Below are 57,671 nucleotides of genomic sequence, written 5' to 3'. Positions count from 1 at the left end.
AATGGGGAAATACAAAATTTTACCGGTATAGATGCCCCTTATGAAGCCCCGGAACATCCGGAACTTGTCGTGGAAACCGACAAACAGCCGCTGGAACAGTCTGTCGGGCAGGTGATCCGCTTTTTGGAAGAAAAAGGGTACATCGAAAAGTAGCCGGTTTTATAAACGGCAAACGTGCAGCAGGTGCAAGACCTTGCTGCACGTTTTTCTACATAGGGATGTAAGATTATGCAACAAAATGCTGGAAATATGCAAAATCCTGTTTTCATCCGGAATTTTTTGTGCTATGGTATGGACGTTGTGATTTATTTTAACCAGATGCGTATGATAGATAAATGGAGATGAACATACGATGGCAACACAAAAATCCGGCCTGAAACGGCGTTTAAAGGCGCGGCATCTGACCATGATATCACTCGGCGGCTCGATCGGGACCGGGCTTTTTCTCGGAAGCGGCGCCGCGATTTACCAGGCGGGCCCGGGGGGAGCGCTGCTTGCCTATTTGGTTATCGGTGTGATGGTCTATTTTATTATGACAAGCCTCGGGGAACTGGCTTCATTTATGCCGACAAGCGGGGCATTCAGTACGTATGCAACCCGCTTTATTGATCCGGCGCTCGGTTTTGCGCTCGGCTGGAATTACTGGTACAGCTGGGCCATTTGTCTTGCAGCGGAACTGTCGGCATCGACGCTGGTCATGAAATTTTGGTTTCCGCACAGCCCCAGCTGGTTGTGGAGCGGCCTGTTTTTGCTCGTGATTTTTCTTTTGAACATTTTGTCCGTGAGAGGCTATGGCGAAGGAGAGTACTGGTTTTCCTTTGTCAAAGTGGCGACCATTATCCTTTTTATTGTTACCGGCTTTTTGATGATATTTGGCATATTGGGCGGGGCACCGGCCGGCTTTAAAAACTTTACAATCGGGGATGCGCCTTTCCACGGTGGTGCGCTTGCCGTGCTTGGCGTGTTCATTACAGCCGGATTTTCATTCCAGGGGACGGAAATTGTCGGCGTTGCAGCCGGGGAAAGCGAGAATCCGCGCAAAAACGTGCCGAAAGCAATCAAAAGCATTTTCTGGCGCATTTTGTTGTTTTATGTCCTTGCAATTCTTGTCATCGGGCTGATTATCCCTTATACGACAAAAAGTTTGCAAAGTACGGATGTAATGGTGAGCCCGTTTACGCTTGTCTTTAAAAAAGCGGGGCTTGCATTTGCTGCATCCCTGATGAATGCGGTCATTTTAACGGCTGTGCTGTCGGCGGGAAACTCGAGCCTGTATGCTTCCACAAGGATTTTGTATGCAATGGCCCATGAAGGCCAGGCGCCGAAGTTTTTCGGCAAACTGAACAAACGCGGTGTGCCGGTCGCAGCCCTTGTTGCCACGGCCATTGTCGGCGCGCTTGCATTTCTCGCATCCGCATTCGGGGACGGCGCCATTTATATCTGGCTGTTGAATGCAGCGGGCGTCACGGGCTTTATTTTCTGGCTCGGGATTGCCGCCAGCCATTACCGTTTCCGGAAAGCGTATCTCGCCCAGGGACGTTCACTTGACGATCTCCCTTACCATGCGAAATGGTACCCGTTCGGCCCGATTTTTGCGCTGATTGTCGGCGTGATCGTTATTCTTGCGCAGGATTATCAGGCATTCCTCGGCGGCCGTATCGACTGGATGAGCGCCATTGCCGCGTATCTCGGCATCCCGCTTTTTGCCATCATGTGGCTCGGCTACAAGCTCGTAAAGCGGACAAAAGTCATCCCGCTTGAGGCATGCCGGATTGATGACCGGGGATTTGACCAGGAGCCGGAGCATACTGAAAAAAAGGATGCGCGCTCCTGAGCGGTGTGTTGGCTTAAAGCGCGCGCCCATGTTGCGATATCGATTCCTTGTTTGGAAATCATTATAAAGTATCGACGCCTCTACGCCCGCGTACAATACCGGTAAGGAGTGGGTAGAGATGAATGAAGTCATTACCACCCTGTCTGCGAAAAGACGGGAGAGGCAAATGAAGGCGGAACGCAATTTGCTCCGCGAACTGCCGGTTGAAGTGCTGAAGAAAAGCTTCCAGTCCCATTTCGGTTCGTTCCGGATCAACGGGGGAGCGTGGATGGAGCAGGGGATCGAAGAAGGGTGTTACGATGTCGCCATTGAAGCCTATTTATTGGGCGGCCATTACAGCCGGTTCGGGTATTACGGCGAGCCGGCCGAGCAGGCAAAGAAACGGTGCGAAACCGAATTAAAGCATATTACAGATACTCTGTACAATTTTTGGCTTTATTGGACATTCGGCAATGATACGATGCAGGAGTCCATTTACTATACATGCGAGCAGTTTGCCGACTACTTTTGGTCTTACGGCTTTAAAAAAGGCGAACAAAGGCGGAAACTGCGGCTTCATTAGGGGATGCCCGTTTTGCGGCTCCCTTTTTTGCAGTTCTATTTTCCTCCCTTGTCCCATAACTTTTCAATAAGGACAGGGAGAGGGAGATTGTGATGAAACGGAAAATCAAAATTGCGGGGTTTCTGCTTGGTGTCACCCTTTTATTTTTACTTGTGCAGTTTGAGTTTTTCCAAAAAGATACGTGGCGCCCGTGGAATCTGCCGCTTTCCGGGAAAATCATCTATCTGGATCCGGGGCACGGGGGGCCGGACGGCGGGGCAACGGGAGATGAAGTGCTGGAAAAAGATGTTGCCTTAAGTGTGGCGGCCAAAATCAAAGACTATCTTCAGCAGCAGGGCGCGCTTGTTATTATGACGCGCGAAACGGATACAGACCTTGCTGATAACGAGACAAAGGGCTACAGCCGCCGCAAAGTGGAGGATTTAAGAAAAAGGCTTTCCCTGATCAACGAGTCGGAAGCGGACCTTTTTATCAGCATCCATCTGAACGCTATTCCGCAATCGCAGTGGCACGGCGCCCAGACTTTTTACGCCCCGACTATGATTGAAAATAAAAGGATCGCCACGTTTATCCAGGCGGAGCTGGTCCGGAATCTCGAAAATACAAACCGGGCTTCCAAAACATTGTCCAATGTGTATTTGCTGAAGCATGCGAAAAAACCGGGCTGCCTTGTGGAAATCGGGTTTTTGTCCAATCCCGGGGAGCGGGAGCAATTAAAATCCGATGCGTACCAGACAAAGGTGGCGGCATCCATTTATGAAGGGATTATGCGCTACTTTACAAAAGAAAAGGACTTAAAGAACTGACAAGCATCCGGAGCCGTTCCAGCGCAAAACACTGCCATTGTATGGTATACTGGAATCAAGCTGGAAACGACTTCATTTTAAGGATGGTGTAGAAAATGTTGACGGAACAACAGGTTTACGACGTGTTAAAAGGGTTTGAAGATCCTTTTTTACATAAAACGCTGGAAGAAACAAAAGGGATCCTCGAAATCAAAATCAAAGAAGAGATCCAGCATGTCAGTGTCAAAGTAGCGATTGCCAAAACTGGTACAAGCGAACAGCTGCAGCTGCAGATGGCCATTGTGAAAGCATTGAAGGGGATTGGCGCGAATACAGTCGGCATCCGTTTCGGCGAACTGCCGAAAGAAACGCTCGACCGGTTCCGCGATTTGTTGCAGGAAGACAACAAAAACCCGCTCGGCTCCGCCAAAACGGAATTTATCGCCATTGCAAGCGGCAAGGGCGGCGTTGGGAAATCGACCGTTTCCGTCAATTTGGCGGTTGCACTCGCCCGCCTTGGGAAAAAGGTCGGCCTGATTGATGCCGATATTTACGGATTCAGCGTGCCGGACATGATGGGCATTATGCAGCGTCCGGTTGTCCGCGGAGAAAGAATTATCCCGGTGGAACGGTTCGGGGTCAAGGTCATTTCGATGGGCTTTTTTGTAGAAGACAATGCGCCGGTGATCTGGCGCGGGCCGATGCTTGGCAAAATGCTGAACAATTTCTTCCATGAAGTGGAATGGGGCAACCTCGATTATTTGCTGCTTGACTTGCCGCCGGGCACCGGGGATGTGGCGCTCGATATCCATTCGATGCTGCCGCGCTGCAATGAGATTATCGTGACAACCCCGCATCCGACTGCGGCTTTCGTTGCGGCACGGGCCGGCGCGATGGCACTCCGGACGGAACACAATTTGCTCGGTGTCATTGAAAATATGGCTTATTTTGAAAGCAAGGTGACCGGCGAACGCGAGTATGTATTTGGTCGCGGCGGCGGGGAAAAACTTGCCGAAGAATTGCGGACCGAAGTGCTCGGTCAGCTCCCGCTTCAGCAGCCGGACTGGAATGAACATGATTTCGCGCCGTCCATCTATGCCGAAGACCACCGGCTCGGAAAAATTTATACGGAAATCGCACAAAAAATTGTGGACAAGCTGAAAAAATAAATGTGGAAAGCGGCGGAGCCAAATCCCGCCGCTACTTTTTGTCTTTCATCGTTTTCGCCGCTTTCAGCAGACTGTCTTCCATTTTCGCTTTAAAAGCCGGGTCATTAAACGTATCGATGACAACCTCCTGCATGGTTTTCCGCATTTCTTTGCTCTTTAGCATCGTTTGCACTTCTTTTTCGTAAGCCGGGTCTTTTAAAATATCCATCATCATTGCCTGGTAATCCGGATCCTTCATCAAACTTTTCAACAGCGCTTTGTTTTCAGTTTTCATGCTGTCTGCAACCGCGGCGGCAAATTTCGGATCCTGCATGGCTTCTCTCCAAAAAGCCTTGCCTTTATCGGAAGTTAATGTTTGTTCGATCGCTTCTTTCATGTACGCCTTGTCAATGACCAGATTCTTTTTCATTCCGTCGCTTGTAATCACGTCCTGCAGCGCTTTTTTTCCTTCATCGGTTTTCAATATGTCAATGACCATTTTTTTCGTCTGGTTATAATCCGCTTGCCCGCCTGTTGAAGCCTCGCCCGAGCAGGCTGTAAGGGCAGCGCAAAGGCTGATCAGGAGCAAAACGGTTCTTGGTTTCATGCTTTTGGCTCCCTTCTTCATTCTATCTTTAATATGTGAAGTTCTTTTCGGATTATGCGCTCGGCGGGGAGGCTTAAAAGCACTGGAATTTTTTCCCGGGACCGGAGCCTGATCGTGCTACAGCTCTGCAAAAACCGGCTTCATCGTGCGGATTGGTAAAACAGTACAGTTGGGAAAGCCGGCATGATGTGCTGGATTTTTCTCATGATTCTCTGTTACAATAAAGGTACTTTAAAGGCAAAGGGGGATGGGGATTGACAAGCCGGAACTGGGTTCGTTTCTTTTTTGCCGCTCTTGCCATCGGAGGGGTGTCGGCCGGGATTCTCGGGTTTTTCGTCCGCTGGCCGGAAATGGCGCCTTATTTTGCCCATGCGGATCTTTTGTCCATCGCTGGCGCGTTTTTCTGGTTTGCGGGGTTGGGCTTGATTTTCAGTCTTGTCAGTCAGGTAGGTTTCTTCGCCTGGTTAACCGTGCACCAGCTCGGGCTTGACATTTTCCGTTCGCGGCTTGTTTGGCAGGCCATTCAGCTTGTTGCAGCCTGTTATGTACTGTTCGATTTTGTGTACTTCCGCGCGGATACCCGCCAGTCCCTGCTGTTTGCAGCACTGATCCTTGTGTCCGCGTTTGTGGCGGCAGCTGCTAAGACGAAGCAGGCAAAAAGTGCAGGGGCTTTTATTCCTGCCTTGTTTTTCATGGTGGCAGTGACCATTCTCGAGTGGGTGCCAGCTTTGCGTGTCAATAGCATATCCTCGCTTTATCTTATGCTTTTCCCGCTTCTCATCTGCAATGCTTACCAGCTGCTTGCGCTTCCACATTTTTTAAAGCGCTCCCAAAAGGAAAAAGAGGAAAAAGCAGCATTGCGCAAGATCGCAGAAGAAAAGACGGCAAACTAAAACCGGAGCCTGATGGGGTATCCGGTTTTTGCTGTCTGGGCAGTAAATGCATAAAAATTTTCTCAGCTGGCAATAGACACGATAACAGTGGGAACGCTTGAAACGCCCGCGGCCCATGAAAAAAGCAATAGAAGAGTCCATGGCTTCTGCTCCATACGACACAGAGCACCGGATGATTCCATTTTTGCAACCGCAGCATTTTTCCGGTAAAGGATGCCGCGGCCGGAATCCATGGTTCATGACCGCGGTTTCGATCATTTTTGAAACCAGTCGGCCCCTTTGTCCATATGGAGGAAGGGGATATCCGTATCCACTTCGCCGGTGATCTTTTCAATGGGCAAGTCTTCTCCTGACAGCCATTTGGCAAAGTCAATTTTCACCGGCTAGCAGTCACCGCCTAAAGCGAACCAGGCTTCCATTTGCTTTAGCAGGTAAGCGGAAGTATGGATTGTGCCCGCCCAGCTAGCGTATAGTTCTGAAAAAACGCCTTTATCCCGGCTATTTAATAATTGAAACGCGTCCCGGGCGCTGGATAGATGCCCTTTTTCCTGTTCCAAAATGGCGGTTCTGCGCATCGAATCGCTGAGATGATGCCGGTTTTCTTTGCTGAGGGTTTCAAAATGATTGGTGCAAATATCTCCGTTCCGCACGGCGACCGCGCGCGGAGAGGCTTCGACAATCCGGGTTTCCCCGCTTTTATCATAAACGACATAGCTGAATGAATGGCGGTGCGGAATTTCTTTTAACATGGCAACGGCTTCGTCAATATTTACGCATGATTCCAGTAGCAGCCTGCCAATCATGCAGCAAATAAACCCGTCGCCGGGACTTTTTCGATGGATAAACGTATAGCCGATGGCGAGCCCTTTTTCATTCATGCCGTCCATCCGCCCGGTGACGCGCTGGCTCGGCCCGGCAATCGCGTACCCCTGGTCGGTTGGCTGGTACAGGACATAGCGTCCTTCATAGGTTTTAGGATGGTAATCATAGTTGCGGATGAGATAGCCATCGCCTGTTAAAATCGAGCAGCCTGATTTTGTGTAATCCACCCGGTAGCCGCCAAATTCCTGCAAAACTTTTTCCATCGGCCATTTCAGTGCTTCCTGCAATCCGCACAACTCGTCCCAGATTCCGGGTGCAAAGCGGGTGATTGCGTCTTTCGTTTCGTTAAGGTCGATTACAAACCGCGGTTTTCTGACTTTCCATTGATTGTCGCGGTTTTGGATGGAAAGGGATTCTTTTAATGCAAGCCCCTGCATATAACCGAATTTTTCATGTGACCCGCGAAATTGGACCACTGTGCTGAAAATTTGCTTCATTATTCCATTCACCTGCAAGCCCATTTGGATATCCTTTCATATCATTCATTTTAACACATTGTATTTCTCTTCTCCTAACAACGATATACCAAGTGGGCCTGTGGCTTTAAGGAATCACTTTCGTTTCTGCTTTGCCGTTTGCAATCATTTCGGAAACGGTCACAAATTTTCCTTTATCCGACAAGTGGCGGATGATTTGCGGCAGGGCTTTGTTCGTCTGCTTTGCGGCATCAGAAGCGTGCAGCAGGATGATATCCCCGTTTTCGGCTGTGCTTGCTTTTTCAATAATTTTTGCGGTGCCCGGGTTTTTCCAGTCATCGGTGTTGACGCTCCAGTGAACCATTGTAAGCCCCAGTTGGTCCGCAATTTTTAATGCCGTTTTGTCAAAATGGCCGGTCGGGGAACGCAAAAGTTTTACATCCTTTATTTCAAGTTTTTTAAACACTTCTTGTGCCTTCTGCATATCATGCCGCACTTTAGCCGGTTCTTCATCCGTGTAATCCACATAGGCATAACCGAGGCTTCCGATCTCATATCCGGCTTTTTCAATCCTATTCACAATATCCGGGTGCTGTTCCGCCCACGCGCCTGACAGGAAAAAGGTTGCGGACTTTACGCCGTTTTTCTGCAGCGTTTTCAAGATAGGGACGGCTTTTTCATCGCCCCAGCCAATATTAAAAGTTAACGCAATGCCGTTTTCTCCTTTAAAAACGGCTTTCGGGGTGCCTTTTGCTGAAAAAGCTGCCGTCTGCGTCAGCGTTTGGGTATAGATCAATAAGGCAGTAAAAAACGAGACAATGACAATGAAAAGATACGGTTTCCAGTTTCGCGATTTCGTATGGTGCATGATTCAACCTCCCGTTAAAAACTGCACTTGTCTTATTGTATGCGCCATTTTTTCAGGATTATGCAAGGAAAAGTGCTGTGATATTTTCCTTAAATTTGGTAAAAATAGACGTACCATGAACAGAAAGGGTGCATGCGGGTGTTAGGTCTTGTCGTCCATGAAAAAGAGCTGCTGGAACTGCAGTATTTGTTGAAAAGAGAAATGGAAGAAATTTTACTTGACCTGAATGATGAGCGGATTGAGCGGGTCATCAAAAGGGCCATGAAAGAACGGTACCGGATTCTTTTTAAGCTCCTGACAAAAGTCGCGCCCCAAAGCGAATATGCCCAATTCGCCGTGTCCTATAGGCGGGAAATGAAACAGTAAAGAGCGGAGGCAGCCGCTCTTTTTTTTACGGTCTTTTGGAAAAGAAGAAGCGAAGAGCGTTCTGGAAAAAGGGAAATCACGGACCTTGACCGGAAAGAAGGACGCGAGTTGTCCCGGCCGCCCGGGTGAGCCGCACCCTTTTGATCGCGCTTTCACAAAAAGTCAATAGGCCTGGAAGAATAATTTTCCAGAAAAATAATTTGTCAAATAATATTCGACAGTTTTTAACCGAATTGTCACATGGCTCCTATCTGTACCATAAAAAGATTAAATATAATATAAGTGTAATGATAAAGTAACGGAAATATGGAAGAGGAGGGGATTTTGGGAAATGAGTGAAGTCATATTGGCACGGACCCAGTTTGCAACGACAACCTTGTTCCACTTCATTTTCGTGCCGCTTTCAATCGGATTGGCATTTATTGTCGCTGTCATGCAAACGCTTTACATGGTGAAAAAGAAAGAAATTTACAAGAAAATGACGAAGTTTTGGGGAACCTTTTTCCTCATCAACTTCGCAGTCGGAGTGGTGACCGGGATTATCCAGGAATTCCAATTCGGGATGAACTGGTCGACCTACTCGCGGTTCGTCGGGGACGTATTCGGCGCACCGCTTGCGATTGAAGCGCTGCTTGCGTTCTTTATGGAGTCGACTTTCATCGGCCTATGGATTTTCGGTTGGGACAGACTCCCGAAAAAACTGCATCTGGCCTGCATCTGGCTCGTCTCGATCGGAACGATGCTGTCGGCGCTCTGGATTATGGCCGCAAACTCGTTCATGCAAAATCCGGTCGGCTATACGATTCACAATGGCCGTGCCGAAATGAACAATTTTGCCGCCGTGCTGTTGAACCAAAAATTGCAGGTGGCTTACCCGCACATTATTTTCGGCAGCCTTGCCACCGGTGCGTTTTTCATCGCCGGCGTTTCGGCCTGGAATTTGATCAGGAAAAAAGAAGTGGCCTTTTTCAAACGGTCTGTTGCCATCGCACTTATCGTTGGTCTTCTCAGCGGGCTCGGCCTTGCCTTTTCCGGGCACAGCCAGGCACGTTATCTCATTAATGTCCAGCCGATGAAAATGGCTGCTGCGGAAGGCATCTGGCAAAACACCGGGGACCCTGCGCCGTGGACATTGTTTAGTGTCATTGATACGAAAAATAAAAAGTCGGAATACAGGGTGCAAATTCCGTACTTGCTGAGCTACTTATCCTATGGCAAATTTTCCGGATCTGTCAAAGGGATGAACGAGCTGCAAAAAGAATACACACAAAAATACGGGGCAGGCAATTATATTCCGCCTGTAAAAACAACGTTTTGGAGCTTCCGGATCATGGTTGCCACCGGCGGCATTATGATCCTGATGAGTTTGATCGGCCTGTACCTTGTCTGGAAGAAAAAAATTGAAAACAGCATGCGTTACTTGAAATGGCTGTTCCCTTGCATGTTTATCCCGACGATCGGCAACTCGTTCGGCTGGATTATGTCTGAAATGGGCCGGCAGCCATGGGTGGTAAACGGCTTGATGAAAACAAGTGCGGGCGTTTCGCCGAATGTTTCGGCCGGCGAGCTGCTGTTTTCACTGGTTGCGTTCTCGATTGTCTATACGCTGCTTGCCGTGGCAATGGCTTACCTGTTTATCCGCGTTATTAAACAGGGCCCGCAGGCAAAACCGATGGAAGACATTACTGCATCGGATCCTTTCAATACAAGGAGGGTTGTATAATGCAGTTAAATGAATTGTGGTTTTTGCTCGTTTGTGTGTTATTTGTCGGATTTGTATTTCTGGAAGGTTTTGATTTCGGAGTCGGGATGAGCACAAAATTCCTTGCCAAAAATGAGACGGAAAAACGGGTGCTCATTAATACGATCGGGCCGTTCTGGGATGCCAATGAAGTATGGCTCCTGACAGCGGGCGGCGCCATGTTTGCTGCTTTCCCGAACTGGTATGCCACGCTTTTTAGCGGCTATTACCTTGCCTTTGTCGTCCTGCTGCTTGCGCTTATTGCCAGAGGGGTTGCCTTTGAATTCCGCGGCAAACTCCAGGCAAGCAAATGGAAAGGTATTTGGGACTGGGCCATTTTGCTTGGAAGCCTCCTGCCGCCGTTTTTGCTTGGTGCTCTGTTTTCCGGGATGATCAAGGGGCTTCCGATTGACCGCTCGATGACGATGCATGCCGGATTTTTCGACATCGTCAACCTCTACACGATCGTCGGCGGGCTTGCTTTTGTCGCTCTTGTCTATCTGCATGGCCTGATGTTTATCCGTTTAAAAACGGATGGCGAAATCCGTGAACGTGCCGGAAAAGCCGCGATCAAAATGTATATCGCTACAGGCGCCGTCGTTGTCCTGTTTACCGTATTAACCGCTGTTTTTACAGACGCGTTTGTGAAACGGGGTGCCATTTTAATTCCGGTCTATGCCGTTGCCATCGTGCTTTATCTGGCACTGTATCCGCTTTTGCGGAATAAAAAAGAAGGATTGAGTTTTGCCGTAACCGGGTTGATTTTAATTCTTGTAACCGTCTCGTTTTTCATCGCACTTTTCCCGAACGTGCTGATCAGTTCAATGGGGGCGGCGAACAACTTGACGCTTTATAAAGCATCGTCAAGCCCGTATTCGTTAAAAATCATGACGATCGTCGCATGCACGATGGTACCGGTCGTGCTCGCTTACACGATTTGGAGTTACTACGTCTTCCGGAAACGGGTTACACCGCATGAATTGCATTATTAAAAAAGTTCAGGGGGCGGGGGTTAAAGATCGCCGTCCACTGCTCACCCGGGGAGCGGATTTCGGGCAAACCGGGTGTTTTCTTTTTCATTCGGCACCGTTTGGACGGGTGCGGAGAGAAGCAGATCAATACGGGAATAGGGAATGGATACTACTCCTGGAATGGAACCTTTTGGATGGGTACGGAGAGAAGCAGTCCGCATATTGCGGATTGAAGCAGGAACCTGGCACGATCTTAGGGACTCCGTACAGGTGAAAATATGCCAATGAACGAATCAAAAAAGCCCTGCGTATGGCGGAATGGCCCCATACCGGAGAGGAGCTGGTGCGGATGGATAAACATCTGATGCAGTATAAAGGCAGCTTAAAAACTTTTATCATTGCCGGATGCCTGACGATGATCCAATCGGTTGCTATTATCGTGCAGGCAGTATACCTGGCAAAAGCGATTGTCCATTTATACAAAGGGGTGCCGTGGCAGGAAGCAGCGGCTGAATTTGGCATCTTTTTCGCCGCCCATCTCATCCGCCACTTTTTGCAGTGGGCAAAGTCGCGGGTTGCGTTCCGGTTTGCCGGCCGCACGTCCCTCCATTACCAAAACTTGCTCGTTGAAAAGCTGTTTCGCATCGGACCGCGCGCCATCAGCAGGCATGGCACGGGCAATCTGGTGACGCTTTGCCTTGAGGGCATTCCGGAGTTCCGTACTTATTTAGAGCTTTTTATTCCACGGTTTATCGCGTGCCTGACGATCCCGGCTGTTCTCCTTGTGTATATTTTTTCACAGGATGTTGAAACCGGGATCACGCTGCTGGTTGTCATGCCGATTTTAATCGGGTTTTTGATTCTGCTCGGGCTCGCCGCGCAAAAGCAGAAAGAAGCGAGATGGGAAACGTACCAGCTGCTTTCCCGCCATTTTGTGGACTCGTTAAGGGGGCTCGTGACGCTGAAATTTTTAGGGCGGAGCAAAAGCCATAAAGAAGCCATTTGGGAAGTCAGCAACAAGTACCGGATTGCCACAAACCGCACGCTCAGAATTGCTTTTTTATCGTCGTTTTCCCTGGACTTTTTTGCGACTTTGTCCGTGGCGGTCGTGGCCGTGGAACTCGGGCTCCGGCTGATTAACGGGCAAATCGGATTTGAACCGGCTCTTGCGCTTTTAATTCTCGCGCCGGAGTATTTTATGCCGGTCCGCGATCTTGGCAGCGATTACCATGCCACGATGAACGGCAAAGAGGCGGGCGAGAAGATCCACCGCCTGCTTGCCGAAAAAGAAGATTTTGGAAATGGGCTTTCTTTTCCCGTCCCGGTTTGGAACGAACACAGTACATTAACGGTGGAAGGGCTCGAAAAACAGTCGCCGGAAGAAAACCGGGCGATTTTGCAGGATGTCACGTTTACCGCCCGTGGGTTTCAAAAAATCGGCGTGATCGGCATCTCCGGTTCGGGCAAATCGACGCTGATTGACCTGTTATCCGGGTTCTCCATGCCGAATGGCGGACGGATCAGGATTGACGGCCTGGAAGTTCCGCATTTGTCCTTTACCGAATGGCAAAAGCAGGTGAACTACATTCCGCAGCATCCGTATATTTTTGCAAAGACCGTACGGGAAAATATTGCCTGGTATGCGCCGGATGCGCCGCTTGAAAAGATTGAGGAAGCGGCCCGGACAGCAGGGCTTTCCGACCTCATCGCCAGCTTTCCGAACGGGCTTGATGAAAAAATCGGCCAGGGCGGACGGGTGCTAAGCGGCGGTGAAGAACAGCGGATTGCGCTTGCGCGGGCATTGCTGGATGCACGTCCGGTTATGCTTTTGGATGAGCCGACTGCGCATCTCGATATCGAAACGGAACAGGAAATTAAACAGCTGATGCTCCCGCTTTTTGAACATAAACTTGTCTTTTTTGCCACCCACCGCCTGCACTGGGTAAAAGAAATGGATTTGATTTTGGTGATGGATGGCGGCAGGCTTAGAGAAGCGGGCACATACGATGAGCTGTACCGGAAAAAAGGCGCCTTTTACGAACTTGTCGAGGCGCAGCGGGGAGGGGTAGAACATGGCATACTTCAACCGGTATATTAAACCGTATATCCGTCAGTACCGGTGGCTGATGGTAGCTACTGTCCTGCTTGGCATTGTTGCTTTTCTTGCTTCATCGATGCTCACCTTTACGTCCGGGTATTTGATCACAAGGGCTTCCGAAATGCCGGTGACGATTCTTTTGATTTATGTCCCGATCGTCGGCGTGCGCGCTTTCGGGATCGCGCGGCCGGTCGCCCGTTATTTTGAGCGGCTTAGCGGGCATAATACGGTGTTGAAGATTCTTGCTGATATGCGCGTCAAACTGTATGAAATGCTCGAACCGCAGGCGCTGTTTATCCGCTCGCGTTTTCAGGCGGGGGATCTGCTCGGCACGCTTGCCGATGACATCGAGCACTTGCAGGACGCTTATATCCGCACCATTTTTCCTGTCGTGACGGCGCTGTTTTTGTTTTTATATTCTGTTTGCACGCTGGCTGCATTTGACTGGCAGTTTGCGTTATGGATTGCCTTATTAATGGGGATCGTCCTGTTTGTTTACCCGCTTTTATCCTTATATTTCATGAAAAAACGACAAATCGCGCTGAAAGAAACACAGAGCCGGCTGTACCGCAACGTCACGGATACTTTATTCGGCATCCGCGACTGGATCATCAGCGGAAAGAAAGAACGGTTTTTCAAGCAGTTTCATGAAGACAGCCAGGAAAGCCACGAAATGGAAAGGAAGATGTCCTTTTGGAATCATAACCGGAACTTTCAGCTACAGGTCATCTCGGGCATGATTTTAATATTTACCGGCATCTGGGCAGGGCATGCCGCAATGCATGGAGACATCGCCCCGACCTATATTGCGTCTTTTACACTTGTAACCCTTCCGATTCTGGAAGGCATCATCCCGGCATCCGCGGCGGTGGAAAAGATTCCGGCATACAAGGAATCCCTGCAACGGATTGACGCGATCCGGCAGTACGTCCCGGATAAAAGCAGGAATAGCGTAGTTCCTGGAGAGAAAGCGGATATCCGTTTGGAACATGTCTTTTACTATTATGAAAACGAACCGGCCGCAGCTTTGAACGATGTGTCACTCACCATTCCCCATGGGCAAAAAATCGCGGTGCTTGGCAAAAGCGGAGCGGGCAAATCGACGCTTCTCCATCTGCTGATTGGGGCGCTGCAGCCTGCTTCAGGGACCGTTTCCATCGGCGGGCATGCCCCGGCAGCATATGGCGAAGGGATTCACCAGCTGGTCAGTGTCTTGAACCAGAAACCTTATCTGTTCGCGACAACGGTCGAAAATAACGCTGCCCTCGGACGCCCCGGCGCCACATCAGAAGAAATAGAGGAGGCCATCCGGCAAGTCAAACTTGACCGGTATCTCCACTCCCTTCCAAATGGGATCCATACCCAAATGGAGGAAACCGGCCAGCGTTTTTCGGGAGGCGAGCGGCAAAGAATCGCCCTCGCACGGATCCTGCTGCAAAATACGCCTGTGGTCATTTTGGATGAACCGACTGTCGGGCTTGATCCCCTGACAGAAAAAGACCTGCTCGATACGATGTTTGAAGTTTTAAAGGACAAAACGGTGATTTTCATTACTCACCATCTGGCCGGGATGGAAAAAATGGATCAGATCGTCTTTCTGGATGAAGGAAAAATCGCCATGCAGGGCACACACGCGGCATTGATGGAAAACCATGCGCGTTACCGCAAACTTTATCAACTGGACCGCGGGGACGCTTGACCAGCCCCCGCTTTTTCCAGTGCCACTGTTGCAGCATGGGCGCCTGCAAGTGAATTTGCCGTTTTTTATTTCTGCCCGTGCCGCGAAAGAAGCAGATGGGTTATCTATCGCCGGTTGCAAAAAATAGACACAATTTTTGAAAGCGTTACCATTGCTTTCTTCTTTACAAACCATTACACTGAAGATGAACCGAATTTGGAAAGGGTGGCGCCAGTGCAAACATTTGATTTCACAGGAAAAGTTGCAATCGTAACCGGCGGTGGGGGAGGAATCGGCCGCGAAGCATGCTTGAAACTGGCTGCGGGCGGAGCAAATGTCGTGGTCGCTGATTTATCTGATGAATTGGGAGAAGAAACGGCTGGAAAAATCCGTGAAAATGGTGGGGAAGCGATTTTTGTCCGGACCGATGTTTCCAAATCCAAAGATGTCCAACATTACGTCCGAACTGCGCTAGATACTTATGGAAAAATTGATATTCTTTTAAACAATGCTGGTTGGGAAGGAAAGATGAAACCGCTCATAGATTATCCCGAAGAAGTATTTGATAAACTGATGGGCATTAATGTACGCGGCGTCTTTCTTGGTATGAAGTATGTGTTGCCGCATATGATCAGCCAAAAAAGCGGCACCATTGTCAATACGGCTTCTGTTGCCGGCCTCGTCGGCACACCGGAAATGGTGGCATACGGCGCCAGTAAGCATGCGGTGATCGGCATGACGAAAACGGCAGGAATTGAGGCAGCTCCGTCCGGCGTCCGTGTCAATGCGGTATGTCCAGGGGTTGTGGACACAGAAATGATGAGAAAAATTGAAAACGGTTTTGCCGGAGGTGATTCAGCAGCTGCTGAACAAACGAGGCAGCAAATGGCTGCATCCGCCCCGACTGGCCGCTATACACAACCGGAAGAAGTGGCGAATGTTCTGCTCTATCTTGCATCAGACCTGTCTTCCCATATCATTGGGCAAACGGTTGTCATTGATGGCGGGGCAGTCCTTTCCTAAAGTCCGGCTGTAATATCTATTATAAGAAATAACAATTTCGATAAATGGAGGGAAGCTCCCGGGTATACCGTCTGCAGTATAACGCCTGGCTGTACAGCGTAAACAAGTTGATTTGGCTTCCCTCCGTAAAGCTGAAAAAATATATAAAATAAATAAAATCTCTCAGCTCTGTTGCCTGCTGCAAAAAGTATCGTCATGCAAATCGGTGCCCAGGCTTGATGTAAAAACTCAAGTTCATTTTATATAGAATAAAAATATACAAAGGCTGTTGACATCGATTTGCTATCTTGGTATATTAATAAATGTCGCTGCTTCACATGAGGCAGGACAGATAAAAAAGTGTTGACAAAGCACTTTATACTTGATATAATATAAAAGTCGCTGTTATGAATAAACGGCGAAGATTGTTCCTTGAAAACTGGACAAAACGAAACGTCAAATTCTTTTTGAGCTTTTATCAAACATCTTTACTGAGAGTTTGATCCTGGCTCAGGACGAACGCTGGCGGCGTGCCTAATACATGCAAGTCGTGCGGACCTTTTAAAAGCTTGCTTTTAAAAGGTTAGCGGCGGACGGGTGAGTAACACGTGGGCAACCTGCCTGTAAGATCGGGATAACGCCGGGAAACCGGGGCTAATACCGGATAGTTTTTTCCTCCGCATGGAGGAAAAAGGAAAGACGGCTTCGGCTGTCACTTACAGATGGGCCCGCGGCGCATTAGCTAGTTGGTGGGGTAATGGCTCACCAAGGCAACGATGCGTAGCCGACCTGAGAGGGTGATCGGCCACATTGGGACTGAGACACGGCCCAAACTCCTACGGGAGGCAGCAGTAGGGAATCTTCCGCAATGGACGAAAGTCTGACGGAGCAACGCCGCGTGAGTGAAGAAGGCCTTCGGGTCGTAAAACTCTGTTGCCGGGGAAGAACAAGTGCCGTTCGAACAGGGCGGCGCCTTGACGGTACCCGGCCAGAAAGCCACGGCTAACTACGTGCCAGCAGCCGCGGTAATACGTAGGTGGCAAGCGTTGTCCGGAATTATTGGGCGTAAAGCGCGCGCAGGCGGTTTCTTAAGTCTGATGTGAAATCTTGCGGCTCAACCGCAAGCGGTCATTGGAAACTGGGAGGCTTGAGTGCAGAAGAGGAGAGTGGAATTCCACGTGTAGCGGTGAAATGCGTAGAGATGTGGAGGAACACCAGTGGCGAAGGCGGCTCTCTGGTCTGTAACTGACGCTGAGGCGCGAAAGCGTGGGGAGCAAACAGGATTAGATACCCTGGTAGTCCACGCCGTAAACGATGAGTGCTAAGTGTTAGAGGGTTTCCGCCCTTTAGTGCTGCAGCTAACGCATTAAGCACTCCGCCTGGGGAGTACGGCCGCAAGGCTGAAACTCAAAGGAATTGACGGGGGCCCGCACAAGCGGTGGAGCATGTGGTTTAATTCGAAGCAACGCGAAGAACCTTACCAGGTCTTGACATCCTCTGACCTCCCTGGAGACAGGGCCTTCCCCTTCGGGGGACAGAGTGACAGGTGGTGCATGGTTGTCGTCAGCTCGTGTCGTGAGATGTTGGGTTAAGTCCCGCAACGAGCGCAACCCTTGACCTTAGTTGCCAGCATTGAGTTGGGCACTCTAAGGTGACTGCCGGTGACAAACCGGAGGAAGGTGGGGATGACGTCAAATCATCATGCCCCTTATGACCTGGGCTACACACGTGCTACAATGGATGGTACAAAGGGCTGCGAGACCGCGAGGTTAAGCCAATCCCAAAAAACCATTCCCAGTTCGGATTGCAGGCTGCAACCCGCCTGCATGAAGCCGGAATCGCTAGTAATCGCGGATCAGCATGCCGCGGTGAATACGTTCCCGGGCCTTGTACACACCGCCCGTCACACCACGAGAGTTTGTAACACCCGAAGTCGGTGAGGCAACCTTTACGGAGCCAGCCGCCGAAGGTGGGACAGATGATTGGGGTGAAGTCGTAACAAGGTAGCCGTATCGGAAGGTGCGGCTGGATCACCTCCTTTCTAAGGAAATTAAGGAAAACTTCGTTTTCCACAATTAAGTTTGACGTTTCCGTTTTGTTCAGTTTTGAAGGTTCAATCCTTCAGTATGTGTTCTTTGAAAACCGGATAGGAGAAACAAACCAAGTAAACCGAGAATCGCTTATTTTTGGATTTAAATCTTTTTATGGTTAAGTTAGAAAGGGCGCACGGTGAATGCCTTGGCACTAGGAGCCGATGAAGGACGGTACAAACACCGATATGCTCCGGGGAGCTGTACGTAAGCGTTGATCCGGAGATTTCCGAATGGGGAAACCCCCTGTCTTTAATTGGACAGGATTCCTGCCTGAATCCATAGGGCAGGAAGGGCACACCCGGGGAACTGAAACATCTCAGTACCCGGAGGAAGAGAAAGCAATTGCGATTTCCCAAGTAGCGGCGAGCGAACAGGAAACAGCCCAAACCGGAAGGCTTGCCTTCCGGGGTTGTAGGACACTCATATGGGAGTTACAAAAGAACAGGTTAAGTGAAGCGGCCTGGAAAGGCCTGCCGGAGAAGGTAAAAGCCCTGTAACTGACACTTCGTTCTCTCCCGAGTGGATCCTGAGTACGGCGGGACACGAGGAATCCCGCCGGAATCCGGGAGGACCATCTCCCAAGGCTAAATACTCCCTAGTGACCGATAGTGAACCAGTACCGTGAGGGAAAGGTGAAAAGCACCCCGGGAGGGGAGTGAAAGAGATCCTGAAACCGTGTGCCTACAAGTAGTCAGAGCCCGTTAACGGGTGATGGCGTGCCTTTTGTAGAATGAACCGGCGAGTTACGGTCTCATGCAAGGTTAAGCTGAAGAAGCGGAGCCGCAGCGAAAGCGAGTCTGAACAGGGCGAAAGAGTATGAGGCCGCAGACCCGAAACCAGGTGATCTACCCATGTCCAGGGTGAAGGCAAGGTAACACTTGCTGGAGGCCCGAACCCACGCACGTTGAAAAGTGCGGGGATGAGGTGTGGGTAGCGGAGAAATTCTAATCGAACTTGGAGATAGCTGGTTCTCTCCGAAATAGCTTTAGGGCTAGCCTCAAGCGAAGAGTTTTGGAGGTAGAGCACTGTTTGGACGAGGGGCCCTCATCGGGTTACCGAATTCAGACAAACTCCGAATGCCAAAAACTTATGCTTGGGAGTCAGACTGTGAGTGATAAGATCCATGGTCGAAAGGGAAACAGCCCAGACCGCCAGCTAAGGTCCCAAAGTATACGTTAAGTGGAAAAGGATGTGGCGTTGCTTAGACAACCAGGATGTTGGCTTAGAAGCAGCCATCATTTAAAGAGTGCGTAATAGCTCACTGGTCGAGTGACGCTGCGCCGAAAATGTACCGGGGCTAAACGTATCACCGAAGCTGCGGATGGACACCATTTGGCGTCCGTGGTAGGAGAGCGTTCTAAGGGCGTTGAAGCCGGACCGGAAGGACCGGTGGAGCGTTTAGAAGTGAGAATGCCGGTATGAGTAGCGAAAGAAGGGTGAGAATCCCTTCCACCGAATGCCTAAGGTTTCCTGAGGAAGGCTCGTCCGCTCAGGGTTAGTCGGGGCCTAAGCCGAGGCCGAAAGGCGTAGGCGATGGACAACAGGTTGATATTCCTGTACCGCCTCTTCACCGTTTGAACGATGGGGGGACGCAGGAGGATAGGGAAAGCGCGACACTGGTTGATCGCGTCCAAGCAGTTAGGCCGGTGCGGAGGCAAATCCTTCGCGCCAAGGCGGAGCTGTGATGGCGAGGGAAATTTTAGTACCGAAGTTCCTGATTCCACACTGCCAAGAAAAGCCTCTAGTGAGGTGAAAGGCGCCCGTACCGCAAACCGACACAGGTAGGCGAGGAGAGAATCCTAAGGTGAGCGAGAGAACTCTCGTTAAGGAACTCGGCAAAATGACCCCGTAACTTCGGGAGAAGGGGTGCTTTTTGGGGTGTATGCCCCGGGAAGCCGCAGTGAATAGGCCCAGGCGACTGTTTAGCAAAAACACAGGTCTCTGCGAAGCCGCAAGGCGAAGTATAGGGGCTGACACCTGCCCGGTGCTGGAAGGTTAAGGAGAGGGGTTAGCCGTAAGGCGAAGCTCTGAACTGAAGCCCCAGTAAACGGCGGCCGTAACTATAACGGTCCTAAGGTAGCGAAATTCCTTGTCAGGTAAGTTCTGACCCGCACGAAAGGTGTAACGATCTGGGCACTGTCTCAACGAGAGACTCGGTGAAATTATAGTACCTGTGAAGATGCAGGTTACCCGCGACAGGACGGAAAGACCCCATGGAGCTTTACTGCAGCCTGATATTGAATTTTGGTACAGCTTGTACAGGATAGGTAGGAGCCTTGGAAACCGGAGCGCCAGCTTCGGTGGAGGCATCGGTGGGATACTACCCTGGCTGTATGGAAATTCTAACCCGCACCCCTTACCGGGGTGGGAGACAGTGTCAGGCAGGCAGTTTGACTGGGGCGGTCGCCTCCTAAAAGGTAACGGAGGCGCCCAAAGGTTCCCTCAGAATGGTTGGAAATCATTCGCAGAGTGTAAAGGCATAAGGGAGCTTGACTGCGAGACTTACAAGTCGAGCAGGGACGAAAGTCGGGCTTAGTGATCCGGTGGTTCCGCATGGAAGGGCCATCGCTCAACGGATAAAAGCTACCCTGGGGATAACAGGCTGATCTCCCCCAAGAGTCCACATCGACGGGGAGGTTTGGCACCTCGATGTCGGCTCATCGCATCCTGGGGCTGTAGTCGGTCCCAAGGGTTGGGCTGTTCGCCCATTAAAGCGGTACGCGAGCTGGGTTCAGAACGTCGTGAGACAGTTCGGTCCCTATCCGTCGCGGGCGCAGGAAATTTGAGAGGAGCTGTCCTTAGTACGAGAGGACCGGGATGGACGCACCGCTGGTGTACCAGTTGTCTTGCCAAAGGCATCGCTGGGTAGCTATGTGCGGAAGGGATAAGTGCTGAAAGCATCTAAGCATGAAGCCCCCCTCAAGATGAGATTTCCCACAGTTTGTACTGGTAAGATCCCTGAAAGATGATCAGGTTGATAGGTCCGGGGTGGAAGCGCGGCGACGCGTGGAGCTGACGAATACTAATCGATCGAGGACTTAACCAAATAGAAAAGCGGAGGTGCCTTGTTTAGCCCCGACAAGCGAATGTTCTGACCGGCATGGAGCCGTCTTTTGGCTCCGTGACGGGCAGGTTATTCGACCTCGAGGGGCTAGGCACCGGAGCTGGACAATAGAAAAGCGGAAGCGCCTCGCTCATCGGCGTACGGATTTCGGAGCTTTCGACTGAGATAAAGGAAACACGGCGAGCCCCTAAAGGCGAGCCGATGCCCGCTTATCGTAGGGAGAAAGCGTAGAAATACGCTAGCCGATAGGCGCTGGAGCTAGACAATTCTCAAAGTTAGAAACGCATTCTCCGTTTACAGTTTTTTCTCCCATCCGGTTTTCAGGGAATCACATAATTCCTGTTGATAAGCAATGGAAACTTTGCTATAATGATTTTTGTCATTGAGGTCCGGTGGCGATGGCGGAAAGGTCACACCCGTTCCCATCCCGAACACGGAAGTTAAGCTTTCCAGCGCCGATGGTAGTTGGGGATCTCCCCCTGCGAGAGTAGGACGCTGCCGGGCCTGATATTCCGCAGTAGCTCAGTGGTAGAGCAATCGGCTGTTAACCGATCGGTCGTAGGTTCGAATCCTACCTGCGGAGTCATATGCTTCCATAGCTCAGCAGGTAGAGCACTTCCATGGTAAGGAAGAGGTCATCGGTTCGAGCCCGATTGGAAGCTTATAGTTTTTTGGCCCGTTGGTCAAGCGGTTAAGACACCGCCCTTTCACGGCGGTAACACGGGTTCGAATCCCGTACGGGTCACCATTTACATATTTGGAGGATTAGCTCAGCTGGGAGAGCGTCTGCCTTACAAGCAGAGGGTCGGCGGTTCGAGCCCGTCATCCTCCATTTTTATGCCGGTCTAGCTCAATTGGTAGAGCAACTGACTTGTAATCAGTAGGTTGGGGGTTCAAGTCCTCTGGCCGGCACCATTTACGGAGGGGTAGCGAAGTGGCTAAACGCGGCGGACTGTAAATCCGCTCCCTCAGGGTTCGGCGGTTCGAATCCGTCCCCCTCCACCATCCTTTTTTTTGGACATGCACTTTGGTGCATTTTTTTGGTGAGAGGGTTCATACTATAGATAATTGGGCCATAGCCAAGCGGTAAGGCAACGGACTTTGACTCCGTCATGCGTTGGTTCGAATCCAGCTGGCCCAGCCTTTTGCTATTGAATTGGCGTAGCCATTTGATATATAGATTTTTACGAGCCATTAGCTCAGTTGGTAGAGCATCTGACTTTTAATCAGAGGGTCGCAGGTTCGAATCCTGCATGGCTCACTCTTTTCTTTTTTTAAAGTGTGTGGTATTCTATAAATATGCGGAAGTAGTTTAGTGGTAGAACAACACCTTCCCAAGGTGTGGGTCGCGGGTTCGAGTCCCGTCTTCCGCTTCAAAGAGAAACGCTCAAAACCCTTTTTTATAAGAGGATTTTGAGCGTTTTTTATTTATCTGTAAATTGTTTTAACATCATGTACACTTCATTGTCTGTTAATGGGTGGTTGATGTTTAATCTAGTGGTGCAATTACCTTAGAAGCCCCCACCTGCAAAGCTAAAAAATCAGTGAACAAGAATGTTTGACTGCCGTCTGAAGGAGGATATTTTAGCTAATTCCCATTTCTTCTGTATAATTATACAGAATTTTGTACAGTTGAGCCAATTGGAAAACAATTTTACAATGATATATAGAGAGAAGGGAAGGGGGCAGTCTGATGGAGAAACATATTACAATAATGGGTGTTCCAATGGATCTTGGGCAGCGATATAAAGGGGTGGATCTGGGCCCGCAGGCGATCCGGTATGCAGGTGTGAAAGAAGGGCTAGAGAAACTCGGCTGCGCGGTTACCGATTTGGGCAATATTGAAATTGGCAGGGCGGAGCAGCTCCCTGATGATGAAGCCAATGCGAGAAATTTGAAATCGATTTCAAAAGCAAGCCAGTCCATTGCAGAGCATACAGATGAAATTGTAAAAAGCAACCGGTTTCCGCTTATTTTTGGTGGCGACCACAGTATTGCCATTGGCACAATTGCCGGCATCAGCAAGCATTACAGAAATCTCGGCGTCATTTGGTTTGACGCGCATGCGGATATGAACATTCCTGAGACAAGCCCTTCCGGAAATGTCCACGGCATGCCGCTTGCCGCCAGCCTCGGGCACGGGCATGCTTCTTTAACGGGCGTTTACGGCTATATTCCAAAACTGAAAGCGGAGCATGTTGTCCTGATCGGGCAGCGGGATTTGGACGAAGGGGAAAAGGATTTCATCCGTAATCTGGGCATAAAAATCTACACGATGGCTGAAATTGACCGGTTCGGGATGGAGAGTGTCATGACAGAAAGTATTAACTATTTAAAAGAAAGAACGGATGGCATTCATTTGTCGTTCGATTTAGATGCGCTCGATCCGCAAGAAGCCCCGGGTGTGGGAACGCCTGTATACGGCGGGATTCATTTCCGCGAAAGCAGGCTCGCCATGGAGATGCTGCACGATGCAGATGCCGTTGTTTCAGCCGAGGTTGTTGAAGTAAACCCGATCCTTGACAGCCGCAATCAAACGGCAGAAAAAGCTGTCCGCCTGATTGAAACATTGTTTGGAAAAAAACTTCTTTAAAAATAGCCCCTGCCGGCCGGTATCCGGCACTGCAAATAAAAAAACGGCAAATGATGTTTTGCCGTTTTTTTATTTAAATCTATTCCATGGGTGTTCTGTTCACTTATCCCTGAAGTTTACTGCTTTTCAATTTGTTAAATTGATTGATGAGCTGGTCCAGATGCCTGCTTGCCTGTAAGACCTGGTCATCCCAGTATGCAGTGGTCGAAGCGAGCTGAATCATTTCACGTCTTTTTTCCTCAATTTCCAACATTAAGGCTCGGCTTTTCTGGTTCATCCCTGACTCCCCGTTCATATTCAAATTTGTAATATTTTATATCCATTTTACTAAAGATTTAAACATTTTTTCCATAACTTTGCTACAATAGACTTGAACATTTTTTTACTTTTTTTTGAAACCTTTTCAGGAGAAAACCGTAAAAATAACGTACCGCACAGGGCGGAGGGGGAAAATGGAAGCAACTGTAAACCGAAAAATTAAGCAGGTCATGAAGGGTGACCAAAATGCTTTTAATGATATCGTTGAATTATATAAAGATAAAGTATTCCAAATCTGTTTCCGCATGATCGGGAGCCGCACCGAAGCGGAGGATCTGGCGCAGGAAACATTTATCCGCGCCTATATCCATATTAAAAGTTTTAAGCAGGAACGGAAATTTTCATCGTGGTTGTACCGGATTGCTACTAATTTGTGTATTGACCGGATCCGCAAGAAGAAACCTGATTTTTATCTGGATGCGGAAATTTCCGGGACGGAAGGGCTGACCCTTTATTCAACCGTACCGGCGGAGGAAAAGCTGCCGGATATGCAGGTGGAGACACTTGAGATGCAGGAAATGATCCAGCGAGAAATTTTAAAATTGCCGGAAAAATACCGAATTATTATCGTTTTAAAGTATATTGAAGAATTATCTTTAAATGAAATCAGCGAAATGCTGGACATTCCGCTGGGAACGGTAAAAACAAGAATCCACCGCGGGCGTGAAGCGCTGCGAAAGCAATTGGGCAGGCTGTGAGGAGGGAAAAATATGGAGGCATGTTCTGAGAGAATTGTACTGTATATGCATGAATACTTAGATGAAGACATTCCGGAAGACCATAAAAAAATGCTCGAGTACCATTTGGAAACATGCCGCGCGTGCCGACAGCATTTTTATGAGCTGCAAAAAAGCATCTTTTACGTGCAAAGCCTTCCGAATGTCCAGGCGCCTCCCGGTTTTACAGGCCGCGTTATGAAAAATCTTCCAAGGGAGAAAAAGCGGGTCGGGGCGGGCCGCTGGTTGAAAATGCATCCGTTTCTCGCCTCCGCCGGCTTGTTCTTCATTTTAATGGCAGGCGCGATGTTTTCCGAGTGGCATAACCCGGACGAGTTTTCCGTAACGAAAAACAAAGACATCATTGTCCAGGGGCATACCGCAATTGTGCCGAAGGGAAAAGTGATTAAAGAGGACATTACGGTAACAAACGGCGATCTCCGGATTGAAGGGAAAGTGGAAGGGAATGTGACGGTGGTCCGGGGAAATGAATATATGGCCTCCGCGGGGGACGTTACCGGAAATGTGGAAGAAATTAATGAAGTTTTTGAATGGATTTGGTATAAAATAAAAGATACAGGACAGGATGCATGGAAGCATTTGAAATGAATATAAATATATTGGAGCGGGGCCGGATCCGGTTCCCGTTTCTTTTTCCAGATATACAAAAGCTGCTATTTCGCCGTGGGAAATGATATAATAGAACAGTTGAAGACAGAGGATATGAAGATTGATGAATTAATGGAGGCAGGGTCATGCATATTGCTGATTTCCCCATCTGGAGCTATCTCTCCAAAATTGTGGATATATTGGTCGTCTGGTATGTCATCTATAAATTATTAATGGTGATCCGCGGAACAAAAGCGGTCCAGCTTTTGAAAGGCATTTTTGTGATCATCATCGTCAGGAGTCTCAGCAGCTTGCTCGGGTTGCAGGCGCTGGCATGGATGATGGATCAGGCACTTACATACGGATTTCTGGTCGTGATTATTATCTTCCAGCCGGAGTTGCGGCGGGCCCTTGAGCAACTCGGCAGGGGAAAATTCTTTTCAAGAACGAACGGCCAGGAAGAAGATGAGCAGGCCCACCTCGTTGAAGCGATCGTCAAGGCGACCAGCTATATGGCGAAACGCAGAATCGGCGCCCTGATCTCGATTGAGCGCGGAACAGGATTAGGCGATTATATCGAAACCGGTATTCCGCTTGATTCTGTTGTGTCGGCTGAACTTTTGATTAATATCTTTATTCCGAACACCCCGCTTCATGATGGCGCCGTGATTATCCAGAAGCGGAAAGTGGCGGCAGCAGCCTGCTATTTGCCACTTTCCGAGAGCCCGTTTATTTCGAAGGAACTGGGGACAAGGCACAGGGCCGCGGTCGGGATCAGTGAGGTAACAGACTGTTTGACGGTGGTTGTATCCGAAGAGACGGGCGGGATAACGGTCACGAAGAATGGCGAGCTTCACAGGGATTTAAGCCTGGAGCAATTGCAGGAAATGCTGGAAGCCGAACTGAACTATACCCAGAAAACAAAGGAGCCTTCCTTGTCGAAATGGAACTGGAGGGTGAGAAAACATGGATAAACTGATGGACAATCGTTGGTTTATGAGGGTGCTGGCGCTTGTTTTAGCCATCCTGCTTTATATTTCAGTTGCGGTGGAAAACGGCGAAGGCAATAAAATTATCGGTTCCGCCACAAAAAACAGCAGTGGCGTAATTGAAAATATGCCGGTCCAGCTGATTTATGATAATAAAAACCTTGTTGTATCAGGCGCACCGAAAACGGTGGACGTGACTGTAACCGGCCCGAAAGTCATCGTCCAGCAGGTGAAAGCCGCTAGGGATTTCACCGTTTACATGGATTTAAGCAATGCACAAATCGGCAAGCAAAAAGCCAAATTGAAAGTAAAAGATCTTTCCGATAAACTGAAATACAAACTCAACCGTACGTATGCTACCGTATCGGTACAAGAAAAAGTATCCAAAATTTTCAACGTTGAGGCAGAATACGACAAAGATATGCTGGCAACCGGGTATGAAGCATCTGTGCCTGCTGTGGAGCCGGGTACTGTGAAAATTACCGGGGCGAAAAACGTCATTGACAGGATCAGTTATGTAAAAGCGACAGTGGAAATCAGCAAACCGATTACGGAAAGTTTTACGAGGGCCGCGACAGTGAATGTCCTCGACCGGAATTTAAATAAACTGGATGTCTCGGTCAACCCGGATAAAGTGAATGTCTCGGTGAATGTGACCAATCCGAGCAAAACCGTCCCGATTTCCATTAACCCGGTTGGCAGTAACCGCGACAATTTGACAATAACAAGTATCACGACAAATCCGAAGAAGGTGACCATCTACGGCACCAGTGCCCGCCTTGCCGGGATTGAGACGCTGCCGGTTAACATCGACATCAGCAAAATTACGAAAGATACGACCATTGATGTTCCAATTACTCTTCCGGACGGTATCAATAAGGTGGATCCGGAAATGGTCACAGCGACCATCAAAGTGGAAGAAAAAAAGAATGAGGATGAGAAAACGCTGAGCAATATTCCGATTAAGGAAAAAGGACTGGCTGCCGGCTATCAAATGGATTTCCTTTCTCCAAAGAGCGGAACGATTGATATTATTGCAGACGGGAAAAAGAGCGATTTGGACAAGATTTCCGCCTCTGATTTTAACGTTTCGATCAATCTGTCTGGTCTGAAGGAGGGGGACCATGACGTTAGCTATATTGTATCGGGCCCGAAAAATGTAACGTGGAGGCTTTCCGGTGAAAAGGCGAAAATACGCATAAGTGACGCAGCACAAAAGACAGAATAACAGAACTGATATGCGGAAAAGAAGGAGCGAAACCTGATGACGAAATTTTTTGGTACAGACGGAGTAAGAGGCATAGCAAATTCTGAACTCACACCTGAACTTGCTTTTAAACTGGGACGTTTCGGCGGATATGTTTTGACCAAGCATGCGAATGAGCGGCCGAAAGTTCTGATTGGCCGCGATACGCGCATTTCCGGGCAGATGCTTGAGGGGGCGCTTGTTGCCGGGCTTCTGTCTATCGGGGCGGAAGCAATGCGGCTTGGCGTGATTACCACGCCGGGTGTTGCTTATTTGACAAAAGCATTGGGGGCGCAGGCCGGCGTCATGATTTCGGCATCGCATAACCCGGTGGAAGATAACGGCATTAAGTTTTTCGGCCCCGATGGTTTTAAACTGTCGGATGATGAGGAAGCGGAAATCGAAGAACTGCTCAATCAAGACACGGATGACCTGCCGCGGCCGGTCGGGAAAGATCTCGGTATTGTCAGCGACTACTTTGAAGGCAGCCAAAAATACCTGCAGTTCTTAAAACAGACAGTGGATGAAGAATTTACCGGTATTCATGTGGCGCTTGACTGTGCCAACGGTTCGACTTCTTCGCTGGCGACATATCTTTATGCTGATCTTGATGCAGATGTCTCGACAATGGGAGCATCCCCGAACGGTCTGAACATTAATGACGGGGTCGGGTCCACGCATCCGGAAGCGCTTGCTGCTTTCGTCCAGGAAAAAGGCGCGAATGTCGGGCTTGCATTTGACGGCGACGGCGACCGGTTGATCGCTGTTGATGAAAAAGGCCAGATCATAGACGGGGACCAGATTATGTATATTTGTGCCAAATACTTAAAACAAGAAGGGCTTTTAAAGAAAAATACCGTCGTTTCTACTGTAATGAGCAATCTCGGCTTCCATAAGGGCCTTGAAGCGCTCGGCATTAACAGTGTTCAAACGGCTGTCGGTGACCGGTACGTTGTCGAAGAAATGAAAGCAAACGGCTTTAATTTGGGCGGTGAGCAGTCGGGCCATATTATTTTCCTTGACCATAACACGACCGGGGACGGCCTTTTAACCGGGCTGCAGCTGATCAACATCATGAAGATCGCGAACAAGCCGCTTTCCGAACTGGCTGCGGAAATGAAAAAGTACCCGCAGAAACTCGTGAATGTAAAGGTAACCGATAAATACCATGTTTTAGAAAACGAAAAAATAAAATCGGTGATTGATGAGGTGGAAAGGGAAATGGCCGGAAATGGGCGTGTTCTTGTCCGCCCTTCCGGAACAGAGCCGCTTGTGCGTGTCATGGTGGAAGCACAGACGGCGGAAGACTGCAGCCGGTTTGTTTCCCGGATTGCCGGGGCAGTGGAAGCGGAAATGGGTTTAAGAGAATAATTTTAAAAAATCTATCCCGGCTTTTCATTCAGTGGTGAAACCAATTATTTTTTCCTGTGCATAAGGGGGCACGTAACAACCCTCTTATGCATATTTTATGTTGAGAAAGCGAAAATATGTTGACGAAGTATAACGCATACGCTATGATAATGTTGTTGTTTTCTCTTCACTTTACAGAAAAGGAGGATCGTTTGCGATTTTTTTCTAAAAGCGCCAGAACTGGGCCTGGGACGGATAGGTCCAGTTGACGAGGAGGAGGAGTATCGAGCTTTCGGCGGATGCCTCCCGGCTGCCACACACAGCCGTATGTTTTTCCACAAATCGGCGGGGCGACCCGGCGGACAAAGGGAAAAGCATGTGGGAAGAGAAAACGGATCAGCAGTTTTACAAAAATTTCAAGAGATAAGGGGGCAGGACTGCTCCCGGTAGTTCTTGCCCCCTTGTGATCCGAGGAGGAAGAACAAATGTGTGGTATTGTTGGTTATATCGGTACTGAAGATGCGAAGGAAATTTTGTTAAAAGGCTTGGAGAAGCTGGAATATAGAGGCTACGATTCTGCAGGGATCGCTCTCCGAAATGAAGCCGGCGTGCATGTGTTTAAAGAAAAGGGACGGATTGAAGATTTGCGCCGGATCGTGGATATGCGAATTGCGGCAACGATCGGCATCGGCCATACACGCTGGGCAACCCACGGGGTTCCGAGCAGAGAAAATGCCCACCCGCACCAAAGTGCATCCGGCCGTTTTACGCTTGTGCATAACGGCGTGATCGAAAACTACACGCTTTTGCAAAAAGAGTATCTCACGGATGTTCGTTTAAAAAGTGATACCGATACAGAAATTATCGTGCAACTGGTGGAAAAATTTGCTTCAGAAGGCCTTGAAACGGCGGAAGCGTTCCGGAAAACGCTCTCGCTTTTAAAGGGTTCTTATGCGCTTGCCCTCTTGGACGAAAAAGACGGCAATACGATTTATGCGGCAAAAAATAAAAGCCCGCTTTTGGTAGGCGTAGGAAACGGCTTTAATGTGGTGGCGAGCGATGCAATGGCGATGCTGAAAGTGACAGACCAGTTTATCGAACTGGCAGATGGAGAAATGGTCATCCTTACCCGCGGGCAAGTCACCATCCGGAATCTTGCTGGTGAAACGATCACCCGCCAACCGTATAAAGCAGAAATCGATGCAAGCGATATAGAGAAGGGTACGTACCCGCATTATATGCTGAAAGAAATCGATGAGCAGCCACTCGTGATGCGGAAAATTATCCAGGCTTACCAGGACATCAGCGGCAAATTGTCTGTTGACAGCCAAATTATCGATGCCGTAACCGAGGCTGACCGGCTTTATATCATCGCATGCGGCACGAGCTACCATGCCGGTCTTGTTGGCAAGCAGCTGATTGAGAAGCTGGCGAAAATTCCGGTTGAGGTCCATGTATCCAGTGAGTTTGTTTACAATATGCCGCTTTTGTCAGAAAAACCGCTGTTCATTTTTATTTCACAAAGCGGGGAGACAGCCGACAGCCGTGCCGTGCTTGTAAAAGTGAAAGAATTGGGTTACAAGACGCTGACGATGACCAATGTGCCGGGCTCGACGTTGTCCCGTGAAGCGGATTATACCCTATTGCTTCATGCAGGACCGGAAATTGCGGTTGCTTCGACAAAGGCATATACGGCGCAAATTGCCGTCCTTGCAATTCTTGCTGATGTAGCGGCAAAATCGCGCGGTTTCAGTGAAGGCTTCGACCTGGTGCATGAACTCGGCCTTGTGGCAAATGCGATGGAAGTGCTGTGCGGATCAAAAGAAGAAATTGAACAAATGGCATATGACTATTTGACGGTTACCCGCAATTGCTTCTTCATCGGCCGTTCGATGGACTACTTTGTCTGCCTTGAAGGCGCACTGAAGCTGAAGGAAATCTCTTATATTCAAGCGGAAGGTTTTGCAGGGGGCGAACTCAAACACGGTACAATTGCCCTGATTGAGGACGGTACACCGGTTGTCGCGCTTGCTACGCAAAAAGACGTCAACTGGAGCATCCGCGGCAATGTCAAGGAAGTTGTCACCCGCGGGGCCAACCCTTGCGTGATCTCGATGAAAGGCCTGAATGAGGAAGGCGACCGTTTCGTCATTCCTCATGTACACGAATTATTGACACCTCTTATCTCTGTTGTACCATTGCAGTTGCTTGCTTATTACGCAGCACTGCACCGCGGCTGCGACGTCGACAAGCCGAGGAATTTGGCCAAATCGGTCACAGTCGAATAAACCAAAAAGCCCGGGAAAGCTAGAATGACTGGTTTTCCTGGGCTTTTTTTTTAATCAAATGATTGATTGAAGGGGTGATACAAGGTAAAACAAGGCGATTTTATTGGCCCGGCTTCTTTGGGTGAGGCCTTGTATCTCCCTGTTAAAAAGTCCATCCCCTGCAAAAAAGTTGGTACCCGCTGTTAAATAGTTGGTACCTGACCGGCAGGAGACCAGGCCAATTCAGCAGGCAAATATGGTTGTTTTCCGGGTCATTTTCAACCCTAATTCAATAGAAAGACAAACTCAGGCTGGATCCAAAACGGGTTCAGTTTTTCTTTTGTACAGCGGCCCCAATCCTTTGTCCCGCAAGGGTTCCGGCGTTCTCTAATCCTATAGCGTTAGAAGCCCCACTGTATGGAATTGGGCGATTTTCAGTCCTTTTTCATGTGGTTCCCAGCCAGCTCAGTTCCGTCATTTCTCCAATATTTTTTCTCTAATCAGGGAAGAACTTTTTGACATTTCCAGACTATGCTGCACATCCCAGCAACCTAATTTCTGGTAAAAATCAGGCGTTTTGGGAACCAACTTTTTAACATTGCCAGCGGTCATCAAAATGCGGTTGGAGCCTTGGGGGAGTAAGAGGAAAGGGGGATTTTGGCGGGGAAGGACTTTTTTACAGGGGAATAAATAGTAATATATATCTAAAATATCAAAAAATAGGTACCAATAATATTATTTTATGGTAAAATTTGTTGTGGTACTTCAAGTATCTTTTCAGGATCCGCAGCTTTTGCTGCTGAGAAACCGAGTGAAACCACATCTTCTGTAGTACAACAAAGTCAGGCAACTCAAGCTCAAGCTTCATCTCTTGCAGTAGATCCTGGTATTCAATCTATTAACGGTCAGATGTCTACTCAATCAGAACCAACTTACATAAATAAGAAGGCTTTAAGATGGGCAATTGATAGTACTACTCCTATTACTAATCTATTAGGTAAATATTTTGGTAAAACAGCTGTGAAAAAAGTAGGAAGCGTTATGCATAGTCATGTAAAACCTGCTCTACGTAAATTAGAAGCTTTAGATAAGGTAAACTAAAAGAAACTTTAATACGATGCTATGAAGGGACCACTTGGAGCTACAGCTGCAAGATTTGGTGCTAAAGCCATTGTAAAAGTGATTCAAATCTTTAGTCTCGTTTAAAAAAAGATAGGAGAATAAGTATGGATGCTAAAAATACCTCGCAAGTGATTGAAAATTTGGAGAACCAGGTAGAAAGATTAGATAAAGAAGTTTATAACTTAAATTCTAAGGTTGAACTTTTAGAAGGCCTTTTAATAAAAATTATTGAAAATCAAAAAATATCTCCTAATTTATTATTAGATATTGATTACATTGCTGTAAAAAAAGATTTAAGTGGTGAAGAGCGAGCTGAGATTTCATTTTTCCTTCTCAAAGTTCAAAAAGAGTATATGCAAGAAGGTAAAGTTCCAAATTTAGAAGAATTTCATTCTGGATTATGTAATGTACTAGGTGTTACTCAAAATGAAAAAGAAGAATATCCAATTGAAATCTCAAAACAATTGCTTCAGAAGTATGACAAAATAGGTGAATTTCCAGTTGCAAAAGAAATTTTATCTAAAAGTTGAAACACCGAAATCTATTCTCACCCCTTGTTCTACAAGGGTTTAAAGCAAAAATAAAAGCATGAACACTCAAAACTCGGTAAGGGGTATTACGATTGCCAAAATATGAGAGTAAAAAAGCCTTGATTGATGAAATTACTAAGAGTGCAAAGTTATTTATTGATGAATTCCGTTCTATTAATAATCTTGATAAAGATGTATTTGTAAACGGAGTGGATAGAACGCCATCCCAGATGATTGCTTACCAACTGGGATGGTTAAATTTAATATTATCATGGGAACAAGATAACAAAGAGGGAAAAAATGTAATAACACCTGCGCCAGATTATAAATGGAATAACCTAGGGGGGCTTTATCAGAGCTTTTATGATAAATATGCAAATGATTCGATTGAAACGTTAATTGAACTGTTTAATCAGGATGTTCATAAAATCATTCAATTGGTTGAAAGCTATAATGACCAAGAATTATTTGAGCAAGGCGGCAGACAGTGGGCGTCTTCAACACCATCCAATTGGCCAATTTGGAAGTGGATTCATATCAATACAGTAGCGCCATTTAAAACGTTTAGAACTAAAATTAGAAAATGGAAAAAGATAAAGGGATATAATGTTTAATGGATTTGCAGGATCAAATAAATTTAGAGACCTTTCGCAGCCGAAAGGGTACAAAAGGAGTGACTTGAAGTAGCCGGTTTAACCTATCGAGAAAAATTTTCCACATACGGTAAAGCGCTGTCTCTGCTCGTTTTCGAACGAATATGGTAAAATAAGGGCAGCTTATTTTAAGGGAGTTTTCAAAATGGCAAACGGATCATCTCTATATAAAGGACAGTATCATATAGAACTTAGGGATGTTGACTTTACGAAGAAGTTAAAGCTAAGCGCATTGTTCAGCTTGTTTCAAGACATTGCCAGCCTCGCCGCCGAGGATCTTGGTTATGGCATTGAGACATTGGAGAAGAAGTATAAGGTGGCATGGATTTTAACCCGCATTCGCGTGGATATCCTGCGCCATCCTACTTGGGACGAAAACATCACGATTGAAACGTGGCCGCTTCAACCAAGCAAGATTGATTTTGACCGCGACTTTCTTGTCAAAGATCACACCGGAGCGGTCATCATAAAAGCGGCATCAAAATGGGTCGTCATGGGTTTAAACGATCGGAAAATTAAACGAACGGAGTCAATTAACATCCACTACCCTGAAAACCGCACGGAACGCGCTATTGAAGGGAAATTTGGGAAGTTCAAAGACTTTGGTGGGTTGGAACCCGCTTATCAAAAAGTCATTGGATACAGTGATATTGATTTTAACGGCCATCTCAATAACTCCAAATATGTCGATTACATTATGGATTGCTTTCTTCCGGATTTTCACAAAAGGCACCCCATTCATACAATAGAGATCAATTTCAATCAAGAAGCCTTGCCGGGAGATTCCATTACACTATACAAAGATATTTCCAAAATGGACGAGCACGAGCTTTATGTTGAGGGGGTCAATCAAACCGATCATCATACCATTTTTAAATCGCGCATCACGATTCATTAAGGGGCTCTCAATCAGGTCCAAGTTCATAAATTCCTTTAAATCATGGTGTCTGTGTTGTCTTATTTTTCAAAAGGATGAACCAATTGGCCATAACCAAGTTAATTAAGTCTGCCAAAACGGGTTCTACTGTTAAAGTTTGGTTTCAGAAATGACCGAACCCCATTGTGATTCGGTCATAATATCGTCATTTTGGTGTTTTCTGCCGATAACCATGTTACCGGCAGCGTTTTTGGTGGTTTTCTCCAAAGAGTTTGACATATTCTCCTAAAGGTTTTTTGTTATATTCTCTATCGGGATATCTGATTTTATCTTAAATGAAGAATAAAACAAGGTAATCCGTAAGATGGCCATAACGGCGATTATCATACAAGTTATAAATATCCCAAAGGTTTCTATTAATCCCCAAGAAATGATCATAAAAGAAAGGGTGCCCAGATCTGCTGATGCCTCCATCACGCCCATTACTTTCCCTTTTTCATATGGGGGGATCGCTTTAAAGGTTTCAGCTGAGAGCAAATTATTTATTACGGGGTTCCCCATCGTCATAATGGCAAATCCAACTATAAAGAATATCCAGTTTAAGGAGGCTCCCATCATAACAATGCCCCCACATACCAAAAAGACAGTTAGAAAATACAAAAATACCTTTGAAGCGGATAAAATCCTGGATTTTGATAATATCATGTTGGATAAAATCACAAAAATACCACCAACGAGCCAAAAAATCGATATTTCAAAGTCAGCTACTTTAAAATGTCCTTCCAAAATATACACTGAAAGGCTCGTCATTACGGGACCAATCATGCCACCTAGTAAATGTGAGAAAAAGTAAATCCGCAGTATTTTATCTTTTAAAGTTCTTTTCAAATATGCTAAGGAAAACCATGCAGTATCATGCGAGTGTTCGATTTGAATTTTTTCATCAAACCTCGTGATTAAAAGCGCGCACACGAGAAAAGAAGCAGAGTCTATGAGAATGGCGTACGAACTTAAAATACCAAAAATGAGCGGCCCGATAGTAAAACCTACAGTCTTACAAGTTGTAGTAAACGTGTTTTTCTTGCTTATTGCCCTTGCTAATCCTATGTTTGGATCTTTAATAGTCAAATCTCTAAACCATACTTCAAGACACAGATTAGCAAAATGCCCAAGTGATTGGGATAAGATCATCAAAGGGAATAAAAAAATAATAAAATGTTTAAATGATAGTAATGAAAATAATGTTATCATAACAAAGCAATTAAGAAAAAAGGAAGTAAATATCATCTTTTTAGAAGATACTTTGTCTATAAAATGTCCGCTTACAATGGTAGATATTATTCCCGCAATCGTTTCTGTAAGGTACAAGCTTCCGGCATAAAGGAATGAGCCTGTTAGATTGAGGGCAAAAATGGGAAGACCGGTCCATGTTATTGCGGTACCTAGCGTATTAATGGTATCAACAAGTATTAATCTGTTTACTGCGTTATTTAACAAATTAGCACCCCCAAAAATGCTTTTATGACCAAAGGCAAGCCGCCAACAGTTTTTCTTACACATTATATTCAAAAATTGCAGCCGAAATCCTTCTCTAATCTGTAACTTTTGCTTATTCAATAGGCCATATATAGCCAGTCCCGGATTCAACAGGAAAACAGTCCGATTTGGCAGGCAAAATTCAATTGAAAACCAGATTCAAACTGGATCCAAAACGGGTTCGGTTTTTCTTTTGACCAGTGTAATTTCGATCCTCGATGCAGATTAGGAGGGGAATTGAAAAAGTTTTTTAAGACTGTCGGTGCATAACATTGCATTGGCATTCATCATGAACTGGATCCAAGAACAAGATCATTTACGCATAAGAGGGAGATCATTTTATAAGGAAGGTTGCGCGGTTGATCCTTTCTAAAAGGGAGGAAAAAAAGACCATCCTTTTTCGTTTTCGAGATGGTCTTTTTCAATCAAAATTCAATTTTTCTATCCCTTTCTTTTTGTTGATAAAATCACCAATTGTCCTAGTAAAGCCACTAGCACAAGACAGCCGGCTGCAAATGGAAGTTGGGAAGGTGTCAATCCAGCTACCATAACAACCCCTCCAAGCGCAGACCCTACTGAGCTCCCTAAATAATTGGCGGAACTGTTTAAAGCGACAACAGCGGGTCCGTGTTTAGGCTGTAACTCGAGTAATACATGCTGTTGAGGGGCTAGTGAAGCCCATCCCATTGCACCCCAAATAAAGAAGGGTAGAAACATTAGAATAGGAACTCTAAGACCTAACGGCAGACTGAACATGGCTAATGCTAATAGAATTAATATACCGCCCGTAATCCAGCCTGGACGTCCTATTCGATCAATAAGAGTACCAATGAATAAGCTGCCGACAACACCACCAATGCCCCACGCCCAAAGATATGGTGTAACAGAATGGATTCCATCCAAGTTCTGCAAGATTGGAGCGATATACGTATAAAGCCCCAAACTTGCAATGCCTGTCACAAAAGTAATGCCAACCGTTGCTGTTACTCTTCCATTGGCCAGCATTGCAAGACGTTGCCGTAATGACGGTGGGGGCGAAGCTGGAATGTTTGGAAACCAGATGACAATCCCAATCATAGCAATGAGACCAAGTATCGTAATGAGCCATAACGTCCCATCCCAACCTGCATGCGCAGCAACTATCAATCCGAGTAGAACCCCCACGACCGTCCCCATGCTCATACCGCCTAATGTCATACCTAAGGCACGTCCGCGCTTCTTATCGGAAACAAGAGATGAAGCGGCTGCCGTGGCAAGCGGAGAATAAAGACCAGCTCCGATCCCTGCAATTCTTATACGATCAATCGTTTCCAAAGGGAATTTATCTATGCGGCTGGCGTACGAATGTCATCTTGAACATTTGTGAAATATACGCTCATAAAAAGGCATTCCGGCAAATATTTCAAAGTATACGGCTGATTGACTGGGTGTCGAAGCTGAAACGGAATACTGGAAATTGAAACGCCTGCAAATGTGGGGAGGGGGGAGTATGGCCATAACAACCCGAAAACAGGCAATTATAATTCCACTTTTAGCAATACCTTCAAACATATAATTCTAATTACTAAATATTTACCTATCGAATTTTCACACTTTTTTAATTGGGGATGATATCTTTTTATCCAGTTCTATAACCCACATTTCGCACGTCTTAAATATAGTTCATTCTAATTTTTGAATGAACTATATTTAAATGGCTTGGTGGGATGATATCTTCTTATTTTTGAGGAATTTTCGATAAAATTCTTTTCAATTCGACATTCTTTTCATGAATTCCTCCTATTGTGTGTTATTCTCCTTTGTTTTCGACATTTTTTGACACGTATATTGATACATCATACCCGCATAATTCAATGATTTTTTTGGCTTGTGAATCAATATTATCGGGTAAGAGCCTTATTTTTTGTTGATTTTGATTTATAAGGATCACGGTAATATCTTCTAATTGCTCTAACAATGCTTGGCCTGTGGGTTGATAGAGTTTCCTTTTTCCTTTCAAGATTAGAGATAGGTTCTTTTCTTTCAGTTCTTTTCTAACTCGATATTCTAAAATTCCATAGATTAATAAAGCCATCACATACACAATACCTAAGGCCTCAACCCTTTCCGGGGTTTTTAAGTAAATGGCATCAATCATTTGTGAATCTTTGATTAATCGGAAACGGGTCTCAGCGGCCGACTGTCCTTTATAAACCCTCAAAACTTCTTGATTGGATAGTGTCTCCTCATCTAATTTATTTGTGATTAAAACAAAAGTGCTGAGCATTTTTTTCTTATTTTCGATAAAATCATGATCTTTTTCAAACGATTCCAGTTGTATTTGATAGATTTGTTCTTGTTTTGTCTGTTCGTCCTTTTTAGGTCTTCCTCTCTTTTTTCGTTTGATAGGTTGATCACTCATCTGGACGTTTAGTTTATAACAGAAATATGAAGCCTTTTGTTTTTTCTTAAAAGATTGAATTGCTTCTAGTGCGTCCTCTTTACAATGAAAGATAACTTTACTCAGTTTTTCTATCTCTTTTTTTAATTGTATTTCTTCCTTTTCGATCGCCCGATTTAGGGTTTTCTCTTTTCGTTGATCTAAATTGTTTGAGTGGACAACAAGAAACCGGTAAGGAAGGTTTTGAATTTGTCTTTCAAAAGCTTGAATTTGGTAAATAGCTGCGTCTTTTTTATTGCTAAGTGAGCCTACCCTTTCCCAGTTATTGAGCAACCATGCCTCTTTCTTTAGTTCTGTGCTTAAACCGAATGTATCAGGTAAACGGGAAATAAACGATAAATTTTGTTGTTGAATTTCCGCTAGATTTTCCGTTGTGATTAATGCAGAATCGGCTTGATAAATGAGATTTTTCCAATCTTCATGGGAAAGGATTTTTCTCATCTTTTGAATGAATTCCACATTCCAAGATTTATCCGAAGTATTCCCATTTTCTACTTTTGCAAGGATAGGAATTCGTTCAGGTGTGACCCCCATCCCCAGAACGATTTGTTTTAAGTCAGGCCTATGGGCCTTACTATACCCGTACGTAATTTGCAGTCCATCTTCCTTCGGTTGCTTATATTCTCCGTAAACAGAAATTGAGGTTGTATCGTTATGCAGTACACCAATAGGAAGATTCAATTTTTTTAGTGCTTTTAATGCAATGGTGGAATAGACTTTCCATGCTTCGGCTTCATACAAGTAATCTAATGCTCTTCCTAATGCATCATCATTTAATTGATCGGGTGAAACCGATGTATCGAAAAGCATCTCAGAATCTAGGTTTTGATAGAATTCATGAACCTTATAAAGGGGCTTGCCACTGCATAAAATGTTTAAGACAAGGGCTTTAATCCTTGTTCCGGGTGAGACATGACAACGGACAGAATCCCATTTGACTAAATCATTAATGGTCTTTTCGAGTTCTATTTCATCACACAGTTTAGATAAAAGTTGAGACGGCCCCACATGTAAGGTTAAAATTTGATCTGACATAAAAATTTCCTCATCTTCCCGTAATTTAGATAATCATTCAATTCTACAAAGAAGGAGAAAATTCCTTTAAAAAAATCATAAAATGGAAAAATTTACGTGCGGAATATGCGCTATAAGTAATTGACCGATCTTTTTATCATGAATCACTTGATCGGCATATCGATCAAATTGGGTCGGTTCCATGTTCACAATCACTAATTTTGCACCGTTCTCTTTGGCGATTAAAGGAAATTGGTTGGCAGGTGTAACGGATAAAGAGGAACCTAAGACGATAAAAAGGTCTGCTTTCTCCGCTTCCTCCAGAGCAAATTGAAAAGCTTCTTGTGGCAGCGCTTCACCAAATAATACGATATTTGGTCGTAGCACCCCGCCGCATTCACAGTAGAAATCGTTATTGACATAGTTTTCACTACTATATTCTCTTCCACACGTTTGGCAATGGACTTTTTGAAGGGTCCCATGCAATTCAGCGACCCGCTTACTGCCCGCTTCCTGATGAAAGCCGTCCACGTTTTGAGTAATAATTGAGCGAATGAACCCTTGCTGTTCCCATTTGGCTAAAATATAATGACCTTGATGCGGTCCAAATTCTTTTACACCTAATACGCGTTCCCGATAAAACTCGACAAATGCTTCGACATTTTCATTCAGGGCTTTCGTACTGGCAATTTGACTTGGATCTTTCTTTTTCCACAGTCCGTTATGTCTTGAACGAAAATCCGGTAGTCCGCTTTCGGTTGACATCCCTGCTCCGGTAAAGACGACCGTATGACGGGATGACTTTAACCAATCTTCTAACATGAAATCCGCTCTCCTTATTTATGTTAGATAAGTTTCCCTACAAATCATTGTACGCTACCTGCCAGAAAACTTCAAAAAGCGAATGAAACCTCCTACATTTTCATTTCAAAGTGTACATTTAGATGTCAGAGTGCCCTCCCATTTTTTTGCTCATCTACCCCTTCGAGTAATATACAGAGTTTCTACTTTTTTAGTGAACCTTGCGTCATATTTTTGGCATACAATAGGACTTTAAATTCATTTCTATTCGCCAAATATAGACAGAATATTGAATGGAAACGCTTGACTTGTGACTTTTTTCCTGTGAAAATAGTAATAATGTGGAAATCAATGGAAAGAGGGAGAGTGTTATGGGGATCTTTTTAAAAAAGTTAAAATCATGGGACCAGTACATGCATTATTGCGATGATACGGATATAACGGAAATTGGGGGAAGAGCACGGGAAAAATTAAATTACCTCGGTGTGGATCAGGAAACATTACAAAATGTTCGGGAAGCGGCAGCGATTATAGAGCCTTATAAGGAAAAGATGGTTCAAATTTTTTATGAAAGGCTTACTTCAGTTGAACAATTTCATAAACTCATTATGCGATATTCTACCCTCGACAGGCTGTATGAAACTTTAAAAACATATGTGGAGCAGTTTTTTCAAGCAGAAGTGGATAAAACCTATGTGCTTACAAGAATTAAAATTGGCAAAGTCCATAGCAGGATTAATTTAACGGCTGATAATTTTATTGCAGCCCACCATTTTTTGATTCAATCGATGGGATCTATACTCATGAAGCATTTACATCATACGCCCGACAAAATGACAAAGGTTGTCCTTGCTGTTCAGAAGTTAGCTGCGTTTGACCAACAATTAATTGTGGAAGTCTATATGGAAGAAACGTTCAGAACTTTTTTGTTTGGTATGTCAGATATGCTGAATGAGACAACGAAAATTAATGAAACCAAACAATTAATTGAATCGATGAACAGGCAAATAGAAGAGACGGATAATGTTTCGGCGGCAACGGAAGAAATGAGCGCATCCATTCAGGAAGTGGCCCAATATGCAACCAAAGTTGCGGAAGGGACCGACCAGGCAGTCCAGTCTGTGTTTACAAGCAAAAGAGTAGTAGATCATGCGCTTGGGGATATTCAAATGGTCGGGCAAGTATATGAAAACGTGTTTGAAAAAGTGGAGCTGCTGGATAAAGAAATTCATAATACGAAAGATGTTATAAATGTGATCAGGGGGATAGCTGACCAAATCAATCTTCTTGCTTTAAATGCCAGCATTGAAGCTGCAAGGGCTGGAGAAAACGGGCTTGGCTTTGCCGTTGTTGCCTCAGAAATCCGGGAGCTGTCAGAACATACGAAAGTTCAAATTTCCAGTATTACATCGAACATGGAAGCGCTGCAAAAAGTGGCCAATGAGGTCATCCAAGAAATACAGCAAACAGGCAAAATTGTAAAGGAAAGTGTCGGCCATGCCGAACTTGCCGGTACAGAAATTATGGAAATTGTAAAAATGATGGAAAACATCAATGAATCGATTACACAAATTGCCTCAATGAGTGAAGAACAGTCCGCAACCATTAACGAAATTGCAAATTTAAATAGTACGATAAGAAATCACAGTCAGCAGTCCCAGGAGATTGCACGAAAAACAGCAAAATTAGTATTTGATTTAAGCAAAAAAATGGATCACTTTAGGAAAAACTTTTTTACGATTAACATTAAGTTTAGCTCAAAAGATATTGTAAGAATCACGAAAACGGATCACCTGCTTTGGAAGTGGAAAGTATATAACATGCTGATGGGACTGGGAAATATTGATGAAAACGAGTTGACTTCTCACGAAACTTGCCGGTTAGGCCAATGGTATTACGGAAATTTGCCTGAAAATATCAGGAAAATAGATGCTTTTAAACAATTGGAAAAGCCGCATAAAGAAGTCCATCATTATGCAAGACAGGCAGTGGAAAGTTTTAAAAGGGGAGAGGTGAAAACTGGAGAAGGTGCGCTAAAACAGTTGGAAGAAGCCTCCAACCAGGTTTTAGAATTACTGTCCAATATTGAATCACAGCTCGGATAGCTTGCGTCGGGGTTTAATAAATGCCTATAGAAAAAGCGGGACATTACGAACGTCCCGCCGTTTTTAGAAATTCACTTTGTTTTTTCCACAGTGACACTTCCATCTGCAGTGAAAAGCTGGATCATAGATTTTCCCCTGCCGAACGTCATATTTCTGTTAGAGCTGCCAAAAACGTTAACTTTTCCATCTACTGTACTTGCACTGATTGTAGCATTATCCGGTTTTTTCTCCGTTTGTATTTTGATATTGCCGTCAATTGCTCGCAGTTCTACCGGATGATTCAAGTGACGAGTGATAAAAAGGATACTTCCGTCAGTGGTTTTACCCGAAACCCGGCTATCCAAATGCTTTAAAACTATTTTTCCGTCATCCGATTTTACTTTGACTAGGGAGGCTTTCACATTTTCAAGGGTGCTTGATCCGTCACTTGCCTCTGTCGTAATCGTATCCGCGTTGATACGGTTCAGTTCAATTTTTCCATCCCTTACATGGATGCGCATCTCTCTTGCCCGAAAATCCCCCGCCCGGACGCGCCCGTCGTTACTATTAATTTGCAATGATTCATACCATTTTTTCGGCACATACACTTTTAAAGACGAGGATGAAGGGAAGAAGTTGACGAAATTTCGTTGTTTATATTTTACATTGATGGAGAGCACAGCGTTCTTAACATCCGTAGACAAGTGATATGCAGAACCTTTTTCGGCCCTGCCTGATACTGTGATTTTTGCTGCCGAACCAGTCGCTGGTAAAATCTCAATTGCGGTATTATCGGTTGCGATCTGAATTCGGCTGAACTTTTCGTGGATGACTTTTTCTTCCAACTTGGCTTCTTGCCGGAAGACGGGCCTGAATGTAAGGAGGCTTCCAACAATCCCTACAAGTAACAGTACCAACGCCACAAGTGACATTTTCTTTATTTTATCCATTTTTCAGCCCCCCTTTGATCAGATTTACATTCCATCTTAAATAGCGGATAAAGCCTTGCATTAATGTACGGGTCGCAAAATACATCCCGATGACGACAAAAAATCCGATCCCGCAAGTGGCAATGGAAACAAATAAGTAAAAAAGCGTGAATGTTTCCGGATACAGGAGGATGTTTATGAGAAACAGGAAAGGAGAAGCCAAAAACACAATTCCTGTAATCCAGCCGGAAAAAATAATGCCGGCCAACGCAATAAATGGCCCCAGTACAATGGCCAAGTTGAAAAATCCCAATCCAATCGTGGCCCATACTGCGCGCAAAATATTTCCGAACGTTGCCTTTGTCTCCACTCTTTCCAGATGGTAGGCCGCAACCATGTCTTTTGCAATCTGGTGCGGGGAACCAAGGGAAGTTGAAATTTGTTCTTCTGTTTTTCCCTCCTGCAAGCCAATGGTGAAATGTTCTTCAAAATCCTGCAAAATATCCTGGCGTTCATTGGCAGGAAGGCTTTTCAACGAAGATTCCAATTTGGATAAAAATTGTTTTTTATTCATGAGTCACACCTTCTTTTATCAGTTGATTCACCCCATCAGAGAATGCCTTCCATTCCAGGAGCAGTTCGTGGAGAAAAGTCCTCCCACTGTCTGTTAGTTTGTAATATTTGCGCGGTGGCCCCTCTGTAGATTCCTTTAAATACGTTGTAGAGTAACCTTCTTTTGTTAACCGCCTCAGCAGGGGGTAGATAGAGCCTTCGGAAATGTCAATCTGCTCCGAAATTTTTTGGACAAGTTCATATCCGTAGCGGTCCTGTTTATCTAATAAAACGAGCACACAGAGGTCCAAAACCCCCTTTTTAAACTGGACATTCAAACTTTCTTCACATCCTTCCCGTTGCACACCGGCCAGTACTGTTTTATATTCAGTACTGCGTTTAACAAGAGAATAACACACAGTATTAATTATTGCAAGGTACCGGAATCATTTTTTTCAAAAATCCGGAAAAAATTTTGGCAGTTGGTGCCGGGGAAGAAAGCGGCAGTGTAAAAACCCATTTTTGGAAAACATCCACTAGGACGAGGTTGGAACGCTGGTCAGAAAATTATAAAAGTAAAGGATTTCAAACTTTATCCGATAAAACAGGGTAGAAAACCGAATATTCTTGACCAAACGCGAGGTCTAAGAATGATTCTGAAAAAAGAGGGATAGCAAAATGAAGATCGCCAAATTGAAAGACTTTCACTCCATCCGGCAAAAGCTTATGGCCATTTCCATTGTTCTTTTGGTGGTGCCAATGCTTATTTTAGGTTTCTTAAGCTATAACCGCAGTGCCGCCAGTTTAAATGAACTGGGAAAAACCAATCTAAAAAATAATGTCAATGAAACAATCCGGTTGATAGCTGTACTGGATGAGGAAGTGAAAAGTGGGAAAATTTCTTTAAGTGACGCACAAGAAAAAGTAAAAATTGCCATTCTCGGTGAAAAGAAAAAGGATGGCACACGTCCGGTTAATAAAAGCATTGATTTGGGAAAAAACGGATACATGTTTATTTTGGATGATACAGGAACTGAAGTGGCGCATCCTTTTATAGAAGGAAAAAATATTTCAAATGAAAAAGATGCTGACGGGAATCATTATGCCAATAAAGTCCTTGGAGCCGGGAAAACAGGCGGATTTACCTATTTCTCATACAGTTACCCGAATGATCAACACAAAGTCGGCAAAAAAGTGGTGTATGCAAAAAAGGATCCTTACTGGGGATGGACGGTTTGTGCAGGCGCCTATATGTCAGATTTTAACCAGCCGGCCGAACAAATCCTTCACTCACTTTTAATCGTTATGGGCATCACACTTCTCGTCGGGCTGTTCATCATATGGCTGTTCACGAGAAGTATTGCAGCCCCGCTTGGAATGGTAATGGATCATATCAGAAAAATTTCGGGCCATGATTTAACGGCCGGGCACATCAAGGTCAAGACGAAAGATGAGATCCGCAAGCTGTCGGACGGCATTAACCATATGCAGGATGAACTGAAGGGCCTGATCCATGAGATTGCAGATTCTTCAGGGCTGTTGTCAAATTCCAGCGAGGAGCTTGCGCAAGCGGCTAATGAAGTAAAAACAGGGTCGCAGCAAATCACCGCAACGATGGAAGAACTGGCATCCGGAGCTGAAGAACAGGCAGATCAATCCGGAAAGCTGTCTGAAAATATGAAGCAGTTCACATCCAATGTGCAGGAGGCGAATGCACAGGCGGATGAGGTTCATCAATCTACAAATGAAATTATGACATTGGCGCATAAAGGGAATGAACTAATGGACCGCTCTTCGGGCCAAATGGAAAAAATTGATCAGGTCATCCAATCAGTTACCGGGAAGCTTCAGTCTTTGAATGAGCATTCGGAAAAAATTTCTAAACTGGTGACGGTCATTAAGGAGATTTCCGATCAAACAAATTTACTTGCTTTAAACGCAGCAATTGAAGCGGCGCGGGCAGGAGAAAGCGGAAGAGGATTTGCCGTTGTCGCAGAAGAAGTCCGGAAGCTGGCTGAACAAGTTGCAAGTTCCATTAGTGAAATCAGCGGGATTGTTGCAGGAACCCAAAAAGATGTGAAAGAAGTAACGGATTCTTTGCATGAAAGCTATGAGGAAGTACAGCAAGGCACAGAAACCGTTCGCGTAACAAAGGAAACCTTTACGCAGATCAATGAGCGGATTTCAGACATGGTTGCCCATATTCGAAAAGTGGCTGCCAATTTGTCAGGAATTTCCGGCACAACCGAAAAAATGAATGGTTCTATACAAGAAATCGTAGCGATTACTGAACAATCAGCAGCAGGTGTTGAGGAAACGTCAGCAGCAACCGAGCAAATTGGAAGTTCTATGGAGGAAGTGGCTGAAAGCGCGCATAAACTGGTGGAAATTGCGGAGCATCTTCATTCCCTTGTTTCAAAATTTAAGTTATAAGTGAACTGGTTTTTAAATAGCAAGCGGCATAGGCATTTAAGCGAAGGAAAGCAGACAACATCCGGCCAAAAGTTCACGCGGAAGGATTCTACATATCCCGCTGCACATGGCCAGAAAGAAACGGCATTTGCCCGGTTTAATCAAACGTTTGATTAAACCGGGCATTTTTAACTTTACCTTTTCACTCCGGCTTTATCGTTTACGATGCTTAACGAATGATCCAGCACGGTAATCAGGATGAGGAGCAAGGTGACGCCGCCACAAAATAAGCCGATATGATGAATTCCCGGCGTATTTGCCCCGGATTTTAAAAACAGCCCGTTTGCCGCCGAAGCAAGAATGGCGCCCAAGTACATAAATGTTCGGAGCAAGCCGGCTGAAGCCCCGATTTGTTTTGGATTCGCCTGATAATAGACGGCATTCTGGTTGCCCAGATTCAAAAGACCCTGTGGAATCCCCAGCAGAAGGACAATAAAGGCGATCAAAACAACACTCGTTGTATGATGAGTAAAAAGCAGCAATGAGACGGCGATAAACTGAACAATACTGCCAGCTATTAATTTTAAACGGATGGCGGGGCTTTTCCCGGTCACTCGGGTTACGGCAATGGCGGTTAAAGACATCGGCAACATCAGCAGCCCGCCGCTAGATGCGGATAAACCCCTTCCGTCTTCCAGCCATTGTGGAAACCCATAAATGAAGGAATAAGCAACCAGACCTGAAAGCAACCCTCTTGCATAAGTGAGAACCAGAGGGATATTCCCGCTGAATACCCGAATATCGATAAAAGGATTTTTTATTTTTAACTCGGCCGCAGCAAAAATGGCCCCTGCAATCCCTGCTACTATCAAAAAAGCAATCTTCGACAAGCTTGGATGCATGAGAAACAGCAAAAGGGAAGTTAATGTGATGCCAAATAAGGCAATGCCCGTAAAATCAATGGCAAGAAGCTTTTTCCCTTTCATCGCTTCTGGCGGGGCTTTAGGAAATCGGAAGTATCCCAATAAAATGCAAGCAAGCGATAATGGAATATTGACGATAAAAATGCTTTTCCAACCCCCGGCACCGATGAGTATACCGCCTAGGGCAGGCCCGATCACGGCAATCGTTTGGCTTGCTATTCCGAGCGTCGCCAGGATGCTTCCCGGGCTTGCTTCGCCTGTTCGTTCAGCTTCACTGCGAATCAGGTACATAGATGCGGGATACCCGGCGCACGTACCCAATCCGAGCAAAATTCTTGCTGCAACAAGCCACCAGAAACCCGGGGCAAAAATGGCAATGAAACTTGAAATTCCGACCAATGAAGTCGCTGTTAAAAAAAGGGAACGGGGTCCGAACAGATCAATCAGCTTCCCAACTACCGGCTGCCCAATGGCAGTAGCAAGATATAAAGCGGCAACAAGCCATGCGGTTTCTGAAGGCGGAACATGAAATGCCTGTCCGATTGGAATTAGCGCCACTGACATAATAGAAGAGTTGATGGGGTTGAGAATGGAACCCAAAATCATTGGCAATATCAGTTTTTGATTAAAGTGATTTTCAATTGCAGCTTTGTTTTTCTTTTTACCAGTGTGGAACAAGTTTCATTCCTTCCTTCGACTTGGTTGGCAGGGCCTGTTCTGCTGATTTCAAAACAGGCCCTTTTTTTAATCCAAAGTGCCGGCCCAGGTACTGACCGTCATTACTTTTGCCTGGACAGGGAATAATTTTTCCATCAGCATGTGGTGAATGTCGGGATTGCCATCATGGCAGGCATCCCGGAGTACGATTAAGGAATAATCTTTATCAGCGGCCTCCCGCAATGTCGATAAAACGACACCGCTTGTGGTAATGCCGCTAAGAATGAGTGTGTCAATTTCCTGGGCTTTCAAGATCATTTCGAGATTGCTGCCGGAAAAGGCGCTTATCCGGTATTTTGTAACAACCGGTTCATTTTCTAAAGGTTGAACGGATGGGTGGATCTGTGTCGCTTCATCGAAAATGGTCATGTCGCCGTATTCAGCAACTCGGGCATAAGTTGGATGGCCTTGGTTAATTTCAGGGTAACCTTTACTAAATCCAAGACGGACGAAAATAACCGGGATATGATGTGCACGGGCGCTTTCGATTGCTTTTTGATTCGGGCGCAGCATTGTTTCATTTCCGGCAAAACGGGATACCATGCCGTTTTGCATATCCAAGACCAACAATGCAGCTTTACTGGATTGATTTTGCATGAATTGTCAACTCCTGTTCATTTGGTTAATATTAAGAAGTGGAGAGCTCTCCAGTTCATATTAAACGGAGATGTCTCCGCTTGTCAACGATTTTTTCCGGGAGTGATAAAGTTGAAGGATGAAAAACCAGGCTCCGCACGGGCGGAACGGCGTGATGCAGCTGAGAATCGCCAACGTATATTGGCTACCGCAATCCGGCTGTTTGAGCAGTTCGGGGTTGAACAAGTCAGCATGAATCAAATTGCCACAGAAGCCGGGATTGGGCCGGGAACGCTGTACCGCCGTTATCGAAATAAAGGAGAATTATGTCTGGATTTGATAAAAGGCAATGTGGTTTCGTGTTTCAAAGACATTCAAACGTATTTGGAACACAATCGGAAAGAGCCGCCGGAACAGCGATTAAAAGGCGCTCTCCGTATATTTCTCCGTTTCAGGGAAAGCAAAATGCAATTGCTTAAAGGTGTGGAGGACGCCGGTACAACAAATCGAAAAAAGGCAGGAACACGCAGCCCTTTATATGATGAATTGCACCGGTTGCTGGTAGAACTGTATCATGAGATGAATAATGAAAAAGAAGCCGTTCGAAACAATGTCTTCAAAGCGGACATGCTGCTCGAGGCATTAAAAAGTGATGCCTACTTGTATCAACGGGAAGTGCGCGGATATTCCCCCGAGGAAATATTGGAACTGCTCTATATCACATTTGTTTCATGACGGATAAATTTATGGTCACTCGCCATGCATGTACACTTGTTGAGAGAATGGTAAGGGGAAGGGAAAACACTGCGGAATGTTTTTCACGATGTAAAGAGAGGCCATCCCCTTGGCAATGAGGATGGCCTGTTTGTACTTACAAAACCCATTATTTTAATTTTGCTACCCCTAATGCAAAATGGCTCCAAAGTATATTTTCAACCGATTCTGCTTGTGACAAATCACATTCAACAATTAAAATGATTTCAGCGTGTTTCCCTTTTAAAACACGCTTCTTTTTCTTTATGAACAGCTCCATTACAAGCCGGATGGCAAAACCCACAATAAACCCGGCAAATGCACTAATCAGCCCCCAGTAAATGGGCCCCCAGGCGAGTTTAAAGCCGATGCTTGCGCCGATTACAGAAAATGCAGTGGCGATCCCCATGCCGATATCAATTAGGCTTGTACCGTCCGAGCGGTGGAGCGTATCAAAAATTTTCCGTTCTTATTTTCGGTTATCCAGCGGGACCGCAAATATATTTTCTTTCGGAATCCCTTTCTTTTCCAGTGTTGAAATGGCCATTTCCAAAAATCCGTTACTTTCGAATGTAGAAAAAAGCTGCAAACCAATCACTTCACTTTTTGTTCTTTTCGTATCCGGAAACCGTCCGGCTGGTAATGCCGGGTTAAATATTGTCGTAATTCTTTATCGAAAAGTTTGTTGTTTTCGACTGTATTCATATACGAATCATAAGCGGCAAACCCAAAGTGTGAAGGGATGAAAAGAAGCCATTCCGGGTTTATAACCGAAGTTGCTTCTTTTATTTTGCCCCAAAATAAAAGTATAACCGCTTCCTGGAAATGGGACTGGTAATAAAACACCACCAGCCATACGATGACAAAAATTGCTGTTAAAACTCTGTGTATATAGAGCTGCCCCAATCCCGGGACAAATAATGACCACATAACGGAAAGTAGGGGGTTGCGCTTATCCAGGTAGTTAATCTCCAATGCGCCCAATGAAAAAGAATTAAAACGGTGTTCCTCCCGTTCTGCTAACAGATAAATCTTATTCATATCCACGGTTGTGCGATAACTGTCCCAAATGCCAAAAAGGTAAACAGGAATATACATGAGAAGCCATCTTGTGTCCAGTACGGCTTTTGCCATGTCAATATTTCCTTGAAACGAGTAAATCATGGAAAGGTTCACATTTGCTTTCAAATTAACGACAACTTCCCAGATAAATAAAGCATATCCCCTGATATATTTGGATAACAGCAAATGCCCGAATCCGGGAAACGCGGCGGACCACCATGCAATGATATAAGGATTTCTTAAATGCAATTGCGTAGTCCCTAAAATACTAACATGTGCTTTATATCGCCTGGCTGTATTATCGTTACGATAATTGTCCATCTTATCCACCTTTAAAAAGCCCATTTAGGATAGCTTGCCGAATACGGAAGGCATTTATACCCGCGGCGTTCTGGCCGGGATAATGGGATGAATCTGATTGGATTGGGGAGCACATCCCCGGAAGCCGTGACTCGTTTACAAGAGGCGGGTACATCATTGCTTCATCCGATTCCAAAGCACTTGTCGCTAAAGCCATCGATGATTTTTATTCTCGTATTGTATGGAAAATAGATAAAATATAAGAAAGTTGTGGTCATATGGCAGTATTAACCCCTGATTCAAATGAATTTCAAATTAAATTGGAGTTTTTAACCTCTCCTGTCTTTGAAATGATGGCATCTTTAAGAAAATGCTATCTCATGCAAGGGCGGTTGGAATGGGAAGATATAAACTTGCAAAATTTTTATACGGAAAATCAAGGATTACTCAAAAGGTACTACGGCGGTTTTGAGATGGGGGCCCAGCTTGCTGAGCTTGTGATTGGGCTAAGCCAGCCCCATTCTATTCAGGATTTTATCCATTGGGTTCAACAGATGGATCGTCCCCGTTTTCTTTATTACTTATTGGGCCGGTATCTGGAGGTGGAGGAAATTGAAACCATTTTTGAAAACTCGCCCGAACCGTCAAATGAAATAAAGCAAAGAATTGAAAAAAAGGGCGGATTCGTGCACCAGGAACAGTTGGCTTTTGCGGAAAATTGGCCTGTTTGGCATCAAGAGTTGGTCGATTTATGGTCTGCATACTATGAGGAATATTTTTTTAAAATAGCAAGGCATGTGGCGTCTTTTTGGGAGCAAGCGAATGACAAACTGGCAAGGGACCTGAATACGAAAGGGCTAAATGAGGTTTTGAGAAGGCTGCTGAAGGGAAAAACGATTCCTGAACAATTTCCTGAGAATAAGCAAACAGAAGTGGTTCGCTTTTTTCCTTCTTACTTTGTTTCACCAAAGTTCATCCTGATTTGGGGATGGGGCGAATTAAATCTCGTTTATGATCTTACAGCATATGTGGACCAGCCATTGCCCGCTCCTTCCCCTTTTGAGATCAATGACACGCCGGCCACATTGGATGAAATCTCCTTTTTTGGCAAAGCGTTATCAGAGCCGATGCGTATACGGATTTTGTCTTTGATTGCAAGAAAGGAAGGAATCAAAGCCCAGGAGATGGCCGAAAAATTAGACCTGAACCCTGCCACGATCTCCAGGCACCTGAACATTTTGAAAAGTTGCAAGCTCATCACGGAAACCAAGCAAAAAAGCCATAATATTTACTTTATCAATCATAGCGAGTTCAGGCGCTGGGCAAAACAATTGGAGGGGGAGCAATTTTTAAAGGCTTTCGATTGATGCTTGATTCGGCCGGTTTGTTTTAGAAAGCAGCTAAGGTGCCCTTTAAGGAAATGCGTTTCAAGCGGAATGATTTGTTGATCCGTTTCTGGGAAGCACTGGTGGCACGGGCAAGCCTCTCTCCTGTACTTGGTGCAGCCGTGCATGTAGACTAAAAGGAGACAATAGGTGAAAGCAGGTGTTGTTTTTTGGTATCCTATATCGTATTAAACAAACGGAAGATTGATGTGGAACGTTATCGGGAAGAGGACGTACAGGGGTTGAAGCAGATCGTGGTTGACTTCAAGGTCACAAGCGATGATTACCATGATATTGCCACCTTGCTGTATCAGGAAAAATTTGATGTGGAAGTGCCTGAAAAGGGGCTTGCTTTCAGGGGCACGATCCGGGAATATTCCACTTCCATTACGAATCTGTACGAAAAAGGTCAGGTCGGCGACTACCATTTAGCATTGCTGGAAGTGAAAGAAGGAGAGAACAAAGCGTGAAACTCAGTATTTTAGACCAGGCACCCATTTCTTCCGGCCAGACAGCGAAAGACGCCCTGTACAACGCGATGGAACTCGCCCGTGCAGGCGAGTCATTCGGGTACACGCGGTACTGGGTTGCGGAACATCATGATTTGCCGGGTATTGCCAGCAGTGCGCCCGAAGTGATGCTCGGTTTTATCGGCGCGCATACGAGCACGATCCGGATCGGCTCCGGGGCCGTGCTTTTGCCGCATTATAAACCGTACAAAGTCGCGGAAGTGTTCAATTTGCTCTCCGTGTTGTTTCCAGGCCGCATTGACCTCGGCATTGGCCGGGCGCCGGGCGGTTCTGCCGAAGCAACCAGCGCATTATCCGATCAATTTTTGCAAAAAGTGTACAAGATGCCGGAACTGGTGGAAGAATTGCTTCATTTTCTCCATCACGATTTCCCGGAAGACAATATTTTTTCCCGCGTCAAGGCTGCCCCTGTCCCGGCCGATCCGCCGCATGCTTGGCTGCTTGGCACAAGTGGCAAAAGTGCCGTGCTGGCTGCCCGGTACGGCATGTCGTATGCGTTTGGCCAGTTCATGAGCGAACAGGATGGCGCGGCAATTTTAAAGCAATATGAGCAGGCTTTTACCCCCCGTAAGCCGGGGGATACGCCGCAAACTTTGTTAACCGTTTCCGCAGTATGCGCCGAAACAGCTGAGAAAGCGGAAGAAGTGGCATGGAGCTCCCTGATATGGCAGCTGCAGGCGGAAAAAGGGGGACAAGCATCCGTGCCGTCCATTGAAGAAGCAAAATCTTATCCATTAACCGGAAAAGACAAAGAGAAATTGGCAAAAATGAAGCAAAACATGGTGATCGGGAATCCGCGGCAAGTACACGCGGCATTCACTAAGTTGCAGGAAAAATACGGAACGGATGAAATCATGATTTTGACGATTGCCCATTCTCCCCAGGACCGGATACATTCTTACAGGCTTATTGCGGAAGAAGTGCTGGGGTGAAGCAAAGTACTGAATGGCCTTTAGCGGCAATAAAAGCCCACTTTTCCTAATTGATGGAAGATGTGGGCTTTTATCTATATGCTCCCCTAACTCGCCAAATGTCTAATGAAGGCTTGCTGAACGAATCCGATTCTAGTTTTCACCCAATTTATCAGCAAGCTCTAGAACTTTTTGCCAAAGCTGTCAGCATACTGTAAAAATCTGGGGATTTTGGTTATTCAGTAAGCCCTATGTTAAGGAAGCGCGGAAAAATGACATTGTTCCTTTACATAGAGGCTGTCTATGTTAAGGAAGTGTGGAAAAAAGACGTCCTTTCTTTACATAGAGTGCGTCTACGTTAAGAAAGCGTGAAAAAAAGACGTCCTTTCTTTACATAGAGCGCGTCTATGTTAAGGAAGCACGAAAAAACGACGTCCTTTCTTCACATAGGGCGCGTTTCAAAGTGTAAGCTTTTCCCTTCATTTTTTATAAAACCCTTGCATTAATTCTTGCCAAAGCTGCCAGCATCCTTGCCAAATCTAGAAATTTTGCTTATTCAATTCAGCAAGTCCTAATTAGAGGTTTTATCGAGACAGTTCTATCTAACCAGCGGATTGTCAATTAAACGCTCTCGTGCTTCAAGGTAATTTAATATTCGGGAAAAGTTCTAAGCATGTAAAGGAAGTATGGGATAAACCAAGTCAAGAGAAAGTCAAAGTACATTACGTGAAAGGCACAGATGTTTACTATTATTGGGGATATTCTCATGAAAATAACGAAATATCTTGTTTCATCATTTATTTTTAGTAGTATTATAGCCGAAAAAATAAATGGATCCAAAGAAGCATTGTATAATAAAAAATACACTACAACTATAACCCGTCTTTAGAAACAGAGGCAGTGCCTTTTCTCGTAGATCCATCCATTTCATGACAAAATCGGAATTGGGAGAGGTGAAAAGGGTCTAATATCCCCAGCGTTGTTAACCCAAGTATGAACAGAACAACGCATGCAAAGAAAGGAATCGGCCAGGTTATTCCCGTCACCAAGTCAATGTTTTCCAATGAGTTTGGAAATCCTAAGACAACTGGTTAGGAGTGTGATCAAGTGGGATTGATGCAAATGGTTTTAATACTTGAACACCTAGCAATCCAAATACCACTTCAATAACCGCAAATTTTTTCAACCAGATCTTCTCCTGATCCAATCTTCCCGCCTTCCCGCTTTATCACCCGAATTGGCAAAAACCTGCTCGAAGTGAGAGCAGGTTTCTATTTTACTTTACATCTGAGGTGGTTTCATGCTGTTCCGTGATTAAAGTATTTTTCTTTTTTAAAAGAATAACAAAAGAAATCATCAAAAGCACGGATGCACCGATGAATGTAAAAATAATGTTGAACCGGTCTGAGACTGCCCCGGCCGCCACGGTAGAAAGCCCGAAAACGAGTGTGACCAAAGCATTTTGGGTGGAATAGATTTTCGGCAGCATCCGGTCGTCTGCAGTAGTTTGCAAGATCACTTGTAAAGAGATACCTTTAAGCTGGTCGAATATCCCGTTGGCCGCAATGAGCAGCAATGCTACCCATGGAACGGTATTGAAACCGAAAAACAGTGTGGTCAGGCACACCATCCCACTACCGGTGACCACAGTCAGGATCGGCCGGTTTTTGATGAGGGCGGACCTGTAGCCGACAAAGCCGGCCAGCAACATGCCGATAAAAAAGGCCGTGTTTAAGTACCCCCACCACGCAACCCCTGTTTTCAAGCGTTCCCGAATAAAAACATACAGGACGGCAGACAGCCAGGCCGTACTCGCAACTGTTTCAAAAACCATCAGCAAGTGAATCGTTCTTAACGCCCTGTTTTTAAAAATGATCTGCCATCCTTCCACCATTGCTTTCCTCAAAGCATTACCCTGTTTTTCCTGCCAGTTTGCGTGCTTCCTGTCCACAATGAAACCCATCATCAAGGTGGAAAGCATATACACACTAAAGGTGATCCAAAACATCCCGGTTGAACCGAATGAGGACAGGATGATCCCGCCAAGCGCCCAACCCCCTAATTGGATGGACTGGTCTGTAATAGAGACAAGGCTGTTTGCTTTTACGAGCTGATCCCGTGGAACAAGCCGGGGGATCATGGAACTCCTGGCAGGTGAAGCCCACCCGTCAAAAAATGAAATCAGCCCAACGAGCAGAAACAGCAAGGTAATTGTAGCAGGCTGAATGAAAACCATTGCGTAAACAGCTAATGCCATTAAGAGCAATGTTTTGATCAACTGCGAATACACCAGCACCTTTTTGAGCGAAAAACGGTCCAACAATATCGGTGCAATCAAGCCGCTGACAAACATCGTCAACGTGTTGGTGAATGGAACAAGCGACACAAACAGCGTCGATCCCGTGACAGAATAGACAAGGGAAATCAATGCGACAATATAAAACACATCCCCTGCATTCGCCAGGCACTGGCCAAACACCAGACATCCGAATGAGCGTTGCTTCACTGTGATCAAGCCCCTTTATTCAGTTTTTATAGCTGTTTAAGAGGCTTACATCACATTGGACAACGGCTCCTTTGGAAAGAATTTTTTGATAATAAATATTATAAAGTGTTTGGCGTTTGGCATCAATGCCAAAGTTGCCGCCTTTTAAATGTTTTAAGTCATGCATTGTACGGGATGTTAAGGATAAATCATAGTAATAAAGTTGGTGTATCTGAATGATTTTTTCCCTGTAGGAAAAGGGGGGTAATTTTCTCAATGGGTAATATTTTACACAACAACAATGTCTTATCATTCGTTCTTGTGTCACCTTTTCATTATAATAGACTCAAATATTTAAAAAATGAGGGATCATATTATGCCATTATTAGCAAATAATAAAATTATATTGAGGAGCATATCTGAAAAAGACTTAGACGGTTTATTCAGTTTATATGCTAATGAAGAAGTCATGAGATTTTTTGGAAGAATGGCTGCTAAAAACAAGCAGGAGGTTTTAAAAATTATAGAACAAAATATTCAAATGAAAAAAGAAGGAACCGGCATAAGATATGCAGCTTATTTAAAAGCTACAGACGATTTTGTCGGAATCATCACGCTCAAAAGATACAATGCAAGAAATATGCGAGCTGAAATTGATTATATTGTAGCGCCTGAGCATCAGAGAAAAGGGTTGGCTACTGAAATGCTAGGGCTGTTTCTGAATGAAATATTTAACAAGTGGAATCTGGAACGAATCTCGGCATATGTTTTTTTGGAGAATACTGCATCATGTAAGCTACTGGAAAAGTTCAACTTCACAAGAGAAGGAATATTGCGCCATTGGACTTGTGTAAATGGTAAATTTTACGATTCTTACTCTTATAGTTTACTTTCTTCTGACCGGACACAAAAATAGTAAAAAAGAGTTGGGCGGTAACATGGAACTAAATTGGGGACTTCTGTCATGCATGGAACCGGGAAACGCGAAAGCCCTGAAGTAGTCATTTGTTTTTTACTCCAAAACGAAAGAATTTCCGCAATTTGTCAGAGCAAATTCGCACTAGAAAATGCTTATGATTTTTTTAGGAGAGAAAAAGCAATTTCGTTTGACAAGTGATGATTTATTCAAGGTTCGATGGGAATATGAGGCATACGTCATGCTGCAACCGGGCGGTTCAGTTTTTTAGAAAGCCCGGCCGGTTTAATAACTGTATATTGTGAGGTTTTTACAATGGAAGAAATTCATTTAGAAAAGTTCGGATCTGATGATTTTGATGATTATTTAAAACTTTACTCTAACCCGGATGTAATGGCAATGATAACGGAACGGGCGTTGTCAATAGAGGAAGCAATGCAAAAATATCAAAAAGTATTAGATCGAAACCAAAAGTTTAAACAGTTTGGGACATTTAAAGTTTATGTCGGCTTAAAAAAATTCATCGGGCTCGGAAGCCTGGTTTTAAATGAAGAAGTGCCGAGTGAGGCTGAAATTGGATATATGTTACTCCCTGAATATTGGGGAAAAGGTTACGGCGGTCAAATTGCCAGTAAATTAATCAACGCAGCCAATCATGCCGGTCTGCATAAGCTTACTGCAATCATAGATCCAAATAACACTGCTTCAAAAAAGATTCTGTTAAAAAATGGTTTCTGTACTGTAAAGATTTGTGAGATGGATGGGCTTCCGGGAGAGATATTAGAAAAGCAGCTTAGTCAATAACAGGTAGTATTAACGGCCTTTCTCCCTTTTCTTTTTTTAATGCTTCAACAGGGTCACCCGGTATAAGACGAAGCCGGTCTGAATCTCCAAGACCTTGCACGTAAACAGGCCCATTTGTGTTATTAAGAATGGGCCTAAAACTATTTTAGGGCTTGCTGAACGAATCAGATTCTGTCAGATACAAGCCAAATTACGGTTATTAAAATATAAAATAGTGTTGTACAAAAATTTCAAAAAAAGAACCCTGAGCTTCCGCTCCAGAT

General features: G+C 45.5%; 45 protein-coding genes, 9 tRNA genes, 3 rRNA genes and 2 pseudogenes (2 of these 59 running past the window's edge). 42 read left to right on the top strand and 17 right to left on the bottom strand.

Features of this window, described 5'->3' with window-relative positions:
- The 5 genes from cysC to ABR335_RS16400 all read left to right on the top strand — a co-directional run.
- Positions 1 to 153, top strand: partial view of an adenylyl-sulfate kinase gene (gene cysC / locus ABR335_RS16420; RefSeq protein ID WP_014096475.1) — the end only. The gene continues 453 nt to the left of window position 1, outside the view; only the last 153 of its 606 coding nucleotides appear in the window; its start codon lies off the left edge, out of view; its stop codon occupies positions 151 to 153.
- A gap of 199 nt (positions 154 to 352) precedes the next feature.
- On the top strand, positions 353 to 1,834 hold the full coding sequence (locus ABR335_RS16415; RefSeq protein ID WP_014096474.1) for an amino acid permease: 1,482 nt from the start codon (positions 353 to 355) through the stop codon (positions 1,832 to 1,834).
- A 118-nt stretch (positions 1,835 to 1,952) separates the two neighbouring features.
- Complete coding sequence (locus ABR335_RS16410; RefSeq protein WP_014096473.1) at positions 1,953 to 2,396, top strand: YbaK family protein; 444 nt, start codon at positions 1,953 to 1,955, stop codon at positions 2,394 to 2,396.
- A 92-nt stretch (positions 2,397 to 2,488) separates the two neighbouring features.
- Complete coding sequence (cwlD, locus tag ABR335_RS16405; RefSeq protein ID WP_014096472.1) at positions 2,489 to 3,202, top strand: N-acetylmuramoyl-L-alanine amidase CwlD; 714 nt, start codon at positions 2,489 to 2,491, stop codon at positions 3,200 to 3,202.
- 95 nt (positions 3,203 to 3,297) lie between these two features.
- Positions 3,298 to 4,350, top strand: a complete 1,053-nt coding sequence (locus ABR335_RS16400; protein ID WP_014096471.1) for an Mrp/NBP35 family ATP-binding protein — start codon at positions 3,298 to 3,300, stop codon at positions 4,348 to 4,350.
- Between the two features lie 31 nt (positions 4,351 to 4,381).
- On the opposite strand, the gene gerD is transcribed toward ABR335_RS16400, so the two are convergent.
- Positions 4,382 to 4,936, bottom strand: a complete 555-nt coding sequence (gene gerD, locus ABR335_RS16395; protein WP_014096470.1) for a spore germination lipoprotein GerD — start codon at positions 4,934 to 4,936, stop codon at positions 4,382 to 4,384.
- Positions 4,937 to 5,190: 254 nt separating this feature from the next.
- On the opposite strand from gerD, the gene ABR335_RS16390 reads away from it, so the two are divergent.
- Positions 5,191 to 5,829: a KinB-signaling pathway activation protein gene (locus ABR335_RS16390; RefSeq protein ID WP_017551211.1), complete on the top strand. Its 639-nt coding sequence runs from the start codon at positions 5,191 to 5,193 to the stop codon at positions 5,827 to 5,829.
- 254 nt (positions 5,830 to 6,083) lie between these two features.
- Here ABR335_RS16390 and ABR335_RS16385 read toward each other — a convergent pair.
- Together ABR335_RS16385 and ABR335_RS16380 are read right to left on the bottom strand one after the other, a co-directional pair.
- A pseudogene (locus ABR335_RS16385) lies at positions 6,084 to 7,148 on the bottom strand (C45 family autoproteolytic acyltransferase/hydolase).
- A gap of 106 nt (positions 7,149 to 7,254) precedes the next feature.
- Entirely contained in the window at positions 7,255 to 7,995 is a 741-nt protein-coding gene (locus ABR335_RS16380) for a polysaccharide deacetylase family protein (protein WP_035189303.1), read from the bottom strand.
- Positions 7,996 to 8,133: 138 nt separating this feature from the next.
- Here ABR335_RS16380 and ABR335_RS16375 point away from each other — a divergent pair, with 138 nt between their 5' ends.
- From ABR335_RS16375 to rocF, 19 genes are all read left to right on the top strand, one after another.
- Positions 8,134 to 8,361: a hypothetical protein gene (locus ABR335_RS16375; RefSeq protein ID WP_014096466.1), complete on the top strand. Its 228-nt coding sequence runs from the start codon at positions 8,134 to 8,136 to the stop codon at positions 8,359 to 8,361.
- A 331-nt stretch (positions 8,362 to 8,692) separates the two neighbouring features.
- Entirely contained in the window at positions 8,693 to 10,084 is a 1,392-nt protein-coding gene (locus ABR335_RS16370; RefSeq protein WP_014096465.1) for a cytochrome ubiquinol oxidase subunit I, read from the top strand.
- Positions 10,084 to 11,094 (top strand): cytochrome d ubiquinol oxidase subunit II, encoded by a 1,011-nt coding sequence (gene cydB / locus ABR335_RS16365; RefSeq protein WP_014096464.1) that lies wholly within the window; start codon positions 10,084 to 10,086, stop codon positions 11,092 to 11,094. Before ABR335_RS16370 ends, cydB begins: the two co-directional genes overlap by 1 nt.
- Positions 11,095 to 11,422: 328 nt before the next feature.
- Positions 11,423 to 13,171, top strand: coding sequence for a thiol reductant ABC exporter subunit CydD (gene cydD / locus ABR335_RS16360; RefSeq protein ID WP_014096463.1), 1,749 nt, complete (start codon positions 11,423 to 11,425; stop codon positions 13,169 to 13,171).
- On the top strand, positions 13,146 to 14,870 hold the full coding sequence (gene cydC, locus ABR335_RS16355; protein ID WP_014096462.1) for a thiol reductant ABC exporter subunit CydC: 1,725 nt from the start codon (positions 13,146 to 13,148) through the stop codon (positions 14,868 to 14,870). The genes cydD and cydC overlap by 26 nt, the downstream gene beginning before the upstream one ends.
- A gap of 213 nt (positions 14,871 to 15,083) precedes the next feature.
- The gene (locus ABR335_RS16350; protein ID WP_014096461.1) at positions 15,084 to 15,872 is read left to right on the top strand and encodes an SDR family NAD(P)-dependent oxidoreductase; all 789 of its coding nucleotides are present in this window, start codon (positions 15,084 to 15,086) and stop codon (positions 15,870 to 15,872) included.
- Positions 15,873 to 16,338: 466 nt separating this feature from the next.
- Positions 16,339 to 17,892, top strand: a 16S ribosomal RNA gene (locus tag ABR335_RS16345).
- 165 nt (positions 17,893 to 18,057) lie between these two features.
- A 23S ribosomal RNA gene (locus tag ABR335_RS16340) occupies positions 18,058 to 20,990 on the top strand.
- Between the two features lie 406 nt (positions 20,991 to 21,396).
- Positions 21,397 to 21,512 (top strand): 5S ribosomal RNA (gene rrf / locus ABR335_RS16335).
- The 16S, 23S and 5S rRNA genes sit together here with 9 tRNA genes alongside, the layout of an rRNA operon.
- Before the next feature lie 7 nt (positions 21,513 to 21,519).
- Positions 21,520 to 21,591, top strand: a tRNA-Asn gene (locus ABR335_RS16330).
- Positions 21,592 to 21,597: 6 nt separating this feature from the next.
- Positions 21,598 to 21,670 (top strand) — tRNA-Thr (locus ABR335_RS16325).
- An 11-nt stretch (positions 21,671 to 21,681) separates the two neighbouring features.
- Positions 21,682 to 21,756: transfer RNA gene (locus ABR335_RS16320), tRNA-Glu, on the top strand.
- Between the two features lie 11 nt (positions 21,757 to 21,767).
- A tRNA-Val gene (locus ABR335_RS16315) sits at positions 21,768 to 21,840 on the top strand.
- A gap of 7 nt (positions 21,841 to 21,847) precedes the next feature.
- Positions 21,848 to 21,923: transfer RNA gene (locus ABR335_RS16310), tRNA-Thr, on the top strand.
- A gap of 5 nt (positions 21,924 to 21,928) precedes the next feature.
- Positions 21,929 to 22,013: transfer RNA gene (locus ABR335_RS16305), tRNA-Tyr, on the top strand.
- Positions 22,014 to 22,077: 64 nt separating this feature from the next.
- Positions 22,078 to 22,149 (top strand) — tRNA-Gln (locus ABR335_RS16300).
- Between the two features lie 47 nt (positions 22,150 to 22,196).
- Positions 22,197 to 22,269, top strand: a tRNA-Lys gene (locus ABR335_RS16295).
- 40 nt (positions 22,270 to 22,309) lie between these two features.
- Positions 22,310 to 22,381: transfer RNA gene (locus ABR335_RS16290), tRNA-Gly, on the top strand.
- A 320-nt stretch (positions 22,382 to 22,701) separates the two neighbouring features.
- Complete coding sequence (rocF, locus tag ABR335_RS16285; RefSeq protein WP_014096460.1) at positions 22,702 to 23,601, top strand: arginase; 900 nt, start codon at positions 22,702 to 22,704, stop codon at positions 23,599 to 23,601.
- Positions 23,602 to 23,704: 103 nt separating this feature from the next.
- Here the strand turns inward: rocF and ABR335_RS16280 are convergent, their stop codons facing one another.
- Entirely contained in the window at positions 23,705 to 23,878 is a 174-nt protein-coding gene (locus ABR335_RS16280; RefSeq protein ID WP_014096459.1) for an aspartyl-phosphate phosphatase Spo0E family protein, read from the bottom strand.
- Positions 23,879 to 24,053: 175 nt separating this feature from the next.
- Here ABR335_RS16280 and sigW point away from each other — a divergent pair, with 175 nt between their 5' ends.
- From sigW to ABR335_RS16235, 9 genes are all read left to right on the top strand, one after another.
- Complete coding sequence (gene sigW, locus ABR335_RS16275; RefSeq protein WP_014096458.1) at positions 24,054 to 24,617, top strand: RNA polymerase sigma factor SigW; 564 nt, start codon at positions 24,054 to 24,056, stop codon at positions 24,615 to 24,617.
- Positions 24,618 to 24,629: 12 nt separating this feature from the next.
- Entirely contained in the window at positions 24,630 to 25,244 is a 615-nt protein-coding gene (locus ABR335_RS16270; protein ID WP_014096457.1) for an anti-sigma factor family protein, read from the top strand.
- A 146-nt stretch (positions 25,245 to 25,390) separates the two neighbouring features.
- Positions 25,391 to 26,218 (top strand): diadenylate cyclase CdaA, encoded by an 828-nt coding sequence (gene cdaA, locus ABR335_RS16265; protein ID WP_014096456.1) that lies wholly within the window; start codon positions 25,391 to 25,393, stop codon positions 26,216 to 26,218.
- Positions 26,211 to 27,461, top strand: coding sequence for a CdaR family protein (locus ABR335_RS16260; protein ID WP_014096455.1), 1,251 nt, complete (start codon positions 26,211 to 26,213; stop codon positions 27,459 to 27,461). The genes cdaA and ABR335_RS16260 overlap by 8 nt, the downstream gene beginning before the upstream one ends.
- Before the next feature lie 36 nt (positions 27,462 to 27,497).
- Positions 27,498 to 28,850, top strand: coding sequence for a phosphoglucosamine mutase (gene glmM / locus ABR335_RS16255; RefSeq protein ID WP_014096454.1), 1,353 nt, complete (start codon positions 27,498 to 27,500; stop codon positions 28,848 to 28,850).
- A gap of 464 nt (positions 28,851 to 29,314) precedes the next feature.
- Entirely contained in the window at positions 29,315 to 31,117 is a 1,803-nt protein-coding gene (glmS, locus tag ABR335_RS16250; protein WP_350346388.1) for a glutamine--fructose-6-phosphate transaminase (isomerizing), read from the top strand.
- A 1,205-nt stretch (positions 31,118 to 32,322) separates the two neighbouring features.
- Positions 32,323 to 32,748 carry a hypothetical protein gene (locus tag ABR335_RS16245; protein ID WP_017550300.1) on the top strand — a complete coding sequence of 142 codons (426 nt, stop codon included), beginning with the start codon at positions 32,323 to 32,325 and terminating at the stop codon, positions 32,746 to 32,748.
- Positions 32,749 to 32,840: 92 nt separating this feature from the next.
- The gene (locus ABR335_RS16240) at positions 32,841 to 33,362 is read left to right on the top strand and encodes a ClbS/DfsB family four-helix bundle protein (RefSeq protein WP_017550299.1); all 522 of its coding nucleotides are present in this window, start codon (positions 32,841 to 32,843) and stop codon (positions 33,360 to 33,362) included.
- Positions 33,363 to 33,546: 184 nt separating this feature from the next.
- Positions 33,547 to 34,299 (top strand): acyl-[acyl-carrier-protein] thioesterase, encoded by a 753-nt coding sequence (locus ABR335_RS16235; protein WP_017550298.1) that lies wholly within the window; start codon positions 33,547 to 33,549, stop codon positions 34,297 to 34,299.
- A gap of 264 nt (positions 34,300 to 34,563) precedes the next feature.
- Here the strand turns inward: ABR335_RS16235 and ABR335_RS16230 are convergent, their stop codons facing one another.
- The 4 genes from ABR335_RS16230 to ABR335_RS16215 all read right to left on the bottom strand — a co-directional run bounded on the left by ABR335_RS16230 (position 34,564) and on the right by ABR335_RS16215 (position 40,090).
- Positions 34,564 to 35,775, bottom strand: coding sequence for an MFS transporter (locus ABR335_RS16230; RefSeq protein WP_061086861.1), 1,212 nt, complete (start codon positions 35,773 to 35,775; stop codon positions 34,564 to 34,566).
- A gap of 480 nt (positions 35,776 to 36,255) precedes the next feature.
- Positions 36,256 to 37,128: an MFS transporter gene (locus ABR335_RS16225; RefSeq protein ID WP_350346387.1), complete on the bottom strand. Its 873-nt coding sequence runs from the start codon at positions 37,126 to 37,128 to the stop codon at positions 36,256 to 36,258.
- 475 nt (positions 37,129 to 37,603) lie between these two features.
- Positions 37,604 to 39,289, bottom strand: a complete 1,686-nt coding sequence (locus tag ABR335_RS16220; protein WP_260832243.1) for an IS1634 family transposase — start codon at positions 39,287 to 39,289, stop codon at positions 37,604 to 37,606.
- A 75-nt stretch (positions 39,290 to 39,364) separates the two neighbouring features.
- The gene (locus ABR335_RS16215) at positions 39,365 to 40,090 is read right to left on the bottom strand and encodes an NAD-dependent protein deacylase (RefSeq protein ID WP_350346386.1); all 726 of its coding nucleotides are present in this window, start codon (positions 40,088 to 40,090) and stop codon (positions 39,365 to 39,367) included.
- 350 nt (positions 40,091 to 40,440) lie between these two features.
- Between ABR335_RS16215 and ABR335_RS16210 the strand changes: the two genes are divergently transcribed.
- Positions 40,441 to 42,174, top strand: a complete 1,734-nt coding sequence (locus tag ABR335_RS16210) for a methyl-accepting chemotaxis protein (protein WP_350346385.1) — start codon at positions 40,441 to 40,443, stop codon at positions 42,172 to 42,174.
- A gap of 71 nt (positions 42,175 to 42,245) precedes the next feature.
- Here ABR335_RS16210 and ABR335_RS16205 read toward each other — a convergent pair whose 3' ends face one another.
- The 3 genes from ABR335_RS16205 to ABR335_RS16195 are packed head-to-tail and all read right to left on the bottom strand — an operon-like array spanning position 42,246 to position 43,972.
- On the bottom strand, positions 42,246 to 43,103 hold the full coding sequence (locus ABR335_RS16205) for a DUF4097 family beta strand repeat-containing protein (RefSeq protein ID WP_014096445.1): 858 nt from the start codon (positions 43,101 to 43,103) through the stop codon (positions 42,246 to 42,248).
- Complete coding sequence (locus ABR335_RS16200) at positions 43,096 to 43,656, bottom strand: HAAS signaling domain-containing protein (protein WP_014096444.1); 561 nt, start codon at positions 43,654 to 43,656, stop codon at positions 43,096 to 43,098. The genes ABR335_RS16205 and ABR335_RS16200 overlap by 8 nt, the downstream gene beginning before the upstream one ends.
- Complete coding sequence (locus ABR335_RS16195; RefSeq protein ID WP_014096443.1) at positions 43,649 to 43,972, bottom strand: PadR family transcriptional regulator; 324 nt, start codon at positions 43,970 to 43,972, stop codon at positions 43,649 to 43,651. The genes ABR335_RS16200 and ABR335_RS16195 overlap by 8 nt, the downstream gene beginning before the upstream one ends.
- Positions 43,973 to 44,312: 340 nt before the next feature.
- Here ABR335_RS16195 and ABR335_RS16190 point away from each other — a divergent pair, with 340 nt between their 5' ends.
- Entirely contained in the window at positions 44,313 to 46,067 is a 1,755-nt protein-coding gene (locus tag ABR335_RS16190) for a methyl-accepting chemotaxis protein (RefSeq protein ID WP_061565119.1), read from the top strand.
- Between the two features lie 173 nt (positions 46,068 to 46,240).
- Here ABR335_RS16190 and ABR335_RS16185 read toward each other — a convergent pair whose 3' ends face one another.
- Together ABR335_RS16185 and ABR335_RS16180 are read right to left on the bottom strand one after the other, a co-directional pair.
- On the bottom strand, positions 46,241 to 47,647 hold the full coding sequence (locus ABR335_RS16185) for an MFS transporter (RefSeq protein ID WP_017550289.1): 1,407 nt from the start codon (positions 47,645 to 47,647) through the stop codon (positions 46,241 to 46,243).
- A 66-nt stretch (positions 47,648 to 47,713) separates the two neighbouring features.
- Positions 47,714 to 48,283 carry a cysteine hydrolase gene (locus ABR335_RS16180; protein ID WP_014096440.1) on the bottom strand — a complete coding sequence of 190 codons (570 nt, stop codon included), beginning with the start codon at positions 48,281 to 48,283 and terminating at the stop codon, positions 47,714 to 47,716.
- A gap of 102 nt (positions 48,284 to 48,385) precedes the next feature.
- Here ABR335_RS16180 and ABR335_RS16175 point away from each other — a divergent pair, with 102 nt between their 5' ends.
- Positions 48,386 to 48,997, top strand: a complete 612-nt coding sequence (locus ABR335_RS16175) for a TetR/AcrR family transcriptional regulator (protein ID WP_350346384.1) — start codon at positions 48,386 to 48,388, stop codon at positions 48,995 to 48,997.
- Between the two features lie 148 nt (positions 48,998 to 49,145).
- On the opposite strand, the pseudogene ABR335_RS16170 reads toward ABR335_RS16175, so the two are convergent.
- Together ABR335_RS16170 and ABR335_RS16165 are read right to left on the bottom strand one after the other, a co-directional pair.
- Positions 49,146 to 49,604, bottom strand: a pseudogene (locus tag ABR335_RS16170) (hypothetical protein).
- Between the two features lie 5 nt (positions 49,605 to 49,609).
- A complete protein-coding gene (locus tag ABR335_RS16165; RefSeq protein WP_026683802.1) occupies positions 49,610 to 50,398 on the bottom strand; it encodes a hypothetical protein in 789 nt (262 codons plus the stop codon).
- Between the two features lie 392 nt (positions 50,399 to 50,790).
- Here ABR335_RS16165 and ABR335_RS16160 point away from each other — a divergent pair, with 392 nt between their 5' ends.
- The 3 genes from ABR335_RS16160 (at position 50,791) to ABR335_RS16150 (ending at position 53,224) form a co-directional block, all read left to right on the top strand.
- Positions 50,791 to 51,744, top strand: coding sequence for an ArsR/SmtB family transcription factor (locus ABR335_RS16160; RefSeq protein ID WP_230951734.1), 954 nt, complete (start codon positions 50,791 to 50,793; stop codon positions 51,742 to 51,744).
- 188 nt (positions 51,745 to 51,932) lie between these two features.
- Positions 51,933 to 52,232 carry a YkvR family protein gene (locus tag ABR335_RS16155; RefSeq protein WP_026683798.1) on the top strand — a complete coding sequence of 100 codons (300 nt, stop codon included), beginning with the start codon at positions 51,933 to 51,935 and terminating at the stop codon, positions 52,230 to 52,232.
- Entirely contained in the window at positions 52,229 to 53,224 is a 996-nt protein-coding gene (locus ABR335_RS16150; RefSeq protein ID WP_026683797.1) for an LLM class flavin-dependent oxidoreductase, read from the top strand. The genes ABR335_RS16155 and ABR335_RS16150 overlap by 4 nt, the downstream gene beginning before the upstream one ends.
- A gap of 1,255 nt (positions 53,225 to 54,479) precedes the next feature.
- Here the strand turns inward: ABR335_RS16150 and ABR335_RS16145 are convergent.
- Complete coding sequence (locus tag ABR335_RS16145) at positions 54,480 to 55,709, bottom strand: MFS transporter (RefSeq protein ID WP_026683796.1); 1,230 nt, start codon at positions 55,707 to 55,709, stop codon at positions 54,480 to 54,482.
- A gap of 355 nt (positions 55,710 to 56,064) precedes the next feature.
- On the opposite strand from ABR335_RS16145, the gene ABR335_RS16140 reads away from it, so the two are divergent.
- Positions 56,065 to 56,604, top strand: coding sequence for a GNAT family N-acetyltransferase (locus ABR335_RS16140; protein ID WP_014096430.1), 540 nt, complete (start codon positions 56,065 to 56,067; stop codon positions 56,602 to 56,604).
- Positions 56,605 to 56,919: 315 nt separating this feature from the next.
- Entirely contained in the window at positions 56,920 to 57,408 is a 489-nt protein-coding gene (locus ABR335_RS16135; protein WP_014096428.1) for a GNAT family N-acetyltransferase, read from the top strand.
- A gap of 174 nt (positions 57,409 to 57,582) precedes the next feature.
- Here the strand turns inward: ABR335_RS16135 and ABR335_RS16130 are convergent, their stop codons facing one another.
- Positions 57,583 to 57,671: the end of an IS5-like element ISBco3 family transposase gene (locus ABR335_RS16130; protein ID WP_043052461.1), read on the bottom strand. The gene runs 1,432 nt beyond the window's last position; 89 of the gene's 1,521 nt are visible here — the last part of the coding sequence; the start codon falls outside the window, past its right edge; its stop codon occupies positions 57,583 to 57,585.

This window comes from Heyndrickxia faecalis (assembly GCF_040267745.1).
Lineage (GTDB): Bacteria > Bacillota > Bacilli > Bacillales > Bacillaceae_C > Weizmannia > Weizmannia faecalis.
This window is presented reverse-complemented; position numbering and strand designations above follow the sequence as displayed.

What these genes read in the sequence shown, in the direction of transcription:
- ABR335_RS16415 (WP_014096474.1), top strand. Translation starts at nt 353, where the DNA reads ATGGCAACACAAAAATCCGGCCTGAAACGGCGTTTAAAGGCGCGGCAT.
- ABR335_RS16410 (WP_014096473.1), top strand. Translation starts at nt 1,953, where the DNA reads ATGAATGAAGTCATTACCACCCTGTCTGCGAAAAGACGGGAGAGGCAA.
- cwlD (WP_014096472.1), top strand. Translation starts at nt 2,489, where the DNA reads ATGAAACGGAAAATCAAAATTGCGGGGTTTCTGCTTGGTGTCACCCTT.
- ABR335_RS16400 (WP_014096471.1), top strand. Translation starts at nt 3,298, where the DNA reads ATGTTGACGGAACAACAGGTTTACGACGTGTTAAAAGGGTTTGAAGAT.
- gerD (WP_014096470.1), bottom strand. Translation starts at nt 4,936, where the DNA reads ATGAAACCAAGAACCGTTTTGCTCCTGATCAGCCTTTGCGCTGCCCTT.
- ABR335_RS16380 (WP_035189303.1), bottom strand. Translation starts at nt 7,995, where the DNA reads ATGCACCATACGAAATCGCGAAACTGGAAACCGTATCTTTTCATTGTC.
- ABR335_RS16370 (WP_014096465.1), top strand. Translation starts at nt 8,693, where the DNA reads ATGAGTGAAGTCATATTGGCACGGACCCAGTTTGCAACGACAACCTTG.
- cydB (WP_014096464.1), top strand. Translation starts at nt 10,084, where the DNA reads ATGCAGTTAAATGAATTGTGGTTTTTGCTCGTTTGTGTGTTATTTGTC.
- cydD (WP_014096463.1), top strand. Translation starts at nt 11,423, where the DNA reads ATGGATAAACATCTGATGCAGTATAAAGGCAGCTTAAAAACTTTTATC.
- cydC (WP_014096462.1), top strand. Translation starts at nt 13,146, where the DNA reads ATGGCATACTTCAACCGGTATATTAAACCGTATATCCGTCAGTACCGG.
- rocF (WP_014096460.1), top strand. Translation starts at nt 22,702, where the DNA reads ATGGAGAAACATATTACAATAATGGGTGTTCCAATGGATCTTGGGCAG.
- ABR335_RS16280 (WP_014096459.1), bottom strand. Translation starts at nt 23,878, where the DNA reads ATGAACCAGAAAAGCCGAGCCTTAATGTTGGAAATTGAGGAAAAAAGA.
- sigW (WP_014096458.1), top strand. Translation starts at nt 24,054, where the DNA reads ATGGAAGCAACTGTAAACCGAAAAATTAAGCAGGTCATGAAGGGTGAC.
- ABR335_RS16270 (WP_014096457.1), top strand. Translation starts at nt 24,630, where the DNA reads ATGGAGGCATGTTCTGAGAGAATTGTACTGTATATGCATGAATACTTA.
- cdaA (WP_014096456.1), top strand. Translation starts at nt 25,391, where the DNA reads ATGCATATTGCTGATTTCCCCATCTGGAGCTATCTCTCCAAAATTGTG.
- ABR335_RS16260 (WP_014096455.1), top strand. Translation starts at nt 26,211, where the DNA reads ATGGATAAACTGATGGACAATCGTTGGTTTATGAGGGTGCTGGCGCTT.
- glmM (WP_014096454.1), top strand. Translation starts at nt 27,498, where the DNA reads ATGACGAAATTTTTTGGTACAGACGGAGTAAGAGGCATAGCAAATTCT.
- glmS (WP_350346388.1), top strand. Translation starts at nt 29,315, where the DNA reads ATGTGTGGTATTGTTGGTTATATCGGTACTGAAGATGCGAAGGAAATT.
- ABR335_RS16245 (WP_017550300.1), top strand. Translation starts at nt 32,323, where the DNA reads ATGGATGCTAAAAATACCTCGCAAGTGATTGAAAATTTGGAGAACCAG.
- ABR335_RS16235 (WP_017550298.1), top strand. Translation starts at nt 33,547, where the DNA reads ATGGCAAACGGATCATCTCTATATAAAGGACAGTATCATATAGAACTT.
- ABR335_RS16220 (WP_260832243.1), bottom strand. Translation starts at nt 39,289, where the DNA reads ATGTCAGATCAAATTTTAACCTTACATGTGGGGCCGTCTCAACTTTTA.
- ABR335_RS16215 (WP_350346386.1), bottom strand. Translation starts at nt 40,090, where the DNA reads ATGTTAGAAGATTGGTTAAAGTCATCCCGTCATACGGTCGTCTTTACC.
- ABR335_RS16210 (WP_350346385.1), top strand. Translation starts at nt 40,441, where the DNA reads ATGGGGATCTTTTTAAAAAAGTTAAAATCATGGGACCAGTACATGCAT.
- ABR335_RS16205 (WP_014096445.1), bottom strand. Translation starts at nt 43,103, where the DNA reads ATGGATAAAATAAAGAAAATGTCACTTGTGGCGTTGGTACTGTTACTT.
- ABR335_RS16200 (WP_014096444.1), bottom strand. Translation starts at nt 43,656, where the DNA reads ATGAATAAAAAACAATTTTTATCCAAATTGGAATCTTCGTTGAAAAGC.
- ABR335_RS16190 (WP_061565119.1), top strand. Translation starts at nt 44,313, where the DNA reads ATGAAGATCGCCAAATTGAAAGACTTTCACTCCATCCGGCAAAAGCTT.
- ABR335_RS16180 (WP_014096440.1), bottom strand. Translation starts at nt 48,283, where the DNA reads ATGCAAAATCAATCCAGTAAAGCTGCATTGTTGGTCTTGGATATGCAA.
- ABR335_RS16165 (WP_026683802.1), bottom strand. Translation starts at nt 50,398, where the DNA reads ATGGACAATTATCGTAACGATAATACAGCCAGGCGATATAAAGCACAT.
- ABR335_RS16140 (WP_014096430.1), top strand. Translation starts at nt 56,065, where the DNA reads ATGCCATTATTAGCAAATAATAAAATTATATTGAGGAGCATATCTGAA.
- ABR335_RS16135 (WP_014096428.1), top strand. Translation starts at nt 56,920, where the DNA reads ATGGAAGAAATTCATTTAGAAAAGTTCGGATCTGATGATTTTGATGAT.